Below are 54,954 nucleotides of genomic sequence, written 5' to 3' on the forward strand. Positions count from 1 at the left end.
TCGTGCTGATGGCCAAGCGCCATGGCTTTGCAGCGGCCCGGCCCTGACAGCGCAGGCGTAGACAAAGGCGCTGAGACCGGAGTCTCAGCGCCTTTGTCGTTGAGGCAGTGAACCCGCTTAGAAGCTGGCCGTCAGGGTCGCAAAGAAGCGGCGGCCGGGCAGGTAGAAGTTGTTGCCGACATCGCGGTTGCCGCTGGCATTGCGGTCAAACAGGTTCTTCACGCCGGCGTTGATGCGCAGCGCCTTGTTGATGCGGTAGTTGGCAGCCAGGTCGTAGAGCACATAGCTGTTCTGGATGCGCTGCTCGCCAAAGTTGGAGTTGTCGGCCAGGCGCTGGGCCAGGCCCATCTGCTTGCCCACCAGCTCGGCGCCCAGGCTCAGGCCCAGGGCGGAGTTGACCTGCCAATCCAGCACCGAGGAGCCGCTCCACTTGGAGACGGTGGTCAGCGCCACGCCGGTGGTCTTGTTCTCGGCCTTGAGCATATGGGTCAGGCTGTTGTTCCAGGTGATGCTGCGGCTCAGCGGCACGCGCAGGTTGGCTTCCAGCCCGCGCGTGATGGCCGCGTCGATATTCACATACTGGGCCCAGTAGTTGCTGCCGCCCGGCAGGTAGCCAATGCCTTGCGAATCGATCTTGTCCTTGAAGTCGGTGTTGAAGAAGGTCAGGCCCGCTTGCCAGCCCTCATGCTCCCAGGCGGCGCCCAGCTCCCAGTTCTGCGAGGTCTCGGGCTTGAGGTCGGAATTGCCCCGGATGCTGCAACCGCCACCGGTGTAGCCGGCAAAGCCGCAGCCCGCGCCTTGCGACTGGCTCACAAAGTTCTCGTTGGACTGGCGCAGGTTGGGCGCGCGGAAGCCTTCCGAGTAGCCGCCACGCAAGGTCCAGGCAGCGGTGGGGTGGTAGACCAGGTAGGCGCGCGGGCTGATGTGCGAGCCGTAGTCGTCATGGCGGTCACCGCGCAGGCCCAGGGTCAGGGTCAGGTTGTCGCGCAGAAAGATCTGGTCTTCGACAAACAGGGCCTGCGACTTGGCCTGCTTGTAGCTGAGGCCGATCACGCCTGCCTCATTGGCGACCGAGCCCACCGAGTTCGGGTTGTCCAGCTCCTGGCGCTGCCACTGCGCACCCACGGTCAGCATCTGGTCAAAGCCCCATTTGAAGGGCATGGTCACCGATCCGTCGAGGATCAGGTCCTCCGACACCGAATGGGTGTTGTAGGTCTGGGTAGCGGTGCCACCGGGCACCGGCACAAACTGGCCGTTCTCGATCCGAGGCGCAGTCGTCTCGTTGCTGTACTTGCTGTGGCTGAGCGAGAGCTTGGATGTACCAAAGCTGTACTTGCCCTGGTGGGTCAGGCTGGTGCTTTCGCGCTCCATATTGGACGGGCCGCGCGTGGTGGCCGCAGCCGCAAAGCCGCCCGGGTTGCTGGTGGAGGGCGAGGGGCCGCCCAGGGTCTTCCACTCGGCGCGCTGCACATCCAGGCTCAGCTTGTGCTGGTCGTTGATGTCCCAATCCAGGCGTGCGCCCAGCGATTGGCGCTTGGCGCCTTCACGCCCGCCGCCCCAGCGGAAAGCGGTGGTGCCGTCTTCCAGGCCGCTGTCGGCCTGGCGGTAGGTTTGCTGGCCGTTCAGCTGCAGCTTGAAGCCCTTGCCCAGCGGGCCGCTGATGTTGAAGCCACCGCTGTAGTCGTTGCCACGGATGGATTCGGGATTGATCTCGGCACCGGCAGAGACCTGGCCGCCCCATGTGTTGCCGCCTTTCTTGGTGATGATGTTGATCACGCCACCCATCGCGTCCGAGCCGTAGAGCGAGGACATGGGGCCGCGCACCACTTCAATGCGCTCGATCGCTTCGGGCGCAATCCAGTTGAGCTCGTTGCGGGTGTAGCGGTCAAAGGTCTCGCTGGAGCTGCCCACGCGCACGCCATCGACGAGGATCAAGGTGTACTGCTGTGGCAGACCGCGAATCTGGATGCTGGTGCCGCCATCGGGCGTGGTGGCTTGCGTGAGGCCGGGAACGCGGCGCAGCACCTCGTTCAAATCGGTGGCCGGCACGCGCGCGATGTCCTCGGCGGTCAGCACCGTCAAGCTGGCCGGTGCGTCCTTGACGGCTGTGGCCGTAGCCGCTGCGGTCACGGTGATCGTGTCCAGCGTGGTGCCGGGATCGGCACGGTCTTGCGCAGAAGCGGCCGGCGCCAGGCACAGGCCTGCGGCCAACGCAATGGGAAGAAGGGGGAATGAAGCAGCGGGATGGGACATGACAACAGACAATGGCGATAAGACGGCCTGCAGGCGGCGCAGCCCTGGGCAAAGCCGGGCGGGCCAAAGGTATGCAGAGCGGAGCTGGCTGGCGTGGACGCGGCGCGGGGCCGGTCACGTTGGCTGGGAGTGCAAGTTGATTCGCAATCGGAATCATTTGCGGCGTATGTGGCGGGTGTTTGCCTGTTTGTGTCAGTTTGTGACTTGGTTCGCTGCTTGCTGTTCGCCGTGAAGGCAGCAGTGGGGCTGTGGTGACGAAAAAAAGCGCCCCGACAGCCTGAGCTGAGGAGGCGCACTCGGCTAAGCGTTGACGTTACACAGAATCGCGAGATTTCACTTGCCGGGCGCCGAGGCCTACCAGCAAGCCACTCAGCACCAATAAGGCCCATGGCGCATTGGCAGGTACCGGCGTCGGTGTCGTCACCGGCGGCGTGACGGGTGTGATCACCTCAATGCTGGCCGATGCCGTGCACTGGGTGGCACTCGCGCCGCCCGAAGTGGCCGAACACTGTGTGGTTGTGGCGTCCGGCGTGGCTTGGGCTGTGTTGGTCAGCAAGCCGGGCGTTGCATTGGCCTCCACGCTGGCTTGGAGGGTAAACCTCAGTTGTCCGCCAGGATCTCCGGCTGCGGCAGCCGGTGGCAAGGCCAGGTTGGCCAGATTGAGAGCGCCGGTGCCGCTGCTGGGAACCGGGCAGCTGGCGCCATTGGCAGCTGTGCAGGCCCAAGCGTTCAGCGTGATACCGGCCGGCGGGGTGTCCGTCAGTTGCGACACCGTGGCCTGCTGCGAGCCTTGGTTGGTCAGCACAATGTCATAGCTGAAGGTTCCACCCGCATTGACCTGGCTTGCGCTGGCGTTTTTGGTGATGTCGACTGAGGTGGGTTTGCAAACGGCCGTAGGCTCAGCCTGCACGAGCAGCCCCGTGACCCAGCCATAGTCCAGCACTTGAAAAACGATTTCGTTCAGACCGGGTTTCCAGTCCTGCGTCAACGTGCGAGAGACGGGCGGCGTGGAAAATGCCGATCCGGGATTCACGATGGGCGCGTAAGCACTTTGGGCCACGCCGTTGACGTAGATCTCTGTGGCGCTGTCGTCCACCAGGTACGACAGCTGGACCGCCAGATCTGCCGGATCGACGGCAGGGTCCAAGTTGAACTGGTACCGGTAATAGCCCCAGCGTTGGGAATTGGCTCTGTCAAAGCCCAACGGCGAAACCCAATTGGCGTTGGCATAAGGTGACTCGCTCCAAGGCGCTGTCCAGTAAACCGTGAGGGGTGTCCAAGCAGCGGGGGGTATGGCGCTCAAGGCGACGGCGGGGTTGGTGACTGGCCTGCCTGCAAATGCGAATTGCCAAGATGGTTCCACCGCGTTTTGGGGCAGGGCACCTCCGGTTGCTGCGTTATGTCCCGTGCTGAATGCCGCCGATGACGAGTTGCACGACACCGTAGGCAGCGCCGCTTGCGCCTGTGCGCCAAAAGACGACAGCAGTCCCGCCAATGCAATGAACAGACCTGTCGCTGCCGGAGCCACGGTGGCGCTGAAGCCCTTTGTCCGAGGCATGTTTGAAGAGGTATTGAACTTCACGATAAGACTTTCTGTCGGATGCCTAAGCATGGGCGACTGGACTGAAAAAGGCACAGGCTTAACGTATCGTCAGTGGTACTAGGCTTATACGATGCGTGAATCGTCACCGCGAAACATTGTTTCTGTAAGTCGCATATTGTAAGTTTAGTCACCAAATAAGTCTATTGGCTGCGGGTGCGCGATGGTTTGGCACGAGCGGTTCGGCTGGGATTGCGCGCGCCGGTACCACGCGAGTGTTGCGTCGCGATGTTCCGAGGGGAAAACTCGTGCAACGAGCCGCGTCTGACGCGCCGCGCGGTCGTAGTGCGCAGGGTGTAACCGCTCCAAAGAACTCGGCCGCGAATTTGCCATTCCAGACGTTGGAATGCCAACCGATAGAAGTCACTCAAGCCGGCAACTCAATCACCGCCCTTAACCCACCCTCACTGCGGTTATGCAGTTTCAACTCGCCGCCATGCGCGCGCACGCATGAGCGCGCAATTGCCAGCCCCAACCCAAAGCCACCAGTCTCTCCATTGCGGGCGACCTCCAGCCGGCTGAAGGGCCGAAACGCCTGCTCGATATCCTGCGGCGCAATGCCGGGGCCTTCGTCTTCGATTTCCATGCGCACGGTGGCGGCAGTGCCCGGGGCTGCGGCATCCGGGCCGGCCAGCCGCACGTGGACCCTGCCGTAGCGCGCGGCATTGTCGATCAGGTTGGCGAGGGCGCGCTTGAGGTGGGCCGGGCGGCAGCGGTAGCTGATGCTGTCTGGCGGGCTCCAGTGCACCTGGCGGCCCAGGGTGCGCTGCTGCTCGACCACGTCGCCCACCAGCGCGTCCAGATCGACAGGCTGGGTGGTTTCGCGCATCGCGTCGTCCTGGGCAAAGTGCAGGATCTCTTCGACCATGCTGTGCATCTCGTTGATGGTGCTCACCATCGCCTGGCGCAGTTCGTCGTCGTCCACCAGCTCGGCGCGGATGCGCAGCGAGGTGAGGGGGGTGCGCAGGTCGTGGCCGATGGCGGCAACCATGCGGGTGCGGTCGTTCACGACGCCGAGCAGGCGGTCCTGCATCTCGTTGAAGGCCTCGATGATTTCGCGCACGCCTTCGGGGCCGGACAGCGGCAGGTGCGCGGAGCGCTCGCCCCGGCTGATGCGCTGGGCCGCGTCGGTGAGCATGCGCAAGGGCTGCATGATGCGCCGGCCAAACAGCACCGCAATGACGATGATGGGCAGCATGCCGACGGGGATGGAAAAGCTCAGCACCCGGCTCCAGTGGCTGAGCAGCATGGTGGGCAGGTGCCAGCTGCTGAGCCACTGGCCATCGGGCAGGCGCACATCCACATGCAGCATCCAGCTGCCATCGTCATCAAATGCCGGGCTGAGCTTGCCCAGGATGTCCTGGTCCACATCGCCAGCCTCGCTGGCGGCTGCAGGAGAGCGCATGCGCAGATGGATGCGCACTGGCGGGTCTGCAGGGTTGGCACCGGCATCCAGCCCCAGGCGTTCTTGCAGCCTGGCGGTGAGTTTGGCTTCTTGCTCGGTGACAGCTTGGCCGTCGTCAAAAGGGCGTGGGCGGATGCGGAACTGCGAATCGGGCAGGCTGATGCTGTGCACCAGGCGCTGGGCGGATTCGGGGCTGCCCTCCAGCGCGCGGTAGGCGGCGGCCACCCGGGTCTCGATGGTGTGGGCCGACAGCGGGTGCACGACATCGCTGTCCTGGCGCAACCAGGTCAGCAGCAGCACGGCGACCAGGTGGGCGACGATCAGCGCCAGCAGCAACAGGGCCAGCAACTGGCCGGCTAAGGTGCGCGGCAGCAGTTTCATGGAGCGAGGCTGATGTTTCTGGCAGCCAGCAGATAGCCGTCGCCGCGCACGGTCTTGAGCATGCGCGGCTGGCGCGGATCGGATTCGAGCTTTTTGCGCAGGCGGCTGATCTGCGTGTCGATGCTGCGGTCAAAAAAAGCGTCGCCTTCGCGCTGGGTCAGGTCCATCAGCTGCTGGCGGCTGAGCACGCGGTTGGGGTTCTCCAGCAGTGCGCGCAGCAGGTGGAACTCTGCCGTGGTCAGCGGCACGGGGCTGAGGTTGGGGTCCTGCAGCTCGCGGGTGGTCAGGTCAAAGGACCAGCCTTCAAAGGTGTAGCGCTTTTCTGCCGATACGTCGGCGGTGGGCGCCGCCTGGGCCGCATCGTCTGCCCGGCGGCGGGCGCCGCGCCGCAGCACGCTGCGGACCCGGGCCACCAGCTCGCGCGGGTCAAAGGGCTTGAGCACATAGTCGTCGGCGCCAATTTCCAGGCCCGCCACCCGGTCGGCCTGGTCGGTCATCGCGGTCAGCAGGATGACGGGGGTGCCGATGTGCTCGGCCACAAAGCCGCACAGCGACAGGCCGTCCTCGCCAGGCAGCATGACATCCAGGATGATCAGGTCATAGCTGCGGTCCTTCAGCAACTGCCGCATCGCCAGCCCATCGCAGGCAGTGTCGACATCGAAGTCATAGCGGCGCATGAAAGTGGCAAGAGGGTCGCGGATGCTTTGGTGGTCATCGACGATCAGGATGCTGCGTCGCACATTCATGGAAATTCGGGCATTGACAAATGAGATTACTTCTTATTATCACCGGCCATCTGCCAGTGGGTGCGGTGCATGGTCAATCCCGCACCTTGCCGCGCTGGGCTTTGACATTGGCGCGCAGGCTCTTGCTTTGCAGGCGGCGCTGCTGTGACCCCCAGGTCGGTTTGGTGGCGCGGCGCTTGCGCGGCTCCACCGCCACGCTGGCCACCAGTGCGTTGAGGCGCTCCAGCGCATCCCAGAGGTTTTGCTCCTGGGTGCGGTAGCTCTGCGCCTTGATGACAACCACGCCTTCCTGGGTGATGCGCGAATCGGCCAGGGCCAGCAGACGGGTCTGCACGGGCTCGGGCAGGCGCGATGCACGCACATCAAAGCGCAGGTGGATGGCACAGCTGACCTTGTTCACGTTCTGCCCGCCGGGCCCCTGGGCGCGAATGGCCGTCCACTGCACATCGGCTTCATGCAGGGTGAGGGCGGAGGGCGAGGGCGTGGTCATATCGGGAGGCGTGTCGCGGTAAAGCGGCAGGGAAAGGCGGGGTGGGGGTTTCACAGCGCTGTCGTGCAGCGCTGGCATAACCTGTATTTTGCGGCAGCTGTCCGGGAAGCCTCAACAAATCGCTGGGCCAACTCTTGTATAAGACTTAAAAAGCAGCGACAATCCTTGGCGTTGAATTCCGTATTGTGATATTGCATTGCAGCATTTGAGGGACAGGCTTCCCAACGGTGGTCGAGCAGTACATCATGAGGGAGTTTACGCGGGCGCGCCCTGAGCCGTGGAGACCAGCCAAGGCGCGACGCACATCAGAACTTTTGCCACTTGAAAGACCAGATGACTACCCAGCAACCCACCATCATCTACACCCTGACCGACGAAGCCCCTCGTCTGGCGACCGCAGCGTTCCTGCCCGTTGTTCGCAGCTTTGCGAGCGCCGCTGGCATCAATGTGGCCGAGAGTGATATTTCGCTGGCAGCCCGCATTCTGGGTGAATTCCCCGAGTTTCTGACCGAAGCACAGCGCGTGCCCAACAACCTGGCTGACCTGGGCAAGCTGACCCTGACGCCGGATGCCAACATCATCAAGCTGCCCAACATCTCCGCATCGGTGGGCCAGCTGCAAGAAGCGATCAAGGAACTGCAAGACCACGGCTACAAGCTGCCTGACTACCCAGACAGCCCTGCCAACGACGCAGAAAAAGACATCAAGGCCCGCTACAGCAAGTGCATCGGCTCGGCCGTGAACCCCGTGCTGCGCGAAGGCAACTCCGACCGCCGTGCGCCGCTGGCCGTGAAGAACTACGCCAAGAAGCACCCCCATTCGATGGGCGAGTGGAAACAGTGGTCGCAAACCCATGTGTCGCACATGGAAGAGGGCGACTTCTACCACGGCGAAAAGTCCATGACCCTGGACAAGGCCCGCGAAGTGAAGATGGTGCTGGAGACCAAGTCCGGCAAGACCGTGGTGCTCAAGGACAAGGTCAAGCTGCAGGACGCAGAAGTGGTTGACTCGATGTTCATGAGCAAGAAGGCGCTGCTGGCTTTCTACGAAAAGGAAATCGAAGACTGCAAGCAGTCGGGCATCCTGTTCTCGCTGCACGTCAAGGCCACGATGATGAAGGTGTCCCACCCCATCGTGTTCGGCCACTGCGTGCGCATTTTCTACAAGGAAGCGTTCGAGAAGCACGGCAAGCTGTTCGAGCAGCTGGGCGTGAACGTGAACAACGGCATGGCCAATCTGTACGAAAAGATTGAAACCCTGCCCGCATCGCAGCGCGAAGAAATCATCCGCGACCTGCACAAGTGCCAGGAAGGCCGCCCCGCGCTGGCCATGGTGGACTCTGCCAAGGGCATCACCAACTTCCATTCGCCCAATGACGTGATCGTGGATGCATCGATGCCTGCGATGATCCGCGCTGGCGGCAAGATGTGGGGCGCCGATGGCAAGCCTTACGATTGCAAGGCCGTGATGCCTGAGTCGACCTTTGCCCGCATCTACCAGGAAGTGATCAACTTCTGCAAGTGGCATGGCAACTTCGACCCCAAGACCATGGGCACCGTGCCCAACGTGGGCCTGATGGCGCAAAAGGCCGAGGAGTACGGCTCGCACGACAAGACCTTCGAGATCAGCGAAGACGGCGTGGCCAACATCGTCGACATCGCCACCGGCGAAGTGCTGATGAGCCAGAACGTGGAGCAGGGCGACATCTGGCGCATGTGCCAGGTTAAGGACGCACCGATCCGCGACTGGGTCAAGCTGGCCGTCACCCGCGCCCGCAACTCCGGCATGCCTGCCGTGTTCTGGCTGGACCCCTACCGTCCGCATGAAGCCGAGCTGATCAAGAAGGTGCAAACCTACCTGAAGGACCACGACACCAGCGGCCTGGACATCCACATCCTGTCACAGGTGCGCGCGATGCGCTTCACCTTGGAGCGCGCAGCCCGTGGCCTGGACACGATCTCGGTGACCGGCAACATCCTGCGTGACTACCTGACCGACCTGTTCCCGATCCTGGAGCTGGGCACCTCGGCCAAGATGCTGTCGATCGTGCCTTTGATGCAAGGCGGTGGTCTGTACGAAACCGGCGCCGGCGGCTCTGCCCCCAAGCATGTCGAGCAGCTGGTGGAAGAAAACCACCTGCGCTGGGATTCGCTGGGCGAATTCCTGGCGCTGGCCGTGTCCTTCGAAGAGCTGGGCATCAAGAACAACAACGAGCGCGCCAAGCTGCTGGCCCAGACCCTGGACCAGGCCACCGGCAAGCTGTTGGACGAGAACAAGTCGCCATCGCGCCGCACCGGTGAGCTGGACAACCGTGGCTCGCAGTTCTACATCGCCCTGTACTGGGCCCAGGCGCTGGCCGCCCAAACCACCGATGCCGAACTGGCCGCCAAGTTTGCGCCACTGGCCAAGAGCCTGAGCGACAACGAGGCCAAGATCGTTGGCGAGTTCAAGGACGTGCAAGGCAAGCCTGCCGACATCGGCGGCTACTACCAGCCGGACACTGCCAAGCTGGATGCTGTGATGCGCCCCAGCAGCACCTTCAACGCAGCGGTGGCTGCACTGGGCTGATAAGGCCCTGGCCTGGGCTGGCTGATGCTGCCCGGGTTGCGATCCTCCAAGTAGAACCGGCAGTCCCTTGTGGGCTGCCGGTTTTTTTTGTTGGCTACCGGTTTGCTGACTGGGGGTGTTCGGTTGGCGTATACCTTCGTATATGGCTCCCATGCCAATGGCAGTGGCATGCACCCCAAAGGCCACTGGCGATCCCGCGCTTGGCCTGCGAAAATCCTGTCTGTCGTCGCGAAAGCCCTGTGTCTTGTTACTGCGATGACGCTTCGCCCTGTGGCCATGTACCAGCTCGGCGATTGCCGCCGATGCGCACTTCAGTTGTTGAAGGCAACACATGGGCATCTCTAGAACTGTTCAACCGGAGAAAAGCATGGACCCCGATCCTGAGCCTGAAATGCGCTGCTGCCAGCGCCACCTCCCTTTGCACTGCATTACCACCCATCCCCATCGGGCCAACGCCCCGAGGCTGTCACGCATCTAAATGCATGAGAGGCCTTGGCGGCACCTGGCCCCAAGGAGCATCTCATGCTGTTCTTTCACTCCCCATCCAGCGCGCTGCTGCAGCGCGTCATTCGAGCCGCTGTAGCATCTGACGCCCCGTCCGTGCTGTCTGCCTTTCTGGCATCGCAGGGCGACAAGCCCTTTGCCCAGGCGCTGTCTGGCCTGTCTGGCCCGGTCATTGCCGATGCGCTGTCGAAGCTGCCTAGCCCCGAGCGTGCACGGGTGCTACCCCATTTGAGCCGGCTCGCCCGACGCCGCTTACAGAGCGTCGATAGGCCTGCCCGGCTGGCGCCTTATCGGCCCACGGCCCGCTCGCGCGCGCTGTGCTGGATATTTGGCCATCGGGCAGGTCTGCCTGTATCGGTGACGGCTGCAAGCGCCCGCCGCTAACCCCTGCGCTGCGCTTTGCCACACGCAAAGCCTGCAGCCGGCTTATTCCCTACTTGTCAATCCGCCAGGCCTTGGCACGCATTGCGTGTGCCATCGCCAGCGCGGAGCTGCGCCAACCGAGGATGCGCGATGCCGTACTTTCAACACTTCTCGTCCGGTGGACCGCCACCGGCCGCCAATACCGGCCTGAACCTGCACAGCCTTGTCTGGAGCCGGTCTGCACGCCGCCCCTATGCGCTGCCGCTGCAGCCGCCTCCGCCCTGGTCGCGGTATGAGCGCCTCTCTTTTTCGATGCTGGGCGTCACCTGGGGCATCTTGGTGCTCGCCGTGGCGGCTCTGCATTTTGGCAACTACCACCTGGATACCAAAACCTCGTCCACCTCGGGCTCGCACGCCGGTTTCTACGAAAGTGCGAGGTCTCTCAAATCCGATAGCCCCGCGCAGGAGTCTTCCCGATGAACATGCAACACCGATCTGATCTTTTGCAGCCCTCTGCAGGTGCCGCGCGGGAAGCCTTGCCCCAGTGGCTGCGCATCCGAGCCGATGAACCCGGCAGGCTGACCGGCATCCAGCAGAGCCTGGGCCTGGACATTGCCCATGGCCTGCAGCGCAATCTGAGCCAGGATGGCGAATTCAGCTACTTTGCGATCACTTTTCTGGGCGTTGAGCAGGGCCTGAGGAAAGCCAGCCGCGTCATCTTTGTGCTGGGCCCACGCATGTTGGTATCGCTGGAACCCGGCACCGCGCCGCAGGCGCTGGAGACGGCGCAATCCAGGCTGGAGCGCCAAGGGCAAGCCTTGCCGGCATTTGAGAACTTTGCCATGGTGCTCCAGGCCATCAACGATGCGACGGACGAGCTGCTGGATTCGCTCAACAGCGATCTGGGCCGGGTGCTGGTGCAAACCAACTCGGTGTTGAATAGCTTGGAAGCGCGGGACCGCGATTTTGGCGTGAGCGATGTGGTCTCTGCGCAGCTGGACCTGGGCGAAGTCGAAGAGCTGCTGTCCGACTGCCTGGAGAGCCAGTTGCAGCTGGCGCTGGCAGCGCGCCATGCACAGGCGCGCATGCCGCAGGCCGACACCGCTCTTCAAGCGCTCTATGCGACCTTGATCGAGGACATTGAAGCCGTGGAGGACCATGTCAGCTTTGTGCATGACCGCGTGCGGCTGCTGCAAGCAACCAACAACATGGCACTGAACGTCAAGCAGAACCAGATTGTCAAGGTCTTCTCGGTCGTCACAGCCGTGTTTCTACCTGCCATGCTGATTTCCACCTACTACAGCATGAACGTCGCCCGCATGCCCATTCTGGAGTGGCACTACGGCGAGCCCATCACCATCGCGCTGACGGCAGGGCTGGCGTTGCTGCCGCTGCTCTATGTCAAGCACCGTGGCTGGCTGCGCTGAGCCCAGACCTGCCACTGCAAAGACTGCGCTCGGGCTTTTGTCAAAGACCGGTGTGCTGTCTGCGATTTCCCCCACCAGGAGTTATTTCCATGCCGCCAACGACTGACAAGAGCCGCTATACCTACACCACGCTGAACCGCCAACTGGAGGGTTTGGTCTGGAATGCCGACCTGAGCCTGCAGGATGCGGGCGAGGCCGCATCGCAGCGCCGCCAGGCCATCAACGAGGCGCGTGCGAGCCGTCCGCGCACCGCGCAGATCGAGCGCGAGATCATGATCGCGGTGATCGTGCTCTATGCGCTGATTCTGGGCAGCTTCGCCGCGCTGCATCTCTATGGCGGCCATGTGCTGGAGCAACAGAGCCAGGCCGCGCAAGCCGATGCAACCGCCGCGCCGGCAGGCAGCGCCACCCCCGAGGTGCAGCAATGACCGAAGACCGCACCAACCCCCATGCGGCAGGCGGCCTGATGGCGGCGCGCCTGGCCCAGGCTGGCTGGCAGCGGCTGCATACGCAGCAAGCCGAGCCGCTGGCGGCCGAACAACACCTGCATGGACTGGATCTTTCCCCGATCCGAGGCAGAGCCGCGACGCAGGAGGGTGAGTTCATTGTCATCCCGATGGAGCTGGTCGTCTGCCAGCAGGGGGAGTTCCGAGAAACCGTCCTCGTCCTGGCACTGGGCAAGGAGCAGCTGATCAGTGTTGAACAAGGCCCCGCGTTGCATGCGCTGGACCGGGCCAGCGAACAGCTGTTGACCCGCTTGGCCGATGGTGGCGCCCTCGGGCCCGGCACGATGATGCTCTACCTGCTCGAAGCGCTCAACGATGCCGCCCATGCGAGCTTGCGCGCCATCGCCGAGCGCCTGGACGAGCGCAGTGATGCCGTGGCGGCGGCCAGCGGCGGCTTCGACACCGCCCAGCGCCAGGCCGGGGTGGCCGACATTGCCGGCACGGCAATGGCATTGGCAGAAGCCGAGGAACTGGTTGCCAAAGCGGTGGAAGGCCAGCTGATGCTGGCCCGTGCCGGACGTTGGCTGCGGCGTGCTGCAGGGGATGCCCGCTTGGGCCCGCGCCTGACGGTCCTGCTGGCGGACATCCACAGCCTGCGCCGTTATGCCCGGTTTCAGCACGACAAGATCCGCAACCTGCAGCAGTCGCTGATGACCACGTTGGACATCAAGCAAAACCAGGTCATCAAGGTGTTCACCGTAGTGACTGCCGTGTTCACGCCGCCCACGCTGGTCGCTGCGTTCTATGGGCAGAACTTTGCCTACATGCCCGAGCTGGCGTTGCCGTGGGGAGAGTGGATGGTCATGGGGCTCACGGGCCTGTTCGCGCTGGTGCCGCTGGCCTACATCAAACGCAAGGGGTGGATGCGATGACCTGGGACCAGACCTTGCCTTTATGGGCCCGCCTGCACGCCGCCAGCCCCCAGGCGCTTGATGACCTGGGCAGGCACCATGGCATGGACCTGGCGCCGGCCAGCGCGGCGCAGCGACCGGATGCCGGGGCGGCGATACGCATCCGCTGCGCGCGTGTGCAGGACGGGCGCGTGTTGGTGGCCGATCTGCTGTGGCACCAGACCGCAGATGCGCAGACCCTCTACACGGTCGAGACGGGGCACCGCATGCTCCGGCCCGGTCAGGCGCAGCAGCGCTTCAGGGCGCAGGGTTTGCCGGCGGGCAGCGCGCATGCCGTGGCGCTGGTGCTGCTGCACCAGTTGCTGGGCCAGACCGGGCTGGTGCTCGATCGCATGGATGAGGGGCTGACGCGCTCGATGCGCTCGCTGCGCAGCTTCCAGCTTGCGGTGGGTACGCCGGACTCCCGGGGCGCCGAGGACCTGATCGATGTGGACAGCTATCTGTCCATGCTCAGCCGACCGCTGTCGGTCGTGATGCAGGCGCTGGATGATCTGGAACAGGCTGCCAAGCAACTGCGCCGCAGCGTATTGCAGGGCTCGCAGCTCGGGCGTCAGCATGTCGATGCGCTGTTGTCCGAGATCGACGGGGTGCAGCGGCGCAGTCGCTTCATGCTGGAGCGCCAGCGCTTCCACCGCCGCTCGGCCGAGGAAATTGTGGCGATGAGCGACCTGAATGTCACCAAGGTGTTCAGCGTGCTCTGGGCGGCGTTCATCCCCGGCACGGCCCTGATCAACTGGTATGGCCAGAACTTCCGCGTGATGCCCGAACTGTCCTGGGAGGGTTCGCTGTGGACGCAGCTGCTTGCCGTGTTGGTGCTCACCGCGGTACCCGTCTGGATGGTCAAGCAATCGGGTACGCTGCGATGACACGAAACCGTCTTGCTGGCGCCGCACGATCGCACGGGGGAGGCTGGTGCCATGGCCTGCGCAGCCCTTGGTGCTGGTTATCTTCCTGTTTTCTGCAGCCGGGCCGCTGCGCCCGTCGCGCGTTGCAGCAGCGCCCCGGCCCCACTTTTACTGAGCCACCTATGTCACCGTTGTTTTTTGTATGGATTGCTGCGCGCCCGTTGGCGCCCGAGCAGACGCGTATCCGCTGGGCTTGGTGCAGCGCTGCCGCTGTGCTGGCCGCCGTGGTGGCCATGCCCGCCCAGGCGCAAACCCATGTACGCCTGTATGGCACCGTCGATGCGGCGGTCAGTTCAACCCGGGTGAGCGGCGGGCCCACCGAAAACGGCCTTTTGAGCGGAGGCCAGTCGGACTCGCTCTGGGGCCTGCAGGGCCGTGAGGCGCTGGGCGGCGGCAGCTACGCCGCCTTCGCGCTGGAGGGCGGGCTGGATGTTGCCCGTGGTGCGCCCGATGACCCGGCACGGCCGTTCAACTACCAGTCCTGGGTGGGGGTGGGGAGCGCCAGCCTGGGCGAGTTGCGCCTGGGGCGCCAGTACACCGTCGGCCAGGCCTTTGTCAGCGCGATCGAAGTGGGGGCCTGGCGCGATTTTGGCGTGGGTGCCTTGCTGCGGGCCTCCGACAACTACCAGGTGTCCAGACAGATCAGCTGGCGCAGCCCGCAGTGGAGCGGTGTGCAGTTGGGCGCCAGCTACAGCTTTGATGCAGGTGATGCAGCAGCCGCTGATGCGGCCGGCGGCTCTGCCTACAAGCTCTACAGCCTGGCGTTGCGCTATGAGCAAGGCCCCTGGCTGCTGGCCGCCAGCTGGGAGCAAGCCAGTGCGCTGCGCTTGGATGCCCTGGGAGGGCGGCGCCCCAGCGCTGCGCAGCTGGGTGCCAGCTATAACTTTGGTGTGGCGCGCCTGGCAGCGGGCTGGAGCCGCCAGCGCAATGGCTTTGTCGGGCGCAATGGCGGTGATGGCCCGGCGCAGTTGCAGGCGGCCGGGCTCAAGGGCCTGGGGCCTGCCGAGTTCATCGATGGAGGCCGGCTGGACGCGGTCTATCTGGCGGCATCGATTCCGATGGGCCATGGCGAGTTTCAGATGCAGTGGTCCCAGGCACGGCCCAACTGGGCTTGGCAGGACAGCGGCGCACGCGCCAAGACCAGCCAGGTGATGTCGCTGGGCTACATCTACCCGCTGTCGCTGCGCACCTCCCTGTACGCCTTTGCCGCCCATGGCCGGGCCTATGCGATGGATGGGGTTCTGGATGCCAGCCAACCGTCGGTCAGCCAGGTGGCTTTCGGGCTGAACACCCGTTTCTGAGGCGCAGGGACTTCGCTGCACCGCTGGGATCGGCGTGGTAGCCTTTGGCAATCCCTGTAACCCACAGACGCTCTGTTGCTGATGAAGACACCGTCCCTGCCAACCACGCCCCGGCGCCGCCGGGGCCTGCATCTGACCGCCATGGTGCTGGCCCTGGCGCTGCTGTTTTTGATAGACACGGCAACCCGCTATGAAGTGGCCGTGTCGGTCTTCTACACCGTGATCATTCTGGCGATGGCCCATGCGCTGACATGGCGTGGGCTCATCGTGCTGTCAGGCAGCTGCGTTGCGTTGACCTGGCTGAGCTTTCTCATCACCAGCTATGGTGACCAGCGCGCCGGGCTGGTCAACATGCTGATCAGCACGGTGGCGATTGTCATCACCGGCTACCTGGCCTGCACGGCGGAACTGGCGCGCGCGGCGGCGCACGAGGCACAGGCCAGGCTGCTGCGCATCTCGCGCATTCACAGCCTGGAGGGACTGACCACGTCGATTGCGCATGAGCTGAACCAGCCGCTGGCGGCCATCGTCACCAGCGGCCACGCCTGCCAGCGCTGGATGGAGCAGGACCCGCCCCAGCTGGACAAGGCCCGTCAGGCCCTGCAGCGCATCCTTGGCGATGCGGACCGGGCCAGCGGCATCATTGCGCGGGTGCGAAAGCTCAGCAAAGGCGAGCCGGCCAGCACCAGGCCCTTCGTCTTCAACGCCGCCGTGCGTGAAGTGCTGGCCCTGTCGCACGCCGAGATGCAGCGGCTGGACATTGCGATGCGTGCCGATCTGGCGCCCGGATTGCCGCTGGCGCTGGCTGATCCGGTGCAGGTCCAGCAGGTGATCGCCAACCTGGTGCTCAATGCGATGGAGGCGACGGCCTTGGTCGATGTAGCGCGCCGCACCATCCTTGTCGAATCGCTGCAGCAGGCCGACAAGCTGGTGTTCCGCATTTCGGACGGCGGCCCCGGCTTGCCCGCCGGTGCGCAGGAACAGGTATTCGAACCCTTCTGGACCACCAAGCACGAGGGCATTGGCGTCGGGCTGAGCATCAGCCGCAGCATTGTCGAGGCCAATGGCGGCCATATCTGGGCCGAACCACATGCACCGGGCGGGGCGGTGTTCACATTCAGCGTACCGGTGGCACCCGCGGAGGGCGAGGCATGACGGACGCAGCGATGGTCTATGTGGTCGATGACGACAACTCGGTGCGCGCCGCGCTGGAGGATTTGCTCGCATCGGTCGGTCTGCCGGTGCGCGCCTTTGCCTCGGCGGCCCAATTCCTGGCACAGCCGCTGGCCGATGTGCCCGCCTGCCTGGTGCTGGATGTGCGCATGCCGGGGCTGAGCGGCATGGAGTTCCAGCGCCAGATGCAGACCCTGGGATTGCAACTGCCGGTGGTGTTCATCACCGGCCATGGCGATATTGCGATGGGCGTCAAAGCCATGAAAAGCGGCGCCATCGACTTTCTGGCCAAGCCGTTTCGCGACCAGGACCTGCTGGACGCGATCCACCAAGGCATTGCGCAAGACCGCGCCCGGCGCCTGGCGGATGCCGACCGTGCCGAGATCGGCGGACGCTGGCAGACCTTGAGCGACGGCGAGCGCGAGGTGGTGCAACTGGTGGTCAAGGGCCTGTTGAACAAGCAGATTGCACACCAGCTGCAACTCAGCGAAGTGACCGTGAAGGTGCGCCGCGGCAATGCGATGCGCAAGCTGCAGCTGAGCTCGCTGGCCGATCTGGTGCGGTTGACCGAAAAGCTGGGTGTGTAGTGGCCTGGCGCGAAACGGGCGGCACCAGGCGGCCCGGGCCATTCTGAAGCCCGGCTTACGCCATGTTGGCGGCAGGGGTGTTGGGTTCTGCAGGGTTGCTATGTAATTGATAGCTTGAAAGCCCCGTGAGCGGTGCTAAGATATACGTTTTCGCTTGTAAAGATGGTAGCTGCTTGTCGAAGACTGCACGCTGGACCGCCAGGGTCGCCAGTTTGGTCTTAACATGCTGCACCTGCCTTTGTTGCATTGCCGCATGGGCTGCCTGCGGCCGACCGTTGGCCATCCTGCAGGGTTTGCAATTCATCGACAGAACTGAGAAAGATCAGCAGGCGGCGCAGCCTTGACGTGCGACCCCGGCTTGAGCAACACATTACATGCTGGTTCCTTTTTTGATTATGTTGCGCGAGGGCATCGAGGCCGCGCTGATCGTGGGCATCATTGCGAGTTTCCTCCGCCACACGGGCCGTGCCAGGCTGATGCCCGCTGTCTGGGCGGGGGTGTTCCTGGCGCTGGGTCTGTCGCTGTTTGTCGGCGCGGGTCTGCAGTGGATGGCCGCCGAGTTTCCGCAAAAGCAGCAGGAGCTGTTTGAAGCGCTGGTCGGCTTTATCGCCGTGGGCATGCTGACCGGCATGGTGTTCTGGATGCGCAAGGCCTCGCGCTCGATCAAAGGGGAGCTCCAGGCCTCGGTCGACAAGGCGCTCAGCACCTCGGGCAGTGCCAGCTGGGCACTGATCGGCATGGTCTTTTTGGCGGTGGCGCGTGAAGGCGTCGAATCCGTCTTCTTCTTGCTGGCCATCTTCCAGCAAAGCTCGGGCTGGAGTGCCGCAGCGGGCGCCTTCCTCGGCGTGGCGCTGTCGGTGCTGCTGGGCGTGGGCCTCTACAAAGGCGGCGTGCGCATCAATCTGCGCCAGTTCTTCCGCTACACCGGTATCTTTATCCTGGTCGTGGCGGCTGGCCTGCTGGCCGGCGCCGTGCGCCGCCTGCATGAGGCCGGGGTCTGGAACCAGCTGCAGCAAGTGGTATTCGACAGCAGCGCCGTGCTGCCCGAAGACAGCCCGCTGGGTGTCATTCTGGGCGGCCTGCTGGGCTACATGCATGCACCCGTCGCCGGCGAAGTGCTGGCCTGGGCGCTGTACCTGGCCGTGACCTTGGTGATGTTCTTCTGGCCGGTCAAGGCGGCGCCTGCCGTGGCGGGCGCTCCTGCCACGCCCACCCCTGCAGCCGCAGCGGCCGAAGTGGCCGCTGAAGAGCCTGCTCCGCGTCTTGGCCCGGTCGTCCTGGGTAGCGTCGTCGTGTTTCTGCTCGGTGCTGCTGCTTTCTGGCAGGCATCGACGGTGCCGCGTGCCAGCGAGGTTGCAGGCAGCAGTACATCGGTCGATGGCGTGCCGGTGGTGACCATCGAGATCAACCAGGGCACCTGCACCCCCAATGCGGTGACCGTGCCTGCGGGCAAGGTGATTTTCCGCATCGTCAACCAGTCGCAGCGGGCGCTGGAATGGGAAATTCTGGACGGCGTGATGGTGCTCGAAGAGCGCGAGAACATTCTGCCCGGCATGACGCAGCAGCTGAGCGCACGCCTGGTACCCGGCAACTATGAGATGACCTGCGGCCTGCTCAACGCCGCACGCGGCAGCCTGACGGTGACGACGTCGGACGCCTTCAAGGCCGAAGCCGCCAAGCCGCCGGTGACCGCCTTCCTGGGCGCACTGGCCGAGTACCAGGTCTACATGCTGACCGAGACGGCCAGCCTGCAGGAGATGGTCGATGCGCTGCAGCAGCGCCTGGCCCATCCACTGGAAGCCGGTGCCATCTCGCCCGATGGCTACCCCGGCGATGCCCTGCAACTGGCAGCGCTGGCGCGCGGCCAGTACCAAAAGCTGGCCCCGTTGGCGGTGCAGTACGGCGATTTGAATGCCCGCATCGATGCGCGCGCCGCAGACTTTGCGCTGCGTGACAAGGACCCGGCCTTTGTGGGCTTGCAGCGCATTGCCGCCGGTCTGCAAGCGGGCGAGCCGGCTGAGCAGCTGCTGCCGCTGGCCACCAGCCTGCAGCAGGATGTGCAGCAACTGGCCCAGCGCCTGGGCGATGCGGCCTTGCAGCCGCAGTCGATTGCCGCCGCAGCAGCCAAGGCGCTGGAGCGTGCCTCCACGCTGATTCCCGGCGAGGCGACCACGCCCGAACAGGGCCGGGCGGTGCTGCAGTTCGTCTATGGCAGCTGGGCGGCGGCCCACAAGGCCCAGCAAGTGCTGTCCCCGGTACTTGGCAATGCCAACCCGGCCTTGAACCAGCAGTTGCAGGACAGCCTGGCCAAGCTGCGCCAGCGCATCGAAGAGCTGGGCGTGCCCGCCGATGACAGCCAGGTGGCCGACATGGCCGGCCAGGCACTGAACCCGGTGCAGTGCCAGAACCTGGCCCAGGCGCTCTACCAGAGTTCGCAAAACATGGCCAAGGTCAATGCAGCGCTGGGCTTGCAGCCCTAAAGTTTCCGCCTTCTATTTCTACAAATAACATACAGAAAGCACCATATGTCTTGGTTCAAGAACAGGAACGAGTCTCAATCCATCGTCCGCGAGGGCGCCGACCCGTCGCGCCGCCGCTGGCTGGGCGAGGCCGCTGGCGCCATGGGCGCCGGCGTGCTGGCCGGCATGCCCGTGCGCCAGGCGCTGGCTGCCGACGATGCCTCGCCGGGCAAAACCCAGGTGGCCGATGCGCCGCACAGCAGCGTGTCTGCGCAGCGCGTGCCGTTTTACGGCAGGCACCAGGCCGGCATCGTCACGCCCCGGCCGCTGGCCGGCATGGTGGTCAGCTTTGATGTGCTGGCCAGCAACCCGGCAGAGTTGGAGCGCCTGTTCAAGACCTTGACCGAGCGCATCCACTTTCTGACCCAGGGCGGTGCCCAGCCGGTGCTCGACCCCAAGCTGCCGCCGGCGGGCTCTGGCATTCTGGGCCCGGTGGTACAGCCCGATGCACTGACGGTCACCGTGGCCGTGGGCCACAGCCTGTTTGATGACCGCTTTGGCCTGAAGGACCAGCGGCCCAAGCGCCTGACCCCCATGCAGCAGCACCCCAACGATGCGCTGCAGGCCGCGCTCTGCCATGGCGATCTGTCGATCCAGTTCTGCGCCAACACGCCCGATACCAATATCCATGCGCTGCGCGACATCATCAAGAACCTGCCCGATCTGCTGATGGTGCGCTGGAAGCAGGAGGGCTCGGTACCGCCGATCCCCGCTGCCGTGGGCCAGCCCGCTGAGAGCGCGCGCAATTTTCTGGGCTTCCGCGATGGCTCGGCCAACCCACCATCGGACGATGAGGCCATGATGCGCCGCATTGTCTGGGTGCAGCCTGAATCCGACGAGCCCGCCTGGGCCGCGGGCGGCAGCTACCAGGCCGTGCGCATCATCCGCAACTTTGTCGAGCGCTGGGACCGCACGCCGCTGGGCGAGCAGGAGGCCATCATGGGCCGCGACAAGGACAGCGGTGCGCCGCTGGATGCGCGCAAGAAGACCGAGCACGACACGCCGGACTATGCGGCCGATCCCGAAGGCCAGAAGACGCCGATGGACGCCCATATCCGGCTGGCCAACCCGCGCAACCATGGCAGCGAAGCGAACCTGATCCTGCGCCGGCCCTTCAACTATTCGAATGGTGTGACCAAGTCCGGCCAGCTGGAGATGGGCCTACTGTTCATCTGCTACCAGGCCGATCTGGAAAAGGGCTTTGTCACCGTGCAAAAGCGCCTCGACGGCGAGCCGCTCGAAGAATACATCAAGCCCATTGGCGGCGGCTTTTTCTATGTGCTGCCCGGTGTGGCCGATGCCAATGACTGGCTGGGCCGTGGCCTGCTGGCCGCTGCCGCCAACAAGGCCTGATCTCGTTTCCTAACCAGCCACCGGTGTCTGTACGGCAAGGCCTGGGCGCGTTCTTCTTCATGAAGCACGTCAGCCGGGATTTGGCATGGGGATACCGGAAGCCAAAAATTATCAATCTAACAGTCTAGGAGTTCTCGTATGTTTATGCGTCGCCAATTCTTGCAAGGCCTGCTGCTGGCCGGCAGTGCCAGCGTCATCCCCCTGTCCAGCTGGGCAGCAGAAGGCGTGTCTGCGCTGGAGCTGGTCAAGCCGCTGGCGGAGTACAAGCTGTACGTCAACAACAACCTGCGCGAGCTGGTCAAGGGCGTGCAGGCCTTCACCGATGCGGTCAAGGCTGGCAAGATCGAAGAGGCCAAGAAGATGTACGCTGCCGTGCGCCGCCCCTACGAGCGCATCGAGCCGATTGCCGAGCTGTTTGCCGATCTGGACAAGAGCATGGATTCGCGTGCCGACGACCATGAGAAGGCCGAGAAGGACCCGGGCTTCACCGGCTTCCACCGCATCGAGTACGGCCTCTGGGTCGAAAAGAGCACCAAGGGCCTGACCCCTTTTGCCGACAAGCTGCTGGCCGATACCAAGGAACTGCAAAAGCGCGTGAGCGGTTTGACCTTCCCGCCTGAAAAGGTCGTGGGCGGCGCTGCGGTGCTGATGGAAGAGGTGGCGGCCACCAAGATCTCGGGTGAAGAAGAGCGCTACAGCCACACCGACCTGGACGACTTCCAGGCCAACTTCGAAGGTGCGGACAAGATTTTCGAACTGCTGCGCCCCCTGGTCGAGAAGAAGGACAAGGCCTTTGTCGAAAAGACTGCGGCCAACTTCAAGACCGTGTTCGACATCCTGGCCAAGTACCGCAAGCCCGATGGCAGCTTTGAGCTGTACACCAAGCTGGGTGAGGGCGACCGCAAGATCCTGGCAGGCCGCGTCAACACGCTGGCCGAAGACCTGTCCAAGCTGCGCGGCATGCTCGGCCTGAACTGATCACGCCCGCAGGCGCTGAACGATGAACCGTCCCTGTGCTGTGCAAGGGGCGGTTTTTTTATGGCTGACGCAGTTGTCGACCATCAGGCTTTTAGAACAGGCTCTTGGATTGGCCGACAATGGCGGCTGCAATTTGAACCGCTAGCGCTATGAACGACACCACCACCAGCCCCGACGGGGGCGAGACCGACTGGGCCGCCTGGAGCCGCGAGGCCGTCGAGACGATGATGGCCCGCAATACCGAATGGCCACGCCAGTTTGGCCTGCAGAGCGCCCCGCAATACCACTGGGATTTGGAAAGTGCCAGCCTGGTGCTGCAGGCGCCCTTGCATGAGGTGCAGGGCACCGTCTGCCTGGTGGGCACCAGCAGCGAGAGCGAAGGCAGCTTTGTGTGGAGCTGGGCCAATGCCAATATCCCCGCCCAGCATGGCCAGGCCCTGGAGGTCGTGCACGACTTTGGCCGCGAGCACCAGCTGGCCTTGCTGACCACTGCAAGCATCCCCGGTGGCCGGCCCGAGGCAACCGAGTGCCTCTGCATTGCCGCCCGCCTGCAGCGCGCGATCGGCACCTTTATCGACCAGCAAGGCGATATCACGCTGTACTTCAGCATCCTGCATCTGCAAGTGGTGCAGAACCCGGACCAGGCGTTGCAGTAAAGCCCAGCCGTCCACGACTACCCGTCCGCAGCTTGCCGCCCGCGACTGGCCGTCCGCGACTAGCCGTCCGCGACTAGCCGTCCGCGACTAGCTGCCTGCCGGGCAAAGCAAGCCCAGGCTGCGGCCAAAGGGGTCCAGCAGCATCGCCGCTGTAGCCCTCAGGCTGGTCGTCATCGGCCCCCGGTACAGCCGGGCGCCCTGCGCCTGCAGGCGCTCAATGGCCGCGCCCAGGGCGGCCCCTCCCAGTACACCGTGGTGCCGCTCACGCCGCCCGGGCATTTGCCATCGGTGGGATGGAAGCCGATCAAAAGTCCCGGGCCTTGCACAAAGGCATAGTGCGCGTTCTCGTGTTGCACCTCCGCGCCCAAAAGCTGCGCATACCAGGCGGCCGCCGCATCGATATCGGCGACAAACAGCACGACAGACTCCAGCTTCTTGAACAAGGCGATTCCTTTGCTTTGGGGGGCGGTGGTGGGCTGCGCGATGGTGGCATGGCGCAGCGGGGCGCTGGCGGCCGTCGGCCAGCGTTTGTCCTTGGCCGGAGTAATGGTTCTTTGCGGAGCCGCTGGCGCGGATTCATTTCATGTAACTACAATAGTTGCATGAAACACAACAGCCAGTTTTCTGACGTTTTGCATGTGCTGCTGCACCTGGCCGAGGCGCAGACGCCGCTGACCTCCGAGGTCCTGGCGCAGACCATGGACACCAACCCGGTAGTGCTGCGGCGCCTGATGGCCGGCTTGCGCGATGCGGGCATGGTCTCGTCCGGCAAGGGCCATGGGGGCGGCTGGCTGATTGCGCCCGGCTGGGGCGAGACGACATTGCGCGACATCCACCAGGCGCTGGGCGCGCCGGCGCTGGTGTCGCTGGGCTTTCGCGAGGACCACCCCGAATGCCTGGTCGCACAGGTGGTCAACCAGTCGCTGCGCAGCGCCATGCAGGAGGCCGAGGCCTCGTTGCTGGCCAAGCTGGGCGGCATCACTTTGGCGCAGCTGTCTGCCCAGATCGGCGCTTCGCTGCGCGCGCACCGGCTGGCCAAAACATCCACTTCCCACCGTATAGAGGACCACCATGGACATTCACACTGATTTCGCCATCGTCGGCGGCAGCTACGCCGGCATGTCGGCGGCGTTGCAGCTGGCGCGGGCGCGCCGCCAGGTCACCGTCATCGATGCCGGCCTGCGCCGCAACCGCTTTGTCGACGAGGCAGGCAGCACCTCGCACGGCTTTTTGTCGCGCGACGGTGTGGCGCCTGCCGAGCTGTGGACGCAGGCACGCACGCAATTGCTGCAGTACCCCAGCGTGCGCTGGATCGGCGGCCAGGCCGAGCAGGCCCGGGTGCTGCCCAGCGGCGAACTGTCGCTACAGGTAGGCGGCCAGTTGCTGGTGGCGCGCCGCCTGGTGCTGGCCACCGGTGTGCGCGATGAGCTGCCCGCCGTGCCCGGCCTGGCCGAGCGCTGGGGCCACAGCGTGTTCCATTGCCCGTATTGCCATGGCTACGAGGTGGGTGGCGGCGCCATCGGGGTGATTGCCGCGTCGCCAATGGCCCACCACCATGCGATGATGCTGCCCGATTGGGGCCCGACCACCTTGTTTCTCAATGGCGTCTACGCGCCGACGGAGGCAGATCTGGCCGATTTCGCCCGGCGCGGCACCCAGATCGAGGCGACGCCGGTGCAGCGCATCGATGGTTTTGCGGATGTGGTGCTGGCCGATGGCCGCAGCATCCGCATGCAAGGCCTGTTTACCCAGCCACGCACCTCGCCCGCCAGCCCGCTGGCGCAGCAGCTCGGTTGCGTGCTGGCCGATGGCCCGATGGGCCCCTATGTGCAGGTGGATGCGATGCAGCAGACCAGCGTGGCCAACGTGTTCGCCTGCGGTGATGCTGCGCGTACAGCGGGCAGCATTGCGCTGTCGGTGGCGGATGGTGCGATGGCCGGGGTGGCCGCGCACCGCGCATCGATGTTCTGAGCCAAGGGCCGGATGCAGATAACGCCCTCTGGAGGGCGTTTTTTCTTGGGCAGATTGCAGCAGCTCGTTGGTCAGCTGGGCTTCCAGCCCTCGGGCACGCGCGGCCGGTCGATCTTGGCCAGCTCGCAGACCACATCGGCGATGCCCGAGAAATCAATGCCACCAAACTGGCTGGCACGCGCCAGGCTGAAGGATTCATGCACGGCGGCAGCCACCGGCATCGGCACCCGGGCGGCATGCGCGGCGCCCACGACCAGCGACAAATCCTTGTGCGCCAGATCGATGGTAAAGCCCGGCGAGGTATCGCCGGCCAGCACCTTGTTGGGAAAGTTCATGCGCAGCTGGCCATTGTTGGCCGAGGTGCCCAGCAGCACCTGCAGGGTTTTGCTGATGTCGAGCCCAAAGCGCTGCGACAGGGCCAGTGCCTCGGCATTGACCTGGCACAAGGTGATGGCCACATAGTTGTTGACCAGCTTGGTGCGGCCGCCGGAGCCGACCGGGCCGCAGTGGTAGGTGGTGGTGCCCATGGCATCGAGCAGGGGCTTGACCTTGGCGAAATCGGCGTCGCTCGCGCCCACCATGAACAGGCTCTCGCCCCGGTCGGCATGCTCGGCCAGGCGGCCTACGGGTGCGTCCACCACGGTCATCTGGCGGCCGGCGGCTGCTTTGCTGAGCCGGTCGGTGGCGAGTGGGTCGATGGTGCTCATGTCCAGCAGGATGGTGCCGGGCAGTGCATTGGCAAAGATGCCGTCGGCGCCCTGGGCGATCTGCTCGACCTCGACCGAGGATGGCAGCATGGTGATGACCACCGAGCAGCGGCGTGCCATCTCCGGCACCGTGGCGGCCTCTGCGCCCAGTGCTACCAAGGCCTGCACGGCCTCGGGGTTGAGGTCGGCCACCAACAGGCTGAAGCCTTTTTTCTGCAGATTGGCGGCCATGGAGCGGCCCATGCGTCCCAAGCCGATAAAACCGATGCTGTCTGTCATGGTGTGGTTCTCCTGCGAAAAGTTCTAAGTTGCACGAGGAATGGAAAGAGGGCTCAGTACGCGATGTAGGCCGACTTGGTGCTGGTGTAGAAATCGACCGCATAGCGCCCTTGCTCGCGCGGCCCGTAGCTGGAGGCGCGCGTGCCGCCAAAGGGCACGTGGTAGTCCAGCCCGGCGGTGGGCAGGTTGACCATGGCCAGCCCGCTGCGCACATGCAGGCGGAAGTGGTTGGCTGCGCGCAGCGAGGTTGTGCAGATGCCGGCCGAGAGGCCAAAGCGCGTGTCATTGGCCGTCGCCAGTGCTTCGTCGTAATCAGCGACCTTGATGACGGTGGCGACCGGGCCAAAGATCTCTTCCTGGTTGATGCGCATCGCGTTGTGGCTGCAGGTGAACAGGGCCGGCCGCACAAAGTAGCCCGGTGTGGCTGCTTCCACCGGCGTGCCGCCTTCGACCAGCTCAGCACCTTCGCGCTTGCCCAGGTCCAGGTAGTGCTGGATCTTGTCGAACTGCGACTGGTTGATGACCGGGCCGATCTGCGTGGCCTTGTCCAGGCTGTTGCCGACGACCATGGCTCGCATGCGCGCGGTCAGCGCATCGACAAAACGTTCATGGATCCGCTCGGTGACGATGAGCCGGCTGGACGCGGTGCAGCGCTGGCCGGCCGAGAAGAAGGCGCCGTTGAGCGCGCATTCGACGGCCACATCCAGGTCGGCATCGTCCAGCACCACCAGTGGGTTCTTGCCGCCCATCTCCAGCTGCAGGCGGATCATCTCGCCGATGGCGGTCTGCGCAATGCTCTGGCCCACATGCACGCTGCCGGTGAAGGACACCGCATCGACGCCGCTCAGCAACCCCTGCGCCGCATGCTTGCCGCTGCCGTTGACCAGGTTGGCCACGCCGGGCAGCAGGCCTTGTTCATCCAGAATGCGGAACAGCGCATGGGCCACGCCGGGCGTGTATTCCGAGGGTTTGAGCACCACGGTGTTGCCAAAGGCCAGCGCCGGCGCAATCTTCCAGGCGGGGATGGCGATCGGAAAGTTCCAGGGTGTGATCAGGCTCACGACGCCCAGTGCATGGCGGCTGATCTGCACGCCGATGTCCGGCCGCACCGACGGCAGGCTCTCGCCGCCATAGCGCAGGCATTCTCCAGCAAAGAACTGGAAGATCTGCGCCGCGCGCACCACCTCGCCCAGGCCTTCGGCCAGGGTCTTGCCCGCTTCGCGCGAGACCAGCAGGCCCAGGCTGTCCTTCTGCGCCATCATCTGGTTGGCCACGCGCTGCAGAAAGTCCGAGCGCATCTGCGTGGTGGTGTGCTGCCAGCGCCCAAAGGCGGCGCGCGCAGCGGCCACGGCCTGCTGCATCTGCGCGGCGTCGGCCGCCGCATACTCGCCCACCAGCTCACGGGTGTCGGAGGGGTTCCAGCTCTGGATGGTGCTGGCGCCCGCCAGCCACTGGCCATTGATCAGGTTCTCGTACATGTCTCACTCCCAAGGGGATAGGTGGCGCTGCGCAGCTGATGGGCGTGCAGCGCTGGCAGTCGGCAAGCGCGAGCCGGGCTTCAGGCTGCTGGCTTGAGCAGCGGGCAGGCACCTTCCTTGGACGGTGCATAGGCCTTGTCGCCGGGGATGGTGCTGACCACCTTGTAGTAGTCCCAGGGTTTGGTCGATTCGGCCGGCTTTTTCACCTGCATCAGGTACATGTCATGCACCATGGCGCCGTCGGCACGGATGTAGCCTTTGGCAAACATGTCGTCGATGGGCAGCGACTTGAGCGCGGCCATCACCTGGTCGGGGTCGGTGCTGCCGGCCTTCTGCACCGCCTTCAGGTAGGTGGTGGTGGCTGAGTAGTCGCCCGCCTGGAAGGTGGTGGGCATCTTCTTGTTCTTGTCGTAGAAGCGCTGTGAGAACGCTCGCGAGGCATCGCTCATGTCCCAGTACCAGCCCTCGGTCAGGTACATGCCGCCGGTGGTGCCCAGGCCCAGGCTGTGGATGTCGGTGATGAAGGCCATCAGCGCGGCGACGTTCATCTTCTTGTCGATGCCAAATTCCTTGGCGGTCTTGATGGCGTTGATGGTGTCGCCGCCGCCATTGGCCAGGCCCATCACCTTGGCGCCCGAGCTCTGCGCCTTCATCACATAGGACGAGAAATCGGAGGTGCTGAGCGGATGGCGGATAGCGCCCACCACATTGCCGCCGGTTTGCTTGACCACATTCATCGCGGCCTGCTCCATCGAATGGCCGAAGGCATAGTCCGAGGTGAGGAAGTACCAGTCCTTGTAGCCCTGGCCCACCAGTGCAGCGGCGGTGCCGCGTGCCTGGGCCGAGGTGGAATAGGTGTAGCGCACCATATAGGGCTGGCAGGCCTCTTCGGTCAGCGAATCGGCACCGGCACCAGCGCTGATGAAGACCTTCCTCTTGTCCTTGGACAGATTGCTGATCGCCAGCGACACGGCCGAGTTCGAGCCACCGATGATCAGATCCACATTGTCGTTGTCCCACCATTGGCGCGCCTTGGATGCGGCGATGTCGGCCTTGTTTTGGTGGTCAGCCGAGATGATCTCGATCTTGCGCCCCAGCACCTTACCGCCAAAATCGGCCACTGCCATGCGGATGGCGTCCAGTCCACCGGGCCCGTCAAAGTCCGAGTACAGGCCCGACATGTCGGTGATGAAGGCGATCTTGACCTTGTCGGGTGCGGCCTGGGCGCCGCTGGCGAGCAGGGCGGCCACGGCCAGGGCGGCGGCGGTCAGGGGTCCTTGTGCTTTTCTCATGGTTTTGTCTCCTAGAGCTGTTGGACGAAGGGCCTGCGGTGCTCTGTGTCACCTGCTAGGCGCGGGAACTAACGCAGTACAAAGGGGTTGCTGGTGGTCGCTCCGCTGTTGATCCAGACCGACTTGGTCTGCAGGTATTCGTAGATCGCGCTCTGGCCGTTTTCACGGCCCAGGCCCGAATCCTTGTAGCCGCCAAAGGGCGCCATAAAGCTCACAGCCCGGTAGGTGTTGACCCAGACCGTGCCCGCCTGCAGGCGCTCGGACATGCGCAGCGCGCAGCCGATGTCGCTGGTCCAGACGGCAGCGGCCAGGCCAAAGCGCACATCGTTGGCAATGCGCAGCGCATCGGCCTCGTCGTCAAAGGGGATGACCGAGAGCACCGGGCCAAACACCTCTTCCTGCGCAATGCGCATGCCGTTGTGCACCTGGGTGAGGATGGTGGGCTCGATGAACCAGCCCTTGCCGCATTCAGCACGCGTGGCCTTGGCGCCGCCCAGCACCACCTGGGCCCCTTCGGCCTTGGCGATCTCGATGTACGACAGCACTTTCTCGTACTGGGGCAGGGTGGTGACCGGGCCCACCTGGGTCTCCAGGCTCATCGGGTCGCCCATGCGGGCAGTGGCGGCAAAGGCCACCAGACGCTCGACAAAGGCATCGTGGATGCTGCGCTGAACCAAAAGCCGTGATCCGGCGATACAAGTCTGGCCCGTCGCGGCAAAGATGCCCGAGATCGCGCCATACATGGCCTGCTCCAGATCGGCATCGGCAAACACGATGTTGGGGGACTTGCCGCCCAGTTCCATGGAGCTGTGCTTGAGCTGGGCTGCTGCTGCCTGGTTGATGGCGCGGCCCGTCACATCGGAGCCGGTGAAGCTGACCTTGGCGACCAGCGGGTGCGCCACCAGCGCGCTGCCGACTTGCGCGCCATAGCCGGTGACCACATTGAACACGCCGGGCGGAAAGCCGGCCTCGTTGAACAGTTCGGCAAATTCCAGGGTCGAGGCCGAGGTGAACTCCGAGGGCTTGACCACCACGGTGCAACCCGCTGCCAGGGCTGGCGCAATCTTCCAGGCCAGCAGGAACAGCGGGGAGTTCCAGGGCGTGATCGCAGCCACCACCCCCAGCGGCTCATGCCGGGTAAAGGCGAAATAGCCTTTCTTGTCCAGCGGCAAGGTCGCTCCTTGCACCTTGTCCGCCAGACCGCCGTAGTAGTGGAACCACTGCGGGATGTACTGCAGCTGGCCGCGCATCTCGGCGAACAGCTTGCCGTTGTCCATCACTTCGGTGCGGGCGAGCTTCTCGGCATCGCGCTCGATCAAGCTGGCCAGCTTGCGCAGCAAGGCGCCGCGCTCGGTCGCGCTCAGCTGTGGCCAGGCACCGCTGCTAAATGCGGTGTGCGCCGCCTGCACGGCCGCGTCCACATCGGCGGCGCTGCCGTCCGGTATTTCGGCCCAGGCCTCTCCGGTGTAGGGGTTGAGGCTGGCAATCCATTGGCCGTTGGCAGGCGGCTGCGCCTGGCCGGCAATCTGAAGGGAGTAGCGTTTCATGGCAAAGGGCGTTCGGGGGCTGCGGGCAGCTCGGGGTGGTGCTGGATAGCGCTGAGTAGGGATGCCGGCCGGCATCCCCGCCAAAGGCTAGAACGGCTGCAGGCCCAGCGCGCTGCGGAAGCGGTTCTTGATGAAGGGGCCATCGCGCGGCGGCAGCGCGCGCGGTGGTTCATCGGCATGCACGATGGCCTGCACAAAGGTGGTGGCCTTGCGGGCATTGATGTGCTCGGCCAGTGCATCGGCCTGGTCCACGGTCTGCAGCTGCTGCACCTCGGCAATGCCAAAGCCGCGCGCCACGGCCACCAGGTCGGTGCCCAGGCTGCTATGGCTTATTTGCATGCCGGTCTCGCCGTAGTGGCCGTTGTCCAGCACCACGATGCTGAGGTTGGCAGGTGACTTGGCGGCAATCGTGGCCAGGCTGCCAATGCCCATCATCTGCTCGCCATCCCCGGTGATGACGACCACCGGGCGTGTGGGCTGGGCCAGCGCAATGCCCAGGGCTACCGAGGAGGCACCGCCCATCGCGCCCCAGAGGTAGTAGTTGTGGTCGCGGTCGCCCGCGGCAAACACATCGTAGGAGGCGGAGCCCAGGCCGGTGACGACCAGCGCATCGGGGGTCTTGGCCAGCAGGCGCGCCACAAACGGGCGGCGGTCCATCGCGGCGGAATTCTCGCGGGTCTGCATTACTTTCTCTCCCATTTCTTGCGGCCGATCACGTCCTGGCCAATCAGCACGGCAATGCGGGCGCCGGCCATGAAGGCGCCGTCCAGCGCTGCGCTGACGACCTCTTGCGCATCTTCGGGGCGGCGCACGCGCATCACATGGATGCCCATGAGCTCCATGGCCGCCTGGGTGGCGCGGCCCATTGGCGCCTGCCAGGGGTTGAACTCCGCGTACTCGCCGCGCATCGTGACGATGGTGACAAAGGGGATGTCAGCGGCGCTGAGCAGCGAGAACATGTTGATGCAGTTGCCGACACCGCTGCTTTGCATCAGCAACACCGCGCGCTGGCCGCCCAGCCAGGCGCCGGCCGCCACGGCCACGCCTTCTTCTTCGGTGGTCAACGCCACATCGGTGATCTCGGGATCGGCGATCGCGCTCTTGATGACATAGGAGTGGCCGGCATCGGGCACATAGGCCACTTGCTGCACGCCGGCATCCTTGATGGCCTGAAAAATGTCTTTTTGCCAGGGGGGTGGGTTGGGGTTGGCGTTCATCTGCTTTCCGTTGTGTGAACCAGTGAAGGAATCATAAAATGTGATGATGTGATTTGAATAATCACCATTTTTGATACCACTATCACGCAATCTGATCGAGGCTGCAGCATGGATTTCAAGCAACTCAAGGCCTTCTTGACCGTCGCCGACACCGGCAGCGTGACCCGCGCATCGGAGCTGCTGCATGTGGTGCAGCCAGCGGTGTCGCGCCAGTTGAAGCTGCTGGAGGAAGACCTGGGCTGCGCGCTGTTTGAGCGCGAGCGCCATGGCATGGTGCTGACCGAGCAGGGCCAGGAGCTGGCCAGCTATGCGCGCCGCGCTTTTGGCGAGCTGGAGAAAGCGCGGCTGCAGCTGGCCGGCACGCAAGCCGAGGTGACGGGCCTGGTCACCATCGGCCTGCTACCCAGCACCTGCGATGTCGTTTCGAGCGCGCTGGTGGCGGCGATGGCCAGCCGCTACCCAGGCATCAAGCTGCGCCTGACGGTGGCCTATGCGGGCACGCTGCGGCCCTGGCTGGCCAGCGGCCAAGTCGATGTGGCCTTGCTGTATGCGGCCGATAAGCAGCCCGACCTGGTGCTGGAGCCGCTGATCGAAGAAGCGCTGTGGGGCCTGGGGCCCAAGGGCTGCGGCATCGCCGGCGCCAAGGCTGTGCCGATGGCCGATATGGCGCGCCGCGCGCTGGTGCTGCCCAGCAACCCGCATGGCATCCGCCTGCTGGTGGAGCATGCCTGCGCGCTGGAGAACCTGCAACTCAATATCTGCGTGGAGACCGACGCGCTGCCAGTGCAGCGCAGCGTGGTGATCGATGGCCTGGGCTACACCATCTTGCCGCCCATCGCGGTGGTGAGCGATCTGGCCGCCGGCAGGCTGGAGGGCGCGCCGCTGACCGAGCCCGAGCTCAAGCGGGTGATTGCGCTGGGCTATGCGGCAAACCGCAGCCTGACCCGGCCGGTGCGTGCCACCGTGGCGGTGCTGCGCCAGATTCTGGAGGCGGCCGTGGCATCGGGCGGCTGGCCCAGCGGCCAATGGCTGGCTGCGGCATCGGCCAGTGCTCCGCAGGCATAAAAAATGCCCGCCTGCCCCTGCAGCAGGGACGGGCGGGCGCCTTGGTGGGTTGGGGAGGGGGCTTACTTCAGGTCGAAGCGGTCCAGTTCCATCACCTTGGTCCAGGCAGCGACAAAGTCCTTGACCATTTTTTCCTTGGCACCGGCCTGGGCATAGACCTCGGCGACGGCGCGCAGGATGGCGTTGGAGCCAAAGACCAGGTCGACGCGGCTGGCCGTCCAGCGCTGGGCACCGCTCTTGCGGTCCACGCCGACAAAGCTGCCGTCTTCCTGCGCCTTCCATTGCGTGCCCATGTCCAGCAGGTTGACGAAGAAGTCATTGCTCAGCTTGCCGGGCGCGGCTGTCAGCACACCCTGCTGGTTGCCCGCAGTGTTGATGTTGATGGCGCGCAGCCCACCGACCAGCACGGTCAGCTCGGGCGCGGTCAAGGTCATCAGCTGGGCCTTGTCGATCAGCAGGGCCTCGGCGGCCGCCGCAAAGCGGCCTTGCAGGTGGTTGCGGAAACCGTCGGCCTTGGGCTCCAGGTACTGGAAGGATGCGGCATCGGTCTGCTCGGCCGTGGCATCTGCGCGGCCTGGGTGGAAGGGCACGGTGGTGGGGACGCCTGCATCGGTGGCGGCCTTCTCGACACCGGCATTGCCCGCCAGCACGATCAGGTCGGCCAGCGAGATGCGCTTGTCACCGTCTGCCGCCTTGTTGAACGCGCGCTGGATGCCTTCGAGCACGCCGAGCACCTTGGCCAGTTGCGCAGGCTGGTTCACGTCCCAGTCCTTTTGCGGGGCCAGGCGGATGCGGGCACCGTTGGCGCCGCCGCGCATATCGGAACCCCGGTAGGTCGAGGCCGAAGCCCAGGCCGTGCCCACCAGCTCCTGTACCGTCAGGCCCGATGCCAGCACCTGCGCCTTGAGGCTGGCCACATCATCGGCATCGACCAGTGGATGCGTCACCGCAGGAATGGGATCTTGCCAGACCAGTTCTTCCTTGGGCACTTCCGGGCCCAGGTAGCGGCTGCGCGGGCCCATGTCGCGGTGGGTCAGCTTGAACCAGGCGCGGGCAAAGGCTTCGGCAAAGGCCTGCGGATTTTCCAGAAAGCGGCGCGAGATCTTTTCGTAGGCCGGGTCCTGGCGCAGTGACAGGTCAGTGGTCAGCATGGTGGGCTTCTTGTTGGGGCCGCCATGCGCATCGGGGATGACATCGGGCGCATCCTTGGCCACCCACTGGATCGCACCTGCGGGGCTTTTCTCCTGCACCCATTCGTACTTGAACAGGTTCTCGAAGAAGAAATTGCTCCACTGCGCGGGGGTCTGGGTCCAGGTCACTTCCAGGCCGGAGGTGATCGCATCGCGCCCGGAGCCGGAGCCAAAACTGCTGGTCCAGCCCAGGCCCTGGGCTTCGATGCCATCGGCCTCAGGCTCGGCGCCCACATGGCTGGCTTCACCGGCGCCATGGGTCTTGCCAAAGGTGTGGCCGCCGGCGATCAGCGCGACAGTCTCTTCGTCGTCCATCGCCATGCGGGCAAAGGTTTCGCGGATGTCGCGTGCGGCCGAGATGGGGTCGCCATTGCCGTCCGGGCCTTCGGGGTTCACATAGATCAGGCCCATCTGCACAGCGGCCAGCGGGTTCTCCAGGTCGCGGTCACCGCTGTAGCGGCTGTTGGCCTTGTCGCTGGTGGCCAGCCATTCCTTCTCTGCCCCCCAGTACACATCCTGGTCGGGCATCCAGGTATCGACACGGCCACCGGCAAAACCAAAGGTGCGAAAGCCCATGGTTTCCAGCGCGACGTTGCCGCAGAGGATCATCAGATCGCCCCAGGACAGTTGGTTGCCATACTTTTGCTTGATGGGCCAGAGCAGGCGGCGCGACTTGTCGATATTGACGTTGTCCGGCCAGCTGTTGAGGGGCGCAAAGCGCTGCTGCGCGCGGCCTGCGCCGCCACGGCCATCCTGCACGCGGTAGGTGCCTGCGGCATGCCAGGCCATGCGGATGAACTGCGGGCCATAGTGGCCAAAGTCTGCCGGCCACCAGTCCTGCGAGTCGGTCATCAGCGCGCGCAGGTCGCGCTTGACGGCTTCGTAATCGAGCTTCTTGAATTCTTGGGCGTAGTTGAAGTCTGCGCCCAGCGGGTTGTTGGCAGGGTGGTGCTGGCTGAGCAGGTCCACGCGCAGCTGGTTGGGCCACCAGCTCTGGCTGGTCGTTCCATTGCCTTGCGCAGCCGTTTCGCTGTTGCGTGCAGCTGCGGCGTGAAAGGGGCATTTGGCTTCTGTGGTCATGGGGTTCTCCGGTTCAAGCTGACAGGACGCCAGACAGCTGGCGGCATAGTGATAAGAAAACGCCGATGGCAGAGGCGGTTTCCATGTTTTTTGATTATGAATGCCAGTGCCTAGCCCCAGCCGCGTTTGCCGATTGAATATCCGCAACACGATGATTAATAAATACCTTGGACAGCGCTAGATCCGCCGAACCATGGTTGAAAAAGAGCCATGGCGAAGACAGGCACGCGCCATTACAGCACCGGTTGGCAAACCGGTGCTGTCAGACAATGACTACAAGCGTGGCGTTGGGGAGGGCAGCGTGCAGGGGCGCAACGGCCCAGGCACCGGTCAGCGGCGCAGGTCCTTGACGAGCGTGCTCTTGCCAAACAGGCTTTGCACCAGATCTACCACCAACTCGGCGGTCTGGTTGCGCAGGTCGAGCGCAGGGTTGAGCTCGACGATGTCCACCGAGCCGAGCAGGCCGGTATCGGCAATCATCTCCATGCACAGCTGCGCCTCGCGGTAGTTGGGGCCGCCCCGCACGGTGGTGCCCGTGCCCGGCGCAATCTCGGGGTCGAGAAAATCCACATCAAAGCTCAGGTGCAGATGGGTCGTGCTTGGGTCGCAGCCGGCCAATGGCGCCAGCGCGCGCAGCATGGTTTCGCGCATGCCCAGCTCGTCAATGGCACGCATGTCGAACACATCGATGTTGTGGGTCTTGATCAGGTGCTTTTCCTGCGCATCGACACTGCGCAAACCGATCTGGCACAGCGACTGCGGCCCCAGTGCGGGCGCAAAGCCGGCCAAGTGCGTGAGCTCGCGCGGGCCCAGACCGGAGAGGCAGGCCACCGGAATGCCATGGACATTGCCCGATGGGGAGGTGTCGGGCGTGTTGAAGTCGGCATGCGCATCGAGCCAAAGCACATAGAGGCGCTTGCCGGTGTCGCGGCAATGGCGCGCCACGGCGCTGATGGAGCCGACGGCCAGGCTGTGGTCTCCCCCCAGCATCAACGGCATGCGGCCTGCGGCCAACTGCCCGTGCACAGCGTCATGCACCGCCTGGTTCCAGACAACGGCCTCGCCAAAGTTGCGCAGATCGCCATGCGCGGGGTCACGCGGCCTGCGCTGGTTGGCGGGCCCGGCCAGGTTGCCCAGGTCGTGCACGTCGCAACCCAGCTCGCTGAGCGCCGGCCCCAGTTGGGCGACGCGCAAGGCATCCGGCCCCATCGCGGCGCCCAGGCGCCCGGCACCGATATCAGTGGGTACGCCGATCAGGCTGATGGGCGTGGCGGGCGCGTGCACGGGGGCGGAGGTCAGGTCAGGCTGGAATGGCATGGCGGTCGGCTTCGGCGGGAGCTGGTTCGTCGTGGATTGCGGGCGGCAACAGCAGCTCGAACAGGTTTTTGGGATTGCTCAATTGTGGCAGCAGAGCCAGCGGCTGCAACAGCTGGTGCTGCCGGGCCAGCGCATGCATATAGCGCAGGGCGGTGTAGTCCTCCAGCGCAAAGCCGACGGAGTCGAACACCGTGATCTCGTCATCTCGCTGGCGGCCGGCCTGCTCGCCGCGCAATACCTGCCACAGCTCGGTCACGGCAAAGTCCTCAGGCATGTGCTGGATCTCGCCCTCGATGCGGCTTTGGGGCGCAAATTCAACGAATACCCTGGCATCCGGCAGGATCGCGGCATCGAGCTCGGTCTTGCCTGGGCAGTCGCCGCCCACCGCATTCAGGTGCATGCCGGGCGCGACCATGTCGCGGCGCAGGATGGTGGCATTGGTCTTGTCCGCCGTGACCGTGGTGACGATGTCGGCGCCTTGCACGGCTTCGGCGGCGCTGCGGCAGCGCTGTATCTGCAGGCCGGGCATCTGGGTGTGCAGGTTGTGGATGAGCTTGTCGGTGGCAGCGGGGTCGATGTCGTAGAGGCGCACTGATTGGATGCCCAGCAGGCCTACAAAGGCCAGCGCCTGGAACTCGCTTTGCGAGCCGTTGCCAATCAGCGCCATGGTGCGGCTGCTGCGCCGGGCGAGCAGCTTGGCCGCCATCACCGAGGTGGCGGCGGTGCGCAGCGCGGTCGTCAAGGTGAGCTCGCTCAGCAGAATGGGCGCGCCGGTGTCGGCCCGCATCAGTGCACCGAAGGCCATGATCGACGGAATGCCCAGTTGGGGATTCTTGGGATGGCCGTTGACGTACTTGAACGCGAAATGGCTGGCATCGGCCACTGGCATCAGCTCCATCACGCCGTCGGGGGTGTGCTGGGCCAAGCGCGCGGTCTTGTCAAAGTCCTGCCAGCGGGAAAAGTCCTGCTCCAGTGCGCTGACCAAGCCGCGCAGCAGCTCGGTCAGGCCCACACGCTGCACCAGCGTGGCAGCGGCATCGGTGCTGAGAAAGTCGACTGGGCCTGGGTGGGTTGTCATGGTGATGGCTCCTGGTTTTTTCGTTATGGCTGCCCGCTGCGCACGCCAAAGAGGCGCTGCCGCAGCGGCTGCAACCAGTGTCTCGCCAAGCTGCCATAAAGCAAAGTGCAAAAAATGGTAGAAAATGACAGGATTCAGAGCAATTAGTCAGGCCGCATTGTGCATATCGATAATATTGACCAAGCCTTGATCAGCCTGCTGCGCCAGAATGCGCGCGAGAGCGTGGCCACTTTGGCGGGCAAGCTGGGCGTGTCGCGCGGCACCGTCACCAACCGCATGGACCGCCTGGAGCGTGACGGCCTGATCGTCGGCTACAGCGTGCGCCTGCGGCCCGATGTGCAGCCCGATGTGCTACGCGCCTGGATGAGCATCGAGATCACCGGCAATGACACGCGGCGCGTGATGGCCTCCTTGCTGGGCGAGCCTGGTGTGGCGGCCCTGCACAGCACCAATGGCCGCTGGGATCTGCTGGCCGAGCTGCAGGTGGCCAGCCTGGAGGCGCTGTCGCAGGTGCTGGAGCGGATTCGGCTGATCAAGGGCATCAGCAACAGCGAAACCAGCATCCACCTGGAGAGTTTTCGGGTGTCCTGAGCGCCGCGTTCAGGCCTTGCTATCCAGCAAAAACGCCAGCGCCTGCTGCAGCTGCTGGGGGGCCTGCTCGGTGATGAGCGCATCATGGGCCAGCACCAGGCGCTGCACCGGCCAGGCACAGATGCGGGCGGCGGCCGCGCTCGCAGCGGTGCGGTCCCGGATCGCAAAGCGCAGCGCGCGCGGCATCGCCAGGCGGCTGCGCGTGCCGTTGAGGCTGTTGAACAGCCTTGCCGACAGCGACAAATCCTGAGGGTAGTACTGCAGTACATCGGTCACGATCAGGCTGGCGCTGGGCTGGTGCAGCCAGACGCATTCATTCAGTATCGGCAAACCTGCAAACGGCTGCATCTGCAGGCTGGGTTGCCAGGCCGCAGGCAGTGCCTGGTCCAGGCTATGCAACTGGGGCAGGTCAGGCCGCTTGGCGCCCAGCCCTGGCGCGCCCCACAGTGCTGCCTGCGGGTAATGCGCCTGCCATGCACCGGCAAACAGATGGTGCATGCGGTTGGGCGCGACGATCCAGCGCACATCGCCCAGTGCGTCCAGCGCCGCACGCAACGCAGCTGCTGGTGCGATGGGCGAGTGCAGCCACAGCGCGCTGCCCGCCAGGCGCACGACCGTCATGCGGGTGCGCACCGGCAGGCAGTGCACGCTGATCTGTTGGGTAGCGCTCCAGAGGTCGTTGGCGATAGGGTCGAGCATGGTTGGCCTGGTTGCAATGGAGGGAATGCCTTGGATTTTCATTGTGAATCCAGGCGCGCAGGTGCAGAAAAGCTGGCAATGGTCAACAATGGCAGCCATCTTTTGAGGAATCGTACATGCACTATGACGTGGTGATTGTGGGCGGCGGTGCAGGTGGACTGGAACTGGCCGCACAACTGGGGCGCAGACTGGGCGCGCGCGAAGGGCGCGAGCGGGTCTTGCTGGTGGACAAGATGCCCTTCCACATCTGGAAGCCGACCTTGCACGAAGTAGCGGCCGGCACGCTGGATGCGCACCAGGAGGGCCTGTCTTACACCGTGCTGGCGCGCCGCAACCATTTCAGTTTTGCGATGGGCGAATGCATGGGGCTGGATGCCGCCAAGCAGAGCATTGTGCTGGCGCCGGTGATCAACGATGCCGGCAAGCAGGTGGTGCCCGAGCGTGTCATCAGCTACCAGCACCTGGTGCTGGCGATGGGCAGCGGCTCCAATTCCTTTGGCACCCCGGGGATCGAGCATGCCTATCTGCTGGAGAGCGTGCGCGATGCGCAGCGCTTTCACGCCGACTGGCTCGGTGCCTGTGCCCATGCGTCGTATGCCGAGCCGCGTTCGCTGGCGGTCGCCATCGTCGGTGCCGGAGCCACCGGCGTGGAGCTGTCGGCCGAGCTGATCGAGGCGCACCAGATGCTGCTGGAGAGCCTGTCGGACAGCCAGCGCTTCCGGCTCGATATCAGCCTGATCGAAGGCGGTGAGCGCATTCTGGGTGGACTGCCGCCGCGCATCTCGGAGCAGGCCCGCGTCGCGCTGGAGCGCAAGGGCGTGCGGGTGATGACCGGCACACGTGTGCAGTCGCTGGCGCAGGGCCAGGTGATCACCTCCAATGGCCAGGTGCCGGCCGATCTGATCGTCTGGGCCGCCGGCATCAAGGCAGCGGACAGCAATGCCCGTCTGGGGCTGGAGGTCAACCGCATCAACCAATTTGTCGTGGACGACCATTTGCGCACCAGTGCCAGCCGCATCTATGCAATGGGCGATTGCGCCGCCGCCACCTGGACCGAAGGCAAGACGGTGCCCGCGCGCGCGCAGGCTGCGCACCAGCAGGGCAGCTATTTGTGCAAGCTGCTGTTTGCCGCGCTCAAGGAGCGCTCGTTCAACGAGGTGTTTGTCTACCAGGACTTTGGTTCGCTGGTCTCGCTGGGTGACAACAAGGGCGTGGGCAATCTGATGGGCGGCCTGTCGGGCAAGAACTTCTTTGTGCAGGGCCTCATCGCCAAGTGGATGTATATGTCCCTGCACCTGATGCACCACCGTGCCATTCTGGGCACCGGCAAGACAGCGGTGCTGGCACTGGCCCGTTTGCTGCAGCAACGCGTATCGGGCCGGATGAAGCTGCACTGACGCGGCACTGCCTCGCAGGCCCAGGCAGCGTCAAGCCCTGGGTTCAGATGTCGTCCGGCCCGAGGACGATATCGAGCGAGCTGCCGCCGGCCAGCAGCTTTTGCACCAGCTCCGCAGAGGAGTCGGCGCCGTATTTGCGCATCAGCCGGGTGCGGTAGATCTCGACCGTGCGGTGGCTGATGCCCAGGCCCCGGCCAATCTCCTTGCTGGTCATGCCTTCGAGCAGATGGGCAGCGACCTCGCGCTCGCGGGCGGTGAGCTCGGCGCGCACCGGGCGCAGCGCGCTCAGGTCCTCAAAGCTCCAGACACCGCCTTCATGCGGGTCGTCGCGGTTGAACGCGCGGCCCATCACATGGCACCAGAACATCTCGCCATTGGCGCGCTTCATGATGCGGTTGTCCGAATACAGGCCCTGCGCGCCCATGATCGGGGCGATACGGCGGCCCAGGCGCTCGAACTCGTCGGCACTGGGGTAGAGGATCTGGAAGGACTGGCCCATCATCAGCTCGCGCGAGGTGCGGAACATGTCGCAGACCTGCTCGTTGCAGTCGATCATGACCCGCCGGTGGGACACCACCAGGCCCACAGGCGCCATTTCGAAGGCTTGTCGGTAGTCGAGTGATGTCACTGCCATGGCAAAAATTGTCCCCTTTACGAAATACTACGTATCCTAATACGTAGTATGCTTGATTGGCGAAACAAGCCCTTCTTATCAGGAGACAAGTGTGAATAAGATCTACCCCAGTGCTGCGGACGCGCTCAAAGGCGTGGTGGCAGACAAGCAGTTAATGGCCGTGGGCGGCTTTGGCCTTTGCGGGATTCCCGAGGCCTTGATCGAAGCGCTGCGCGACAGCGGCGTCAAGGATCTGACGGTGGCATCGAACAATGCCGGTGTCGACGGTTTTGGCCTGGGCAAGCTGCTGGAGACGCGCCAGATCAAGAAGATGATTGCGTCCTATGTGGGCGAGAACAAGGAGTTCGAGCGCCAGTACCTGGCGGGCGAGCTGGAGCTGGAGTTCACCCCCCAGGGCACCCTGGCCGAGAAGATGCGCGCTGGCGGCGCCGGCATCCCCGCCTTCTTCACGAAGACCGGTGTGGGCACGCAAGTGGCCGAGGGCAAGGAGCTGCGCGAGTTTGACGGCGAAACCTATGTGATGGAGCGCTCCATCGTTGCGGATGTGTCGCTGGTCAAGGCCTGGCGCGCCGACAAGAGTGGCAACCTGCAGTTTCGCCTGACGGCGCGCAACTTCAACCCGGCAGCGGCCACCTGCGGCAAGGTCTGCATTGTGGAGGTGGAGGAGATTGTCGAAGTCGGCGCGCTCAAGCCCGACGAGATCCATCTGCCCGGCATCTATGTGCACCGCCTGGTGCTCAATGCCACCCCCGAGAAGCGCATCGAAAAGCGCACCATCACCGAGAAGCAGTAAGGAGCCTGTCATGCCTTGGACCCAAGACCAAATGGCCGCACGTGCGGCGCAAGAGCTGGAAGACGGCTTCTATGTGAACCTCGGTATCGGCATTCCTACCTTGGTGGCCAACCACACCGGTGACAAGGAAGTGTGGCTGCAATCGGAAAACGGCATGCTGGGCATCGGCCCGTTCCCGACCGAGGATGCCATTGACGCCGACCTGATCAATGCGGGCAAGCAGACGGTGACCACGATTGCCGGCTCGTCCATCTTCAGCTCGGACCAGTCCTTTGCGATGATCCGTGGCGGCAAGATCAACCTGTCCATCCTGGGCGCGATGCAGGTGTCCGAAAAGGGTGACCTGGCCAACTGGATGATTCCGGGCAAGATGGTCAAGGGCATGGGCGGCGCGATGGACCTGGTGGCTGGCGTCAAGCGCGTGATCGTGCTGATGGAGCATGTGGCCAGGAAGAAGGACGGCACGACCGACCTGAAGATCCTCAAGGACTGCACCTTGCCGCTGACGGGTGTGGGCGTGGTGGACCGCATCATCACCGACCTGGGTGTGTTCGATGTGGTGCCCGAAGGCCTGAAGGTGGTGGAGCTGGCCCCCGAGGTGAGCTTTGACGACGTGCAGTCCAAGACCGGCGTCAGCCTGATCCAGTAAGCACCGCTGCCCAGCCGCTACCGGTTGGCGCTGTAGCCATGAGCCCGCGCATCGATCGATGGCGGGCTTTTTGCATGGCGGGTGGCAGCTGTCGCTTTCCCCATTGCCGGAGAGGGGAGCAGAGGACATACTCAGTGGATATCTTTATCGACCCACCCACTATGAACGCTCCGTTTGCCCCTGCCGACCTTTCCCATCCGCTGTTTACCCGGCCCGATGTACTGCGCATGCGCGAGGACATGGCGCTGGCGCTGCGTGCGGCGGCGCACTTTGGTCTGGGGGAGGGCGTGTGCAACCATTTCAGCATGGCGCTGCCCGATGGCCAGCATTTCTTGCTGAACCCGCGCGGCCTGATGTGGGGCGAGATCCAGGCGGACGATGTGGTGATGGTGGACGCACAGGGTGCCGTGGTGGCGGGCGGCCATGTCGTCGAGCCCACGGCGATGTTCATCCATGCGGCCGTGCACCGCATTGCCCGCAAAACCTGCGTGCTGCACACCCATATGCCGTATGCCACCGCGTTGACCTTGACGACGCAGCGCGCGCTGGACACCACGTTGAGCCAGAACGCGATGCGTTTTCATGGCCGGCTGGCCATTGATGCGCAGTACAACGGCTTTGCGCTCGATGACCGCGAGGGCGAGCGTATCGCCCGCGCGATGCAGGGCGCGGACATCAGTTTTTTAGGCAACCACGGCATCATCGTGTGCGGAGAACGCATGGACTATGCGTTTGACGACCTGTATTACCTGGAGCGCGCCTGCCAGGCCCAGGTGCTGGCGCAATCCACCGGTGTGCCGCTGGCGCCCTGCGAGCCAGCCTTGGCGGCCACCGTGGCGGAGCAGGCCAATGGCGAGCGGCTGCAATCGACGCTGTTCTTCGAGGCGCTGCGCCGCCAACTGCGCTGAGCAGCCTCTGCAGCACTTTCCCGCACGGGCCGGAGCGCGGACTCGGGCGGAGCCGCGTCGCCTCTGGGGCGATGCTTGGCAGGGGTTTCGCAAGCTTGTTCTTCGCCGTGGCTGCCAGCGCCACTGTAACCGCAGCTGCAGGCGCCAACATCACAATTCCAATATACAGGAATAAATTCTGTTAAATTGGAGGGATGACCATTGATGAGTTGCTCTCCACCCGCGTGCGCGCGCTGCGCAAGCAGCATGGCTACACGTTGGAGGAGCTGGCGCAGCGCAGCGGTGTCAGCCGGTCGATGATTTCGCTGATCGAGCGTGGCCAGACCAGCGCCACCGCGGCCGTGTTGGGCAAGCTGGCGCAGGCCTTGCAGGTGCCGCTGGCAGCGCTGTTTGCCGATGAGCGCCAGACCCGCGCTCCGCGGCCGTTGGCCCGTGCCGGCGCCCAGCCATGCTGGCGCGACCCTGCGACCGGCTATGAGCGCCGGCAACTGAGCCCGGTGGGCTTTCCCGCGCCGTTCGAGATGCTGGAGGTGGTGTTTCCGCCCGGCCAGCGTGTGGCGTTTGACAACGGCCTGCGCAGCCAGGCCTTGCACCAGCAACTGTGGCTGCTGCAAGGCGAGTTGCAGTTGACGCTGGGTACCGAGAGCTGGCATTTGCGGGCGGGCGACTGCCTGGCGATGGTGCTCGACCAAACCCTGGTATTTAGCAATCCCGGCCGCGAGCCCGCCCGCTATCTGCTGGTGCTGGCCGCGCCAGGCGGCAGCCTGCCGCCGTTGCCTGTGGTTTTTCCTGGAGAGATGGATGACTGAGAGACATGCGGTGCGCTGCACCCACGACCGGCATGCGCCGGCCATTTTGGCGATTCTGAACGACGCCATCGTCAACAGCACGGCGCTGTATGACTACCAGCCCCGCAATGCCGACAATATGCGCAGCTGGTTCGATGCCAAGCGCCAGGGCGGCTACCCGGTGATCGGCATCGAGGACGCGGCAGGCGAGTTGCTGGGCTTTGCCAGCTATGGGGCCTTTCGCGCCTACCCCGCCTACAAGTACACGGTGGAGCACTCGGTCTATGTCCGTGCTGACCAGCGCGGCCAGGGACTGGGCCTGCAGCTGATGGAGGCCATCATCGAGGAGGCGCGTTTGAACGATGTGCATGCGCTGGTCGGTGCCATTGACGCGGCCAATGCCAGCTCGATCGCCTTGCATCAGCGGCTGGGTTTCCAATCGGTGGGACTGCTGCCGCAGGTGGGTTTCAAGTTTGGCCGCTGGCTGGACCTGGCCTTTTACCAATTGCTGTTGCCAACCCCGGCCCAGCCGGTGGACGGTTGAGTCCGGCTGCGCTGCAGTGCACGCATGGGATAATCCGCTTTTTAGCGCAGCGCGGGCCCAGGTGGCCTGCGATGGCTGTATCGAGGCTCGATCACTCTGCGCAGTTGCCGTGCCGGCGTTCATCGCTGGCGCCGGCGCTTGCCCCTGATCTTGAGACTGGCCTGTGTAGCCAGCTTGTGCCTTATGTCCCATCGACAGCCTGTTCGCATCAGCGATATCGAGAAGTTTGACACCATCATCGACGCCCGCTCACCCGCCGAGTTCGCGCTGGACCACATTCCCGGGGCCATCAACTGCCCGGTGCTCAGCAACGAGGAACGGGCCCAGATCGGCACCATCTACAAGCAGGTCAGCCCCTTCGAGGCCAAGCGCCTGGGCGCTGCCTATGTGAGCGCCAACCTGGCGCGCCATCTGCACGACACCTTCCATGACCGGCCCGCCCACTGGAAGCCGCTGGTCTACTGCTGGCGCGGCGGTCTGCGCAGCGGCTCGATGGTGACCTGGCTGCGCCTGGTCGGCTGGGATGCACAGCAACTGGCAGGCGGCTACAAGGGTTTTCGCGGCCATGTGATCGAGCGGCTGGAGTCGCTGGTGCCGCGCCTGCGCTTGCAGGTGCTGTGCGGTGCCACCGGCAGTGCCAAAACCCGGGTGCTCCACGCGCTGGCAGCGCAGGGCGCGCAGGTGATTGACCTGGAGGGCTACGCCAGCCACAAAGGCTCGCTGCTGGGCCACCTGCCTGGCGTGGAGCAGCCCAGCCAGAAGCACTTCGAGACCTTGCTCGCGACGCAGATCGGCCAGTTCGATCTGGAGCGCCCGGTGTTCATCGAAGGTGAAAGCGCCAAGATCGGGCGAATCTCGGTGCCGATGGCGCTGGTCGAGCATATGCGGCAGGCACCGGTCATCGAGGTCAAGGCCTCGGCGCAGGCGCGCCTGGCCTATTTGCTGCGCGACTACGCCTACCTGGGCGCTGACGCGGGTTTGCTGGCCACCAAGCTGGGCTACCTGAAGGAACTGCAAGGCAAGGAGGTCGTCGGCCGCTGGCAGGGTTGGGCAGCGCAGGGCGAGCTCGCGCCCCTGTTTGCCGAACTGATGGCCTTGCACTACGACCCGCACTACGAGCGCAGCCAGGCGCGCAATTTTGCCCATTGGGCCGAGCGCCGGACCCTGGAGGCCGATGACCTGTCGGACGCGTGCATCGCTGCGCTGGCGGCGCAGGTGATGCAGCAGGCGGGGCGCTCCTGAAGGGCCGTTAGAAGACAGGCAGCCCCAGCCGCTGCCCCAGTGGAGAGAACAGCAGGCACAGGCCCACCAGGTTGAGCACCACGGTCAGCCAGAACACCTGCAGAAATTCCTGCTTGCTGGATTTGTGGCGCAGCCAGCGCTGGGCGAGCAAGGCGCCCGGCCAGCCGCCGAGCAAACCCAGCAGCCACAAGTGCTTCTCGGGGGTGCGCCAATGCCCTTGTTGCGCGGCAGCCTTGTCCCAGGCATACCAGGCAAAGGTAACAAGCGAGGCCAGCAGATACCAGCCTGCAGCCCGCCAGGTGGGGCCAAAGCTCAGGCCCAGTACCAGCAGCAACGCCGCCAGCGCGGGGATGAACAACAGGGCGGCGCCACCGGATGCGCCCGATCGGGCAGCACGGGTGGCCTGGCGCCGGGCGCGTGTGGTTGCGGCCCGTGGGCGTGCAGGATGCGTCGATGGCGGTACCGCTGCGCCCAGCACGCGGGCGCGGCTGGCCCGGGGTCTGTCGCCTGCGGGCTTGTCCAGCACATAGCTCAGGCGCTGGCCGGCTTGGGGCCGGGTGGCGGTGTTCTGGAAGGCGGAGATGTGCACAAAAACTTGCGGGCCGCCGCCATCGGGGGCGATGAAGCCAAAGCCGCGCTCATCGTTCCAGGATTGCAGGGTGCCTTCAAGTAGCATAGGCCTCCAGCTGCGCCGCGGCGGCTTCCCATTGGGTCTCGCTGAATACCGCTACACCGGCCTGGCGCAGCAGGCTGCAGGCCAGGCCTTCGCCCGGCACGGTGTGGCCGGCAAACTGCCCGTCATAGACCTGGCTGGATCCGCAGGTCGGGCTGAACTCCTTGAGCACCGCCACCCGGATGCCATGGCGCTGCACCAGCTGCAGTGCCAGCTGGGCGCCCAGCACAAAGGCGGCAGTTACGTCGTTGCCAGCGCTGTCGCGTACCTGGGCGGCTTGGCGCAGCACCGCCATGCTGGTGCCGCCGACGATTTCAGCAGGCAGCCGGGGAGTGGGCAGGCCTGCGGCCGTCTCGGGGCAGAGGCTCACCACCTGCTGCCGTGCCAGCCAGCGGTCAAGCACCGCGTGCTGGGCCCCTTTGTGGCTGCCGTCATAGCGCACCGGCTGGCCAAGCAGGCAGCCGCTGACCAGGACCTTGGGAGGCGCAGACTTCAGCATGCCAGCACCTCCACCTGCCGGGCCTGTTCGCTGGCCTCGCAGCGCAGGCTGCTGCCGCTCAGTTGCATTTGCAGCCCGTTGGCAAATTGCAGATGCAGGCTGAGCGCCTCAGCCTGGTAATCGCTGGGCACTGGCAGCACGCTGAGCCTTTGCAGGCCCCGTTGTAGCCATCCGCTGGTCAGCAAGCCGAAGGCTTGTGCCTGGTCAGCGATTGCGGGCGGGCAGGGGTTGAGCAGCAGGCGCAGGCCATTGCTGTAGCCTTGCTGGGTGTCGCTTCCCTGGCGCTCAGTGACCAGTGCGGCCGAAAATTCGATGCTGCAGCCTTCTGCGGTGCGGTGGATGCGGCTGATTTCGGAGTCAGCAAATTCAAACTGGCGAGCCATCCCGTGATTGTCGCAGACCGAGGTGAGGGCCAGCACCAGATCTGCGCTGGTCATGCGGCCCCGGATGGCGCTACGCAGTCACCGAGCCAGGGCATCGCTGAGGCGGTCCAGATCTGCCGCTGTGGCGGCAGCTGCGCGCGTTCTTCCACGCAGCCCAGGCGGATCACGACAAACTCCGGGTTCAGTGCGGCGCAGCCGTACAGCGGTGTTCCGCAGACGGGACAGAAGACCTGGTCGCGGCGCTGGCCGCTTTGCGCGGTCTTGGTATAGGTCTGCACGGTGCCCTGCAGCGAGAAGTCGGCGATCGCGGCTTTGACAATGGCCCGCATCGGCGCGCCCGACAGCACCTGGCAGTCGCTGCAATGGCATACGCTGACCTGCGCGGGATCGATCAGCGCGGTAAAGCGAACCGCTTCGCAGTGGCATGCGCCGTGGATGAGCATGGCAGGGGCCTCCAGGTGGTTATTGTTCGCGGGAGAAGCAATACGGTCTGCCTTTTTATCGTATTGAGCAGGCGCTGCCAAGGACCGCGGCGAGGAGGAATACCGATGGAACACGGCAGGCAAATGGCATGACCCTTGCTTGACTGTCAACAACACCATGTTCGTCCTGGTCTGACACCCCCGTAGGAATATCTTTACAGTCTTGGTTGCAGTAACTATGGTTGCATATAGAAACAATCAAGAGTTGGGTGTGAAAGTGCGAAGCCTGGAGGGAATTCAATAAAAACAACACGTTGCGGAATAGATGCAGTTGATTGGATACCTGAGGTGACAAAATTCAAAGGGTAAACCCCGGTATTTTGTGACATGATGGGTTTGGGTTTTGTTACATATTTATGAATTGTCTTCAAAATAAACCGTGCTAAAGTCGCCCGCTATGTCACCGAAATGGATTTGCACCCTCATCGTCGCCGCGTCTGTCAGCGCACATGCCGCCCCCGAGAGCGAACACAAGCCATCCGATCTGGATTTGCTGCTGGGCATTGGCCAAAGCAGTCTTTCCAAGCTCGATTCGGTGCACCACCAGGTCAAGGACCAGGCCAATGTGCTGATCAGCAATGCGCTGAGCCTCATTGGCGTGCCCTACCGCCGTGGCGGTAACAGCGCAGAGACGGGTTTTGACTGCAGTGGTCTGGTACGCGCTGTGTATGCGGAGAGCTGGGGCAAGATCCTGCCGCGCCGCGCAGAAGAGCAGGCCGCCGCGACCGACAAGATTGAAAAAGCCGAACTCAAGCCCGGGGATCTGGTGTTCTTCAACACCATGCGCCGGGCTTTCAGCCATGTGGGGATCTACATGGGGGACGGCAAGTTCATCCATTCTCCCCGCACCGGCAAGACCGTTCGGGTCGAGAGCATGGATATCGCCTACTGGGAGAAGCGCTTCGATGGCGCGCGCCGCGTGGAGTTGAGTGAAGAGGCGCGCACAAAGCTGATGCAGCAGGTCAACCTCGATGGTGCGGAGGCGCAGGATCTGATTGGCCGGGTGATGTCCAAAGCCAATATGCGTGTGAACTGAGCGCCTTGCGCTCTGCAGCGTGCGAAAGCGAACCAAGCTTCCTTCGGGAAGCTTTTTTGTTGTCTGCGCGGCGTTGGTTCGCTGGGCTCAACGGTAAGGAGAGGGGGGGCGTCACGCACCCCTTCATATATAAGTAGCGGGGCGCGCCAGAAGCAGAGGCGTAAAAAAGGCTGCCTGTGGAGCAGCCTGGGCGGGTGACATGCTGGAGAGGCTTCAGCCAGGTCTTACTTGATCATCTGCAGGATATCGCGGAAGTCTTCGTGCTCGCAGCTGCGCAGCCATTCGAAGATGACCATCTCGGTGGTGACCAGCTCTGCGCCGGCACCGGCCAGGCGGTCGAAGGCGGCATCGCGGTTGCGCTCGGTGCGGCTGCTGCAGGCATCGGTGACCACGCAGACATCGAACTCGTCTTCGAGCAGCTCCAGCGCGGTCTGCAGCAGGCAGACATGGGCTTCGCAGCCGGCAATGATGATGCTGTTGCGTTCAGGTGCGGCTTGTTGCGGCTTTTGCAGGTGCTTGGGGAGGCTGCGGGCATTGCCGCCCTGGGGCTTGGCCGGAGGGCGCAACCATTCGTTCAGGCCCTCTGGCACAGCACTGAAGAACATCTTGGCCAAGGTCTTGTTGCACAGCCCGCGCAGCTCTGCGGCATTGGGGCCGAGCTTGCTGGGATTTTGCTCGGTACCGAACACGGGTACCTGCAGTTGTTGGGCTACCTTTGCCAGCAGGGTGGCATTTTTCAGCACCTGCGCGCCATCAAAAATGGCGGGCATCAGTTTTTCCTGGTAGTCGACCAGCACCAGCTGGGATTCTTCAAAATCTAAAAGCATGCGGCATTTTACCTGTGACGGCGCCCGGCCGCTGCTGCGGCATCGCGCAGGGACTGACGAAGGGTGCAAAAGCCATCCAACAGCGGCAGGCCTGGCAGCCGCACCGCCGGGCGGGATTCAGCGCTGGTTCTGGTCCAGAGCAGGCGCATAGACGACTGGCAGCACAATGCCCGCTTCGTGCGCTACCCGCACGCAGTCGCGCAAATGCTGCTCGCCCAGGTAGCGCAAGGTGGCGTACCCCAGGGCGGCTGACACCGCCTGGCCGGCGATCGGCACATATTTGCTGGCCTGCTGTACGGTCAGGCGCATGCCCAGCGCCTTGGCGCCGCGCATGATCACATCCTTGGTGATCAGCTTGCCCACCAGCACACCGCCCAGCATATTGACGGTGTTCTGTACCTTCGCACGCTTGGCGGGCGTCAGGCGCGCAATCTGCTCATCACTCAAGCCAAAGTAGTTGCTGATTTGCGGGATCAGGCGCGACAGCAACGCGGCGTCCACGGCCATATCGAGCCCTGGCACCGGCGTCGCGCTGGCCAGCGCGGCCATCAGGGCTTTGCGGTGCAGCAGCTTTTGGGACTGCTCAACCGCCTCCAGCAGCGCAGGGTTGCCGGTTTGCGCGGCCAGTTGCAGTGCGGACAGGGGGCGGGGCTTGCGTCCAAGTTTCATGGGTGTCGGGGTGAAGTAAACAGCTGAAAAAAAATGCCTGCGTCCGCGGGCCCTCCCGCCTGGCGCAGGCTGCTTTGCGCTTAGCGCTTGCGGATCAGGCCGTAGAGTACCAGCAAGATGATGGCGCCGACCACCGAGGCGATCCAGCCGGCGGCCTGGCCTTCCTGGTACCACCCCATGGCGACACCGGCGTAGGTCGCCAGCAGCGAGCCGGCAATGCCCAGCAGGATGGTCATGATCCAGCCCATCTTGTCGTCTCCGGGCTTGATGGCGCGTGCAATAAGGCCCACGATCAGGCCGATGAAAATGGTTCCAATGATGGACATGCGTAGTTCTCCGTTGAGCTGTGAACGCCAGCGCCTGCGCAAGGTGGGCCTGGCCAATACGCCCTGAAGCGTACCAAGGCACTGTAAGGCTGTTTGTAGGAGAAGGGTCTGAATCCAGCGGCTTTACGTGATAAACAACGGTGAACTGGCACTGTCACGCGCATGAAAAAAGCAGCCGGCGCTGCTGGGGCGCGGGCTGCTTTCGCAGGTCTGGGCCTTGGTAGCCGCAGACCGAGGGGGCAGGGGATCAGGCGACGACCTTGGCAATCGATGCGCAGACGTGCTCGATGTTCTTGCTGTTCAGCGCAGCCACGCACATGCGGCCCGTGTCCGTACCGTACACGCCAAACTCCGAGCGCAGACGCACCATCTGGTCCTTGCTCAGGCCGGAGTACGAGAACATGCCGATCTGCGTGGTGATGAAGCTCATGTCCTGCTTCACACCGGCGGCTTTGAGGCCGTCGACCAGCTTCTGGCGCATTTCCTTGATGCGCACGCGCATCTCACCCAGTTCCTTTTCCCACAGTGCGCGCAACTCGGGGTTGTTCAGCACTGCAGCTACGACGGCACCACCGTGGGTGGGCGGGTTGGAGTAGTTGGTGCGGATGACGACCTTGAGCTGGCTCAGCACGCGGCTGGCTTCTTCCTTGTCGGTGGCAACCACGGACAGTGCGCCCACGCGCTCGCCGTAGAGCGAGAAGCTCTTGGAGAACGAGGTCGACACGAAAATGTTCAGGCCGGCAGCGATGAACTTGCCGATCACGGCGCCGTCTTCGGCAATGCCGTGGCCAAACCCCTGGTAGGCCATGTCCAGGAAGGCGACGAGGTTCTTGGCCTTGACCACCTCGATGACCTTGTCCCACTGGGCGGCGGTGATGTCATAGCCGGTCGGGTTGTGGCAGCATGCGTGCAGCACCACCACGGTGCCGGCGGCGGCAGCGTTCAGATCGGCGATCATGCCGTCGAAATCGATGGCGCGGTTGGCCGCGTCGTAATAGCGGTAGCTGGCAACTTCAAAACCGGCGTTCTGGAAGATCGCACGGTGGTTCTCCCAGCTCGGGTCGGAGATCAGCACCTTCGCCTGGGGGTTGAGGCGCTTGAGAAAGTCCGCACCGATCTTCAGGCCGCCGGTGCCGCCGACGGCTTGCACGGTCGCCACGCGGCCGGAGGTGACGACTTGCGAGTCAGCGCCGAACACCAGCGCCTTGACTGCGTTGTCGTAGGCAGCGATACCGTCGATAGGCAGGTAGCCACGGGGGGTGGGCTTGTCCATCATGGCTTTCTCTGCGGCCTGCACGCATTGCAGCAGCGGCAGCTTGCCGTTGTCGTCGAAATACACACCCACGCCCAGGTTCACCTTGTTGGGGTTGGTATCGGCGGTGTACTGCTCGTTGAGACCCAGGATCGGGTCGCGTGGGGCCATTTCGACGGAAGAGAAAAGAGACATGTGTAGTCCTTGGTAGGTAGAAATCTGGCTTTGCACCCCCAAATGCCAAACAAGAGGCCATCGCCTCTACCGCAATTTTGCAGTACGCTTTGGGGTTAACCCCGTATTCTAGCGACGCCCGCTCGCGCGTGGCATACCCGACCTATGCACGAAGTCACTCCAGAGGCACCCCGCGAGGGGGAATTCATCCAATACCCCGGCTCTCCATTCACGCTGTTCCAGCCATATCCGCCCGCTGGTGACCAGCCGGCGGCCATCGACGGGCTTGTGGAAGGCATTGATGACGGTGAGGCCTTTCAGACCTTGCTGGGCGTCACCGGCTCGGGCAAGACCTTCACGATGGCCAATGTGATTGCGCGCACCGGGCGCCCGGCCATCGTGTTTGCCCCCAACAAAACGCTGGCCGCACAGCTGTACAGCGAGTTCCGCGAGTTCTTTCCGAAGAACGCGGTGGAGTACTTCGTCAGCTACTACGACTACTACCAGCCCGAGGCCTATGTGCCCCAGCGCGACCTGTTCATCGAAAAGGACAGTGCCATCAACGAGCACATCGAACAGATGCGCCTGTCGGCCACCAAGAGTGTGCTCGAGCGCCGCGACACCATCGTCGTGGCGACCGTGTCGGCGATCTACGGTATCGGCTCGCCCGAGTCCTATACCAAGATGCGCTTCATCTTGCGGGTGGGCGACGAGTTGAGCCAGCGCGATGCGATCGCGCAGCTGGTGCGCATGCAGTACAAGCGCAACGATGCAGATTTCTCGCGCGGCACCTTCCGCGTGCGCGGCGACACCATCGATGTGTTTCCGTCCGAGCACAGTGAAATGGCAGTGCGCATCGAGCTGTTCGATGACGAGGTAGAGAGTCTGCAGCTGTTCGATCCGTTGACCGGGCGCGTGCGCCAGAAGGTGCCGCGTTTCACCATCTACCCGAGCAGCCACTATGTGACGCCGCGCGACCAGGTGCTGGTTGCGGTGGAAACCATCAAGGAAGAACTGGCCCAGCGCCTCAAGCAATTGGTGGGGGAGGGCAAGCTGGTCGAAGCGCAGCGCCTGGAGCAGCGCACCCGGTTCGATCTGGAGATGCTGACCGAAGTGGGGCACTGCAAGGGCATTGAGAACTACAGCCGCCACCTCTCGGGCGCCGCGCCCGGCGATCCGCCGCCGACGATGACGGACTACATGCCCAAGGATGCGCTGATGTTTCTCGATGAGAGCCACCAGATGATTGGCCAGCTCAATGCCATGTACAACGGCGACAAGGCGCGCAAGACCACGTTGGTGGAGTATGGCTTTCGCCTGCCCAGCGCGCTGGACAACCGGCCGCTGAAGTTTGGCGAATTCGAGCAGCGCATGCGCCAGGTGGTATTTGTCTCGGCCACGCCAGCCGACTACGAAAAGACCCATGCCGGCAAGATCGTCGAGCAGGTGGTGCGTCCCACCGGCCTGGTCGATCCCGAAGTGGAGGTGCGCCCCGCCACCCACCAGGTGGACGACGTGCTGCAGGAGATCCACGCGCGGGTCAAGGTGCAGGAGCGGGTGCTGATCACCACCTTGACCAAGCGCATGGCCGAGCAGCTGACCGAGTACCTGACCGACAACGGCGTGAAAGTGCGCTACCTGCACTCCGATGTTGACACCGTCGAGCGGGTCGAGATCATTCGCGATCTGCGTCTGGGCACGTTCGATGTGCTGGTCGGCATCAATTTGCTGCGCGAGGGCCTGGACATTCCCGAGGTATCGCTGGTGGCGATTCTGGATGCGGACAAGGAAGGTTTTCTGCGTGCGGAGCGCAGCCTGATCCAGACCATTGGCCGTGCCGCGCGGAACATGAACGGCAAGGCCATCCTCTATGCGGACCGCATCACGGACTCGATGCGCAAGGCCATGGACGAAACCAGCCGCCGCCGGGAAAAGCAGATGGCCTTCAATGCGGAGCATGGCATCGTGCCGCGCAGCATCGTCAAGCAAGTGCGTGATTTGATCGATGGCGTCTACAGCACCAAGGCCAGCGATGACATGGACCGTGCCCAGCAGGTGGCGATGAGCCGCGCCCAGGTCGAGGACATGTCCGAAAAGGAGATTGCCAAGGAAATCAAGCGCCTGGAAAAACAGATGCTGGAGGCGGCGCGCAATCTCGAGTTCGAGGCGGCAGCCCAGGCCCGCGACCAATTAACCATTTTGAAGCAAAGGGCTTTTGGTGGCGCTTCTCCAGGGGCAGGGAATACCCGCAGCCTCTAGCGTTGTCAGTTTCTGTAAGTAATCTTTGCTTACCCGAGCGAATTCAGGGGGCATTGTGCTATACTGACACAAATTACTCAACAACAAGAAAAAAGCCTATCGATGAATGGGACCTACCCTGCATGCAGGGTGGAGCGACAGGCTACGACGATGTCATTGCGGGTGGCTTGCTTGCATTGGGCGTCTATGGTTATCAAGCCTGACCTCTAAGGAACGATTATGCGTCTCACTACCAAAGGCCGATTTGCAGTCACTGCAATGATTGATCTGGCTTTGCGCCAGAACAATGGCCCGGTAACTTTGGCTGCCATCAGCCAGCGTCAGCAGATCTCGCTGTCGTATCTGGAGCAGCTGTTTGGCAAGCTGCGCCGCCATGAGCTGGTGGAATCCACCCGTGGCCCCGGTGGCGGCTACACGCTGGCTCGCAAGGCCGCCGAGATCACAGTTGCCGACATCATTGTGTCGGTAGATGAACCTATTGACGCCACGCAGTGTGGTGGCAAGGAAAACTGTATGGGTGAAGCCGGCCGTTGCATGACGCACGAGCTGTGGGCATCGCTGAACCAGCGCATGGTTGAATTTCTGGATTCCGTCACCTTGCAAAAGCTGGTGGACGACCAGTTGGCCAAGGGCATCCAGATCGAAGACAAGCCGATCGTGCGCCGCGCCATCTCGACCACGCCGGTGGTCAAGCCCATTCGCGTGACGGCACCGAACTCGGTGTTTGCGCTGGGCAATGTGTTTGCCAAATCCTGATTCTTGATGCGGCGCTGGTCGCCGCATCCCCGGTGCCTTTCACGGTGCCGGGAGGTCTTGTTGCGCCTTCCAGAGGGTGTGCAAGTCATTCGATGATTGCGTTTTGAGTTTTTGCGGGTGCCACCAGCACGCGCCAGTAGAGCCAGATATGGACACGACCCCACATTTCCCTATTTACCTTGATTACGGTGCCACCACGCCGGTGGACCCACGCGTGGTTGAAGCGATGATTCCCTGGTTGTCCGAGAACTACGGCAACCCTGCATCGCGCAGCCATGCCTGGGGCTGGACGGCGGAAGAGGCGGTTGAGAAGGCCCGCGCGCAAGTCGCCGCACTGATCAACGCCGATCCGCGCGAGATCGTCTGGACCAGCGGTGCCACCGAGTCTGACAATCTGGCGCTCAAGGGCGCTGCCCAGTTCTACAAGGGCAAGGGCAAGCACCTGATCACCGTCAAGACCGAGCACAAGGCGGTGCTCGACACGATGCGTGCACTGGAGCGCGAAGGCTTTGAGGTCACTTATCTG

General features: G+C 64.1%; 54 protein-coding genes (2 of these 54 only partly in view). 29 read left to right on the forward strand and 25 right to left on the reverse strand.

Translation table 11 applies throughout. The features are described from left to right. Window positions 1–47: the final stretch of an MFS transporter gene (locus ACHWUQ_RS15750; RefSeq protein ID WP_394681696.1), read on the forward strand. Its footprint begins 1,177 nt before the window's first position; the window shows 47 of its 1,224 coding nt (coding positions 1,178–1,224); its start codon lies beyond the left edge, outside the window; the stop codon is at window positions 45–47. Window positions 48–117: 70 nt separating this feature from the next. Here ACHWUQ_RS15750 and ACHWUQ_RS15755 read toward each other — a convergent pair whose 3' ends face one another. From ACHWUQ_RS15755 to arfB, 5 genes are all read right to left on the reverse strand, one after another. Then, the gene (locus tag ACHWUQ_RS15755) at window positions 118–2,253 is read right to left on the reverse strand and encodes a TonB-dependent receptor domain-containing protein (protein WP_394681697.1); all 2,136 of its coding nucleotides are present in this window, start codon (window positions 2,251–2,253) and stop codon (window positions 118–120) included. Window positions 2,254–2,566: 313 nt separating this feature from the next. Beyond that, window positions 2,567–3,835 (reverse strand): hypothetical protein, encoded by a 1,269-nt coding sequence (locus ACHWUQ_RS15760; protein WP_394681698.1) that lies wholly within the window; start codon window positions 3,833–3,835, stop codon window positions 2,567–2,569. Between the two features lie 385 nt (window positions 3,836–4,220). After that, window positions 4,221–5,639, reverse strand: a complete 1,419-nt coding sequence (locus ACHWUQ_RS15765; protein WP_394681699.1) for an ATP-binding protein — start codon at window positions 5,637–5,639, stop codon at window positions 4,221–4,223. Further along, window positions 5,636–6,385, reverse strand: coding sequence for a response regulator (locus ACHWUQ_RS15770; RefSeq protein ID WP_230776644.1), 750 nt, complete (start codon window positions 6,383–6,385; stop codon window positions 5,636–5,638). The genes ACHWUQ_RS15765 and ACHWUQ_RS15770 overlap by 4 nt, the downstream gene beginning before the upstream one ends. A gap of 73 nt (window positions 6,386–6,458) precedes the next feature. Beyond that, window positions 6,459–6,875: an alternative ribosome rescue aminoacyl-tRNA hydrolase ArfB gene (gene arfB, locus ACHWUQ_RS15775; protein WP_369459529.1), complete on the reverse strand. Its 417-nt coding sequence runs from the start codon at window positions 6,873–6,875 to the stop codon at window positions 6,459–6,461. 333 nt (window positions 6,876–7,208) lie between these two features. Between arfB and ACHWUQ_RS15780 the strand changes: the two genes are divergently transcribed. The 13 genes from ACHWUQ_RS15780 to ACHWUQ_RS15840 all read left to right on the forward strand — a co-directional run bounded on the left by ACHWUQ_RS15780 (window position 7,209) and on the right by ACHWUQ_RS15840 (window position 22,626). Then, window positions 7,209–9,443, forward strand: coding sequence for an NADP-dependent isocitrate dehydrogenase (locus tag ACHWUQ_RS15780; RefSeq protein WP_312408954.1), 2,235 nt, complete (start codon window positions 7,209–7,211; stop codon window positions 9,441–9,443). Between the two features lie 1,017 nt (window positions 9,444–10,460). Then, entirely contained in the window at window positions 10,461–10,790 is a 330-nt protein-coding gene (locus ACHWUQ_RS15785; RefSeq protein WP_394681700.1) for a hypothetical protein, read from the forward strand. Further along, the gene (locus ACHWUQ_RS15790; protein WP_394681701.1) at window positions 10,787–11,737 is read left to right on the forward strand and encodes a CorA family divalent cation transporter; all 951 of its coding nucleotides are present in this window, start codon (window positions 10,787–10,789) and stop codon (window positions 11,735–11,737) included. Before ACHWUQ_RS15785 ends, ACHWUQ_RS15790 begins: the two co-directional genes overlap by 4 nt. A gap of 89 nt (window positions 11,738–11,826) precedes the next feature. Next, the gene (locus tag ACHWUQ_RS15795) at window positions 11,827–12,165 is read left to right on the forward strand and encodes a hypothetical protein (RefSeq protein ID WP_312462777.1); all 339 of its coding nucleotides are present in this window, start codon (window positions 11,827–11,829) and stop codon (window positions 12,163–12,165) included. Then, window positions 12,162–13,115: a CorA family divalent cation transporter gene (locus ACHWUQ_RS15800; RefSeq protein ID WP_394681702.1), complete on the forward strand. Its 954-nt coding sequence runs from the start codon at window positions 12,162–12,164 to the stop codon at window positions 13,113–13,115. Before ACHWUQ_RS15795 ends, ACHWUQ_RS15800 begins: the two co-directional genes overlap by 4 nt. After that, window positions 13,112–14,020 carry a CorA family divalent cation transporter gene (locus ACHWUQ_RS15805; RefSeq protein ID WP_394681703.1) on the forward strand — a complete coding sequence of 303 codons (909 nt, stop codon included), beginning with the start codon at window positions 13,112–13,114 and terminating at the stop codon, window positions 14,018–14,020. The genes ACHWUQ_RS15800 and ACHWUQ_RS15805 overlap by 4 nt, the downstream gene beginning before the upstream one ends. 161 nt (window positions 14,021–14,181) lie before the next feature. After that, entirely contained in the window at window positions 14,182–15,360 is a 1,179-nt protein-coding gene (locus ACHWUQ_RS15810) for a porin (protein WP_394681704.1), read from the forward strand. Window positions 15,361–15,441: 81 nt separating this feature from the next. Further along, window positions 15,442–16,515, forward strand: a complete 1,074-nt coding sequence (locus ACHWUQ_RS15815) for a sensor histidine kinase (protein WP_394681705.1) — start codon at window positions 15,442–15,444, stop codon at window positions 16,513–16,515. Continuing rightward, window positions 16,512–17,120 carry a response regulator transcription factor gene (locus ACHWUQ_RS15820; protein ID WP_312529706.1) on the forward strand — a complete coding sequence of 203 codons (609 nt, stop codon included), beginning with the start codon at window positions 16,512–16,514 and terminating at the stop codon, window positions 17,118–17,120. Before ACHWUQ_RS15815 ends, ACHWUQ_RS15820 begins: the two co-directional genes overlap by 4 nt. A 374-nt stretch (window positions 17,121–17,494) precedes the next feature. Continuing rightward, the gene (gene efeU, locus ACHWUQ_RS15825; RefSeq protein ID WP_394681706.1) at window positions 17,495–19,600 is read left to right on the forward strand and encodes an iron uptake transporter permease EfeU; all 2,106 of its coding nucleotides are present in this window, start codon (window positions 17,495–17,497) and stop codon (window positions 19,598–19,600) included. 45 nt (window positions 19,601–19,645) lie between these two features. Continuing rightward, a complete protein-coding gene (gene efeB / locus ACHWUQ_RS15830; protein WP_394681707.1) occupies window positions 19,646–20,992 on the forward strand; it encodes an iron uptake transporter deferrochelatase/peroxidase subunit in 1,347 nt (448 codons plus the stop codon). 138 nt (window positions 20,993–21,130) lie between these two features. Next, the gene (gene efeO / locus ACHWUQ_RS15835; protein WP_394681708.1) at window positions 21,131–21,970 is read left to right on the forward strand and encodes an iron uptake system protein EfeO; all 840 of its coding nucleotides are present in this window, start codon (window positions 21,131–21,133) and stop codon (window positions 21,968–21,970) included. Window positions 21,971–22,119: 149 nt separating this feature from the next. Further along, window positions 22,120–22,626, forward strand: coding sequence for a DUF6882 domain-containing protein (locus ACHWUQ_RS15840; RefSeq protein WP_394681709.1), 507 nt, complete (start codon window positions 22,120–22,122; stop codon window positions 22,624–22,626). Between the two features lie 170 nt (window positions 22,627–22,796). Here ACHWUQ_RS15840 and ACHWUQ_RS15845 read toward each other — a convergent pair whose 3' ends face one another. After that, window positions 22,797–23,069 (reverse strand): VOC family protein, encoded by a 273-nt coding sequence (locus ACHWUQ_RS15845; protein ID WP_394681710.1) that lies wholly within the window; start codon window positions 23,067–23,069, stop codon window positions 22,797–22,799. Between the two features lie 159 nt (window positions 23,070–23,228). On the opposite strand from ACHWUQ_RS15845, the gene ACHWUQ_RS15850 reads away from it, so the two are divergent. Both ACHWUQ_RS15850 and ACHWUQ_RS15855 read left to right on the forward strand, forming a co-directional pair. Next, window positions 23,229–23,714 (forward strand): Rrf2 family transcriptional regulator, encoded by a 486-nt coding sequence (locus ACHWUQ_RS15850; RefSeq protein ID WP_312529694.1) that lies wholly within the window; start codon window positions 23,229–23,231, stop codon window positions 23,712–23,714. Next, window positions 23,698–24,597 carry an NAD(P)/FAD-dependent oxidoreductase gene (locus ACHWUQ_RS15855; RefSeq protein WP_394681711.1) on the forward strand — a complete coding sequence of 300 codons (900 nt, stop codon included), beginning with the start codon at window positions 23,698–23,700 and terminating at the stop codon, window positions 24,595–24,597. The genes ACHWUQ_RS15850 and ACHWUQ_RS15855 overlap by 17 nt, the downstream gene beginning before the upstream one ends. Window positions 24,598–24,668: 71 nt before the next feature. Here the strand turns inward: ACHWUQ_RS15855 and ACHWUQ_RS15860 are convergent, their stop codons facing one another. From ACHWUQ_RS15860 to ACHWUQ_RS15885, 6 genes are all read right to left on the reverse strand, one after another. Beyond that, window positions 24,669–25,583, reverse strand: coding sequence for an NAD(P)-dependent oxidoreductase (locus tag ACHWUQ_RS15860; RefSeq protein WP_394681712.1), 915 nt, complete (start codon window positions 25,581–25,583; stop codon window positions 24,669–24,671). 53 nt (window positions 25,584–25,636) lie between these two features. Beyond that, a complete protein-coding gene (locus ACHWUQ_RS15865; RefSeq protein ID WP_394681713.1) occupies window positions 25,637–27,061 on the reverse strand; it encodes an aldehyde dehydrogenase family protein in 1,425 nt (474 codons plus the stop codon). An 80-nt stretch (window positions 27,062–27,141) separates the two neighbouring features. Then, the gene (locus ACHWUQ_RS15870) at window positions 27,142–28,353 is read right to left on the reverse strand and encodes an ABC transporter substrate-binding protein (protein WP_394681714.1); all 1,212 of its coding nucleotides are present in this window, start codon (window positions 28,351–28,353) and stop codon (window positions 27,142–27,144) included. A 68-nt stretch (window positions 28,354–28,421) separates the two neighbouring features. Further along, window positions 28,422–29,900 carry an aldehyde dehydrogenase gene (locus ACHWUQ_RS15875; protein WP_394681715.1) on the reverse strand — a complete coding sequence of 493 codons (1,479 nt, stop codon included), beginning with the start codon at window positions 29,898–29,900 and terminating at the stop codon, window positions 28,422–28,424. Between the two features lie 87 nt (window positions 29,901–29,987). Further along, on the reverse strand, window positions 29,988–30,584 hold the full coding sequence (locus ACHWUQ_RS15880) for a thiamine pyrophosphate-dependent enzyme (protein ID WP_394681716.1): 597 nt from the start codon (window positions 30,582–30,584) through the stop codon (window positions 29,988–29,990). Beyond that, window positions 30,584–31,117, reverse strand: a complete 534-nt coding sequence (locus ACHWUQ_RS15885; protein WP_021025876.1) for a thiamine pyrophosphate-binding protein — start codon at window positions 31,115–31,117, stop codon at window positions 30,584–30,586. Before ACHWUQ_RS15885 ends, ACHWUQ_RS15880 begins: the two co-directional genes overlap by 1 nt. Window positions 31,118–31,225: 108 nt before the next feature. On the opposite strand from ACHWUQ_RS15885, the gene ACHWUQ_RS15890 reads away from it, so the two are divergent. Continuing rightward, complete coding sequence (locus ACHWUQ_RS15890) at window positions 31,226–32,182, forward strand: LysR substrate-binding domain-containing protein (protein WP_394681717.1); 957 nt, start codon at window positions 31,226–31,228, stop codon at window positions 32,180–32,182. A gap of 62 nt (window positions 32,183–32,244) precedes the next feature. On the opposite strand, the gene katG is transcribed toward ACHWUQ_RS15890, so the two are convergent. The 3 genes from katG to ACHWUQ_RS15905 all read right to left on the reverse strand — a co-directional run bounded on the left by katG (window position 32,245) and on the right by ACHWUQ_RS15905 (window position 36,847). Further along, the gene (gene katG / locus ACHWUQ_RS15895) at window positions 32,245–34,452 is read right to left on the reverse strand and encodes a catalase/peroxidase HPI (protein WP_394681718.1); all 2,208 of its coding nucleotides are present in this window, start codon (window positions 34,450–34,452) and stop codon (window positions 32,245–32,247) included. Window positions 34,453–34,782: 330 nt separating this feature from the next. Beyond that, window positions 34,783–35,769 (reverse strand): arginase, encoded by a 987-nt coding sequence (gene rocF, locus ACHWUQ_RS15900; protein WP_394681719.1) that lies wholly within the window; start codon window positions 35,767–35,769, stop codon window positions 34,783–34,785. After that, window positions 35,753–36,847 (reverse strand): ornithine cyclodeaminase, encoded by a 1,095-nt coding sequence (locus tag ACHWUQ_RS15905; RefSeq protein ID WP_394681720.1) that lies wholly within the window; start codon window positions 36,845–36,847, stop codon window positions 35,753–35,755. Before ACHWUQ_RS15905 ends, rocF begins: the two co-directional genes overlap by 17 nt. A 165-nt stretch (window positions 36,848–37,012) precedes the next feature. On the opposite strand from ACHWUQ_RS15905, the gene ACHWUQ_RS15910 reads away from it, so the two are divergent. Continuing rightward, complete coding sequence (locus ACHWUQ_RS15910; RefSeq protein ID WP_133856181.1) at window positions 37,013–37,438, forward strand: Lrp/AsnC family transcriptional regulator; 426 nt, start codon at window positions 37,013–37,015, stop codon at window positions 37,436–37,438. A gap of 9 nt (window positions 37,439–37,447) precedes the next feature. On the opposite strand, the gene ACHWUQ_RS15915 is transcribed toward ACHWUQ_RS15910, so the two are convergent. Further along, window positions 37,448–38,137, reverse strand: coding sequence for a DUF4336 domain-containing protein (locus ACHWUQ_RS15915; protein ID WP_394681721.1), 690 nt, complete (start codon window positions 38,135–38,137; stop codon window positions 37,448–37,450). A gap of 116 nt (window positions 38,138–38,253) precedes the next feature. Here ACHWUQ_RS15915 and ACHWUQ_RS15920 point away from each other — a divergent pair, with 116 nt between their 5' ends. Beyond that, window positions 38,254–39,534 (forward strand): NAD(P)/FAD-dependent oxidoreductase, encoded by a 1,281-nt coding sequence (locus ACHWUQ_RS15920; RefSeq protein WP_394681722.1) that lies wholly within the window; start codon window positions 38,254–38,256, stop codon window positions 39,532–39,534. 43 nt (window positions 39,535–39,577) lie between these two features. Here the strand turns inward: ACHWUQ_RS15920 and ACHWUQ_RS15925 are convergent, their stop codons facing one another. Further along, on the reverse strand, window positions 39,578–40,168 hold the full coding sequence (locus tag ACHWUQ_RS15925) for a LuxR C-terminal-related transcriptional regulator (protein ID WP_394681723.1): 591 nt from the start codon (window positions 40,166–40,168) through the stop codon (window positions 39,578–39,580). 91 nt (window positions 40,169–40,259) lie between these two features. Here ACHWUQ_RS15925 and ACHWUQ_RS15930 point away from each other — a divergent pair, with 91 nt between their 5' ends. The 6 genes from ACHWUQ_RS15930 to mnmH all read left to right on the forward strand — a co-directional run bounded on the left by ACHWUQ_RS15930 (window position 40,260) and on the right by mnmH (window position 45,092). Further along, window positions 40,260–40,961: a CoA transferase subunit A gene (locus ACHWUQ_RS15930; protein ID WP_133855995.1), complete on the forward strand. Its 702-nt coding sequence runs from the start codon at window positions 40,260–40,262 to the stop codon at window positions 40,959–40,961. A gap of 10 nt (window positions 40,962–40,971) precedes the next feature. Further along, the gene (locus ACHWUQ_RS15935; protein WP_312408976.1) at window positions 40,972–41,610 is read left to right on the forward strand and encodes a 3-oxoacid CoA-transferase subunit B; all 639 of its coding nucleotides are present in this window, start codon (window positions 40,972–40,974) and stop codon (window positions 41,608–41,610) included. 161 nt (window positions 41,611–41,771) lie between these two features. After that, window positions 41,772–42,518 (forward strand): aldolase, encoded by a 747-nt coding sequence (locus ACHWUQ_RS15940; protein ID WP_394681724.1) that lies wholly within the window; start codon window positions 41,772–41,774, stop codon window positions 42,516–42,518. 194 nt (window positions 42,519–42,712) lie between these two features. Further along, window positions 42,713–43,327 (forward strand): helix-turn-helix domain-containing protein, encoded by a 615-nt coding sequence (locus tag ACHWUQ_RS15945; RefSeq protein WP_394681725.1) that lies wholly within the window; start codon window positions 42,713–42,715, stop codon window positions 43,325–43,327. Continuing rightward, window positions 43,320–43,850, forward strand: coding sequence for a GNAT family N-acetyltransferase (locus tag ACHWUQ_RS15950; protein WP_394681726.1), 531 nt, complete (start codon window positions 43,320–43,322; stop codon window positions 43,848–43,850). The genes ACHWUQ_RS15945 and ACHWUQ_RS15950 overlap by 8 nt, the downstream gene beginning before the upstream one ends. Before the next feature lie 183 nt (window positions 43,851–44,033). Continuing rightward, the gene (gene mnmH, locus ACHWUQ_RS15955; RefSeq protein WP_394681727.1) at window positions 44,034–45,092 is read left to right on the forward strand and encodes a tRNA 2-selenouridine(34) synthase MnmH; all 1,059 of its coding nucleotides are present in this window, start codon (window positions 44,034–44,036) and stop codon (window positions 45,090–45,092) included. A 7-nt stretch (window positions 45,093–45,099) separates the two neighbouring features. Here the strand turns inward: mnmH and ACHWUQ_RS15960 are convergent, their stop codons facing one another. The 4 genes from ACHWUQ_RS15960 to ACHWUQ_RS15975 are packed head-to-tail and all read right to left on the reverse strand — an operon-like array spanning window position 45,100 to window position 47,090. Next, entirely contained in the window at window positions 45,100–45,768 is a 669-nt protein-coding gene (locus tag ACHWUQ_RS15960; RefSeq protein ID WP_394681728.1) for a DUF1294 domain-containing protein, read from the reverse strand. Further along, the gene (locus ACHWUQ_RS15965) at window positions 45,758–46,264 is read right to left on the reverse strand and encodes a DUF523 domain-containing protein (RefSeq protein ID WP_394681729.1); all 507 of its coding nucleotides are present in this window, start codon (window positions 46,262–46,264) and stop codon (window positions 45,758–45,760) included. Before ACHWUQ_RS15965 ends, ACHWUQ_RS15960 begins: the two co-directional genes overlap by 11 nt. Next, window positions 46,258–46,701: a hypothetical protein gene (locus tag ACHWUQ_RS15970; protein ID WP_394681730.1), complete on the reverse strand. Its 444-nt coding sequence runs from the start codon at window positions 46,699–46,701 to the stop codon at window positions 46,258–46,260. The genes ACHWUQ_RS15965 and ACHWUQ_RS15970 overlap by 7 nt, the downstream gene beginning before the upstream one ends. After that, window positions 46,698–47,090: a GFA family protein gene (locus tag ACHWUQ_RS15975; RefSeq protein WP_394681731.1), complete on the reverse strand. Its 393-nt coding sequence runs from the start codon at window positions 47,088–47,090 to the stop codon at window positions 46,698–46,700. The genes ACHWUQ_RS15970 and ACHWUQ_RS15975 overlap by 4 nt, the downstream gene beginning before the upstream one ends. 436 nt (window positions 47,091–47,526) lie before the next feature. Here ACHWUQ_RS15975 and ACHWUQ_RS15980 point away from each other — a divergent pair, with 436 nt between their 5' ends. Continuing rightward, on the forward strand, window positions 47,527–48,165 hold the full coding sequence (locus tag ACHWUQ_RS15980) for a C40 family peptidase (RefSeq protein WP_394681732.1): 639 nt from the start codon (window positions 47,527–47,529) through the stop codon (window positions 48,163–48,165). Window positions 48,166–48,389: 224 nt separating this feature from the next. On the opposite strand, the gene ACHWUQ_RS15985 is transcribed toward ACHWUQ_RS15980, so the two are convergent. The 4 genes from ACHWUQ_RS15985 to ACHWUQ_RS16000 all read right to left on the reverse strand — a co-directional run bounded on the left by ACHWUQ_RS15985 (window position 48,390) and on the right by ACHWUQ_RS16000 (window position 51,434). After that, window positions 48,390–48,992 carry an isochorismatase family protein gene (locus tag ACHWUQ_RS15985; protein WP_239811824.1) on the reverse strand — a complete coding sequence of 201 codons (603 nt, stop codon included), beginning with the start codon at window positions 48,990–48,992 and terminating at the stop codon, window positions 48,390–48,392. 117 nt (window positions 48,993–49,109) lie between these two features. Further along, the gene (locus ACHWUQ_RS15990) at window positions 49,110–49,661 is read right to left on the reverse strand and encodes a hypothetical protein (RefSeq protein WP_394681733.1); all 552 of its coding nucleotides are present in this window, start codon (window positions 49,659–49,661) and stop codon (window positions 49,110–49,112) included. An 80-nt stretch (window positions 49,662–49,741) separates the two neighbouring features. After that, window positions 49,742–49,987, reverse strand: coding sequence for a GlsB/YeaQ/YmgE family stress response membrane protein (locus ACHWUQ_RS15995; RefSeq protein ID WP_239811826.1), 246 nt, complete (start codon window positions 49,985–49,987; stop codon window positions 49,742–49,744). A gap of 247 nt (window positions 49,988–50,234) precedes the next feature. Next, complete coding sequence (locus tag ACHWUQ_RS16000; protein WP_312408984.1) at window positions 50,235–51,434, reverse strand: amino acid aminotransferase; 1,200 nt, start codon at window positions 51,432–51,434, stop codon at window positions 50,235–50,237. Between the two features lie 144 nt (window positions 51,435–51,578). On the opposite strand from ACHWUQ_RS16000, the gene uvrB reads away from it, so the two are divergent. The 3 genes from uvrB to ACHWUQ_RS16015 form a co-directional block, all read left to right on the forward strand. Next, window positions 51,579–53,672 carry an excinuclease ABC subunit UvrB gene (uvrB, locus tag ACHWUQ_RS16005; protein ID WP_312835992.1) on the forward strand — a complete coding sequence of 698 codons (2,094 nt, stop codon included), beginning with the start codon at window positions 51,579–51,581 and terminating at the stop codon, window positions 53,670–53,672. A 219-nt stretch (window positions 53,673–53,891) separates the two neighbouring features. Continuing rightward, window positions 53,892–54,428 carry a Fe-S cluster assembly transcriptional regulator IscR gene (gene iscR, locus ACHWUQ_RS16010; protein WP_021025851.1) on the forward strand — a complete coding sequence of 179 codons (537 nt, stop codon included), beginning with the start codon at window positions 53,892–53,894 and terminating at the stop codon, window positions 54,426–54,428. Window positions 54,429–54,576: 148 nt separating this feature from the next. Next, a protein-coding gene (locus ACHWUQ_RS16015) for an IscS subfamily cysteine desulfurase (protein WP_312408985.1) crosses the window boundary here: on the forward strand, window positions 54,577–54,954 show its start. Its footprint extends 843 nt past the window's final position; 378 of the gene's 1,221 nt are visible here — the first part of the coding sequence; its start codon is at window positions 54,577–54,579; its stop codon lies off the right edge, out of view.

This window comes from uncultured Comamonas sp. (genome assembly GCF_964277875.1).
Lineage (GTDB): Bacteria > Pseudomonadota > Gammaproteobacteria > Burkholderiales > Burkholderiaceae_C > Comamonas > Comamonas sediminis.

Bases quoted from the DNA above. Each gene is read 5' to 3' on its own strand.
- ACHWUQ_RS15755 (WP_394681697.1), bottom strand. From the start codon at position 2,253: ATGTCCCATCCCGCTGCTTCATTCCCCCTTCTTCCCATTGCGTTGGCC.
- ACHWUQ_RS15765 (WP_394681699.1), bottom strand. From the start codon at position 5,639: ATGAAACTGCTGCCGCGCACCTTAGCCGGCCAGTTGCTGGCCCTGTTG.
- ACHWUQ_RS15770 (WP_230776644.1), bottom strand. From the start codon at position 6,385: ATGAATGTGCGACGCAGCATCCTGATCGTCGATGACCACCAAAGCATC.
- arfB (WP_369459529.1), bottom strand. From the start codon at position 6,875: ATGACCACGCCCTCGCCCTCCGCCCTCACCCTGCATGAAGCCGATGTG.
- ACHWUQ_RS15780 (WP_312408954.1), top strand. From the start codon at position 7,209: ATGACTACCCAGCAACCCACCATCATCTACACCCTGACCGACGAAGCC.
- ACHWUQ_RS15785 (WP_394681700.1), top strand. From the start codon at position 10,461: ATGCCGTACTTTCAACACTTCTCGTCCGGTGGACCGCCACCGGCCGCC.
- ACHWUQ_RS15790 (WP_394681701.1), top strand. From the start codon at position 10,787: ATGAACATGCAACACCGATCTGATCTTTTGCAGCCCTCTGCAGGTGCC.
- ACHWUQ_RS15795 (WP_312462777.1), top strand. From the start codon at position 11,827: ATGCCGCCAACGACTGACAAGAGCCGCTATACCTACACCACGCTGAAC.
- ACHWUQ_RS15800 (WP_394681702.1), top strand. From the start codon at position 12,162: ATGACCGAAGACCGCACCAACCCCCATGCGGCAGGCGGCCTGATGGCG.
- ACHWUQ_RS15805 (WP_394681703.1), top strand. From the start codon at position 13,112: ATGACCTGGGACCAGACCTTGCCTTTATGGGCCCGCCTGCACGCCGCC.
- ACHWUQ_RS15810 (WP_394681704.1), top strand. From the start codon at position 14,182: ATGTCACCGTTGTTTTTTGTATGGATTGCTGCGCGCCCGTTGGCGCCC.
- ACHWUQ_RS15815 (WP_394681705.1), top strand. From the start codon at position 15,442: ATGAAGACACCGTCCCTGCCAACCACGCCCCGGCGCCGCCGGGGCCTG.
- ACHWUQ_RS15820 (WP_312529706.1), top strand. From the start codon at position 16,512: ATGACGGACGCAGCGATGGTCTATGTGGTCGATGACGACAACTCGGTG.
- efeU (WP_394681706.1), top strand. From the start codon at position 17,495: ATGCTGGTTCCTTTTTTGATTATGTTGCGCGAGGGCATCGAGGCCGCG.
- efeB (WP_394681707.1), top strand. From the start codon at position 19,646: ATGTCTTGGTTCAAGAACAGGAACGAGTCTCAATCCATCGTCCGCGAG.
- efeO (WP_394681708.1), top strand. From the start codon at position 21,131: ATGTTTATGCGTCGCCAATTCTTGCAAGGCCTGCTGCTGGCCGGCAGT.
- ACHWUQ_RS15840 (WP_394681709.1), top strand. From the start codon at position 22,120: ATGAACGACACCACCACCAGCCCCGACGGGGGCGAGACCGACTGGGCC.
- ACHWUQ_RS15850 (WP_312529694.1), top strand. From the start codon at position 23,229: ATGAAACACAACAGCCAGTTTTCTGACGTTTTGCATGTGCTGCTGCAC.
- ACHWUQ_RS15855 (WP_394681711.1), top strand. From the start codon at position 23,698: ATGGACATTCACACTGATTTCGCCATCGTCGGCGGCAGCTACGCCGGC.
- ACHWUQ_RS15860 (WP_394681712.1), bottom strand. From the start codon at position 25,583: ATGACAGACAGCATCGGTTTTATCGGCTTGGGACGCATGGGCCGCTCC.
- ACHWUQ_RS15865 (WP_394681713.1), bottom strand. From the start codon at position 27,061: ATGTACGAGAACCTGATCAATGGCCAGTGGCTGGCGGGCGCCAGCACC.
- ACHWUQ_RS15870 (WP_394681714.1), bottom strand. From the start codon at position 28,353: ATGAGAAAAGCACAAGGACCCCTGACCGCCGCCGCCCTGGCCGTGGCC.
- ACHWUQ_RS15875 (WP_394681715.1), bottom strand. From the start codon at position 29,900: ATGAAACGCTACTCCCTTCAGATTGCCGGCCAGGCGCAGCCGCCTGCC.
- ACHWUQ_RS15880 (WP_394681716.1), bottom strand. From the start codon at position 30,584: ATGCAGACCCGCGAGAATTCCGCCGCGATGGACCGCCGCCCGTTTGTG.
- ACHWUQ_RS15885 (WP_021025876.1), bottom strand. From the start codon at position 31,117: ATGAACGCCAACCCCAACCCACCCCCCTGGCAAAAAGACATTTTTCAG.
- ACHWUQ_RS15890 (WP_394681717.1), top strand. From the start codon at position 31,226: ATGGATTTCAAGCAACTCAAGGCCTTCTTGACCGTCGCCGACACCGGC.
- katG (WP_394681718.1), bottom strand. From the start codon at position 34,452: ATGACCACAGAAGCCAAATGCCCCTTTCACGCCGCAGCTGCACGCAAC.
- rocF (WP_394681719.1), bottom strand. From the start codon at position 35,769: ATGCCATTCCAGCCTGACCTGACCTCCGCCCCCGTGCACGCGCCCGCC.
- ACHWUQ_RS15905 (WP_394681720.1), bottom strand. From the start codon at position 36,847: ATGACAACCCACCCAGGCCCAGTCGACTTTCTCAGCACCGATGCCGCT.
- ACHWUQ_RS15915 (WP_394681721.1), bottom strand. From the start codon at position 38,137: ATGCTCGACCCTATCGCCAACGACCTCTGGAGCGCTACCCAACAGATC.
- ACHWUQ_RS15920 (WP_394681722.1), top strand. From the start codon at position 38,254: ATGCACTATGACGTGGTGATTGTGGGCGGCGGTGCAGGTGGACTGGAA.
- ACHWUQ_RS15925 (WP_394681723.1), bottom strand. From the start codon at position 40,168: ATGGCAGTGACATCACTCGACTACCGACAAGCCTTCGAAATGGCGCCT.
- ACHWUQ_RS15935 (WP_312408976.1), top strand. From the start codon at position 40,972: ATGCCTTGGACCCAAGACCAAATGGCCGCACGTGCGGCGCAAGAGCTG.
- ACHWUQ_RS15940 (WP_394681724.1), top strand. From the start codon at position 41,772: ATGAACGCTCCGTTTGCCCCTGCCGACCTTTCCCATCCGCTGTTTACC.
- ACHWUQ_RS15945 (WP_394681725.1), top strand. From the start codon at position 42,713: ATGACCATTGATGAGTTGCTCTCCACCCGCGTGCGCGCGCTGCGCAAG.
- ACHWUQ_RS15950 (WP_394681726.1), top strand. From the start codon at position 43,320: ATGACTGAGAGACATGCGGTGCGCTGCACCCACGACCGGCATGCGCCG.
- mnmH (WP_394681727.1), top strand. From the start codon at position 44,034: ATGTCCCATCGACAGCCTGTTCGCATCAGCGATATCGAGAAGTTTGAC.
- ACHWUQ_RS15960 (WP_394681728.1), bottom strand. From the start codon at position 45,768: ATGCTACTTGAAGGCACCCTGCAATCCTGGAACGATGAGCGCGGCTTT.
- ACHWUQ_RS15965 (WP_394681729.1), bottom strand. From the start codon at position 46,264: ATGCTGAAGTCTGCGCCTCCCAAGGTCCTGGTCAGCGGCTGCCTGCTT.
- ACHWUQ_RS15970 (WP_394681730.1), bottom strand. From the start codon at position 46,701: ATGACCAGCGCAGATCTGGTGCTGGCCCTCACCTCGGTCTGCGACAAT.
- ACHWUQ_RS15975 (WP_394681731.1), bottom strand. From the start codon at position 47,090: ATGCTCATCCACGGCGCATGCCACTGCGAAGCGGTTCGCTTTACCGCG.
- ACHWUQ_RS15980 (WP_394681732.1), top strand. From the start codon at position 47,527: ATGTCACCGAAATGGATTTGCACCCTCATCGTCGCCGCGTCTGTCAGC.
- ACHWUQ_RS15985 (WP_239811824.1), bottom strand. From the start codon at position 48,992: ATGCTTTTAGATTTTGAAGAATCCCAGCTGGTGCTGGTCGACTACCAG.
- ACHWUQ_RS15990 (WP_394681733.1), bottom strand. From the start codon at position 49,661: ATGAAACTTGGACGCAAGCCCCGCCCCCTGTCCGCACTGCAACTGGCC.
- ACHWUQ_RS15995 (WP_239811826.1), bottom strand. From the start codon at position 49,987: ATGTCCATCATTGGAACCATTTTCATCGGCCTGATCGTGGGCCTTATT.
- ACHWUQ_RS16000 (WP_312408984.1), bottom strand. From the start codon at position 51,434: ATGTCTCTTTTCTCTTCCGTCGAAATGGCCCCACGCGACCCGATCCTG.
- uvrB (WP_312835992.1), top strand. From the start codon at position 51,579: ATGCACGAAGTCACTCCAGAGGCACCCCGCGAGGGGGAATTCATCCAA.
- iscR (WP_021025851.1), top strand. From the start codon at position 53,892: ATGCGTCTCACTACCAAAGGCCGATTTGCAGTCACTGCAATGATTGAT.